The organism is Saccharothrix stipae, from assembly GCF_054781895.1.
Window position 1 is genome coordinate 172,405 of sequence record NZ_BAAGTN010000006.1, and the last position, 57,671, is coordinate 230,075.

Genomic DNA, 57,671 nt, shown 5'->3' on the forward strand with positions numbered 1-57,671 from the left:
CGGCACGCCGACCGGCGCCTTCCAGGCCTCCAGGATCACCGCCACCAACGCGGCGTTGACCTCGTGGAGCGCGCCGGTAGCGCTGACCGGCATCCCCAGTGCCTACATCGACACGTACGTCGTCAAGGTCGGCTCGACCTACCACGCGTTCTGCAAGAGCACGTCCACCAAGTCGATCGATTTCGCCACGGCTCCCAGCCTCGACGGCCCGTACACGATCTGGAAGACGGGCAACTTCGTGACCTACGACGGCGAAGGCCCCTGCCTGGTGCCGCTGGACAACGGCGGCTGGCGGATGTACTTCGAGGACTTCCGCAACCGGCGGTTCTGGTTCACCGACAGCCGTGACACCTTCCGCACGTGGACCACCCCGGTGTTGCTGCCCGGGCTCAGCGGCACGGTGAAGCACCTGACCGTGGTCCGCGAGAACGTGGCGGGCGGAGTGACCGTGCCGTCGGGCGCCCGGCTGCTGCGGTCGGTCAACTTCCCCGACCGGTACTGGAACGCCGGCGGCAACCTCGCGACCACCGGGACGGCGTTCACCGTCGTGCCGGGCCTCGCCGACCCGAACGCGTACTCATTCCGCGCCCCCGACGGCCGATACCTGCGGCACTACGCCTTCCGGCTGCGCCTGGACCCGGTCGGCTCGGGCGCGTTCGCCCAGGACGCCACGTTCATCGCCCGACCGGGGGCGGTCGCCGGATCGGTCGCATACGAGTCGTACAACTTTCCGGGCCGCTACATCAGGCACCGCGACTTCGAACTGTGGGCCGACCTGACCACCAACACAGCCCTGTTCCACAACGACTGCTCCTTCACCGCCGTCACACCCTGATGTCGCAGTAGGGCACGTAACACCGTGGAGCGCTCGTGTTCCGTTAGGCGGCGGTCGACAGGGTGCCGGGATGCCCACGAACACCACTCCGGCCGGTGACATCCCGACTGCGTGGCACGACCGCGACTTCTGCGGACGTCGGACGGTGATGAACATGATCGGGCAGCAACGAGCCGACCACTCCGCCTCGTCAGCTGCAGGGACTTCGACCCATTCGCGCAGAGCCGCGTCAGTAGCCGGAGAGGAAGAGGCAGAAGAAGTTGCCGTGCGGATCCCAGAGAACCCGCACACCGTCTGGCTGAGGCTGATTTTCCTCGAGGGTGGCGCCCGGTGCCACGGCTCTCCGTCTCGCATTCGTGGTCGTCGCCCTCGATGTCGCGGTGGGCTTGCATGTGGTGCTCTCCGAGCCGGGAAGGCCAGGCGGGCGGGACGTGGTCCTTCTCCAGCTGGAAGCCCGGCCCAGGGCCTTCGGAGTTCTCCGCGCGGATCCGCGCCCACATCGGCGTTTGGACACCTCGCTCCATCCGAACAGTTCCCGGTAGAAGTCGGCGTGGACCGGTGGCCGGTGCGCCGAGTACGAGCCCTGGTCAGTGTTCGCTGACCAGGGCGGTGTGAGCGCGCTGCTGGGACAACACCCATCGGTGGGCGGGTATGCGCTTCGTCATGCGGTGGCGGCGTTGGTCGGCGGGGGAGTGGTGGTCGTGGTCGACGGTCTGCCGGTTCCAGACCTGCCAGCCGGTGTAGCGGGGGTTGTGCAGGACCGTGGTCACGGTCTCGGAGGTCCAATGGCACTGTGTGCGGTGGGTGTTGCGTTCGGGGTCGTGTTGGGCGGAAGACGCGACCGATCCCGGCAAGCGCCGCTAGACAAGAAGACATGTCCTCGCCGGACGGGCAGGCCAGCAGGATGACCGAGACGGCACTGTCAGCTCGGCTACCAGCGGGGCCTGGGGTTCGTGTCATCCTGTGGGGTGCCAATAGTCGGCCACAGGACCTGACCTGTGCAGGTAGATGCTGGTCGAACGCGGGTCCGCATGGTCCAGCCAAAGCGCGATCACGGCCGTGTCGACCCCGGCCTGCAGCTATGCGGCGACCGCCACTCGGAGCGTCAGCCGGTCACCGCCCAAAGCCGGGCCGTGAGACGACATATCCCGATCCGCAGTTGCCGGTCGCCGCGCTTCACCTCGAAGTCGGCCTGTTCGCGTAGGAAAGACGAGGGTCTTCCTCCCGCGGTGCCGACGGCTCGCCGCCGACTGGCCCTCGGGTCAAAGAGTTGTTGCGGTAGTCGCGGGGTGGGGTGCCGGTGTGGCGATGGAAGGCGCGGCTGAAGTCGGCGGGGCGGGAGAAGCCCCAGCGGCGGGCGATGGTGGCGATGGTGAGGTGGACGAGGCGGTGATCGGCCAGGTCGCGGCGGGCCCGGTCCAGACGGCGGGTGCGGATGTGGGCGGCGACGCTGACGGGATGGTGCTGCTGGAAGATGCGGTGCAGATAGCGCGGGGAGATCCGGTGGGCGGCGGCGATCGTGGCCGGCCGCAACTGCGGGTGGTGCAGGTTGTCCTCGATGAAGGCGATGATGCGCAGGTAGAGGGTGTGCGTGGGGGAGCACAGCGGCGGGTTCTCCCGCTCCAGGTGGTGCGCGAGCACGGCGGTGGTCAGGTCCACCGCGATGGTCTCCAGGCGCAGAGCATCGCGTTCGGTGCAGCAGGTGTGACCGTCGGCCAGTGAAGTGAGGAAAGCGGCGAGGATGCGGCCGACACCTTCGGTTCCGGGTAGCGAAACGGCGCAGAGGCCTGCCACCTGGTGAACGGGCAGCGGAAGCATCCGCCTGGGGAACTGCAGGTGCACCGTCTCCGCCAGGGACGTCCCGCTGACGATCGCCTCGAACGGCCGGGAGCTGTCGTAGAGCACGAGGTCGCCGCGGCGGAGCACGACACTGGCGTCGTTCTGCTCGATGCCCTGCCGTCCGGCCCGGATGAGAGCGATCTGGTAGTACTCCGGGTCGGATCTGCGGATCTCCTTCGGTGATCTCCGCGCCGTCAAAGACGTGTAGGCCAGGGAGGTGACCTGCGCAGCTCCGAGCGGCATGGCACGAAGGCGGGCGGTGAACGCCTCAGGGTCCGGGCTGTCGACAGCCGTCGGTGCCAGCGAGGCGGCAGTGATCTCCCGCCAGGCATCCAGGCGGTCCCGTGCGGTGATCGTGGCACTGTCGAACACAGTGAGCATGGCTCCCCGCTTCCCCCCGACCGTCGTCCAGGATAGCGAGATCTGTCAATTGTGCGCTGTGTGCGCACGACTGTGCGCCCGGTGCTGACGACAGGGCCGCCCGGCAGCCCGAAACTGGACCGGGCCACCATTCACCGACACTACGGGGGTAGTAGTCATGGTCACGCACGGGAGAAAGGCACTCAGAAGGTTCGGCACCCTCGGCGTCGCGATGATCCTCGCAGCGGCCAGTCTCGTGGTGGGCGCCGGGCCGGCGTCTGCTTCCGGATTCACGCACTACGAGAACGTGGGAAACCCGGGCTGGTGCTTGGACGGGAACTTAGTCGGGGAGGCGTACCTCCACCGGTGTGGCTTCGGGGGCATCGATTACCAGATGTGGTACTTCACGCATGGTTCGGACAACCTGCAGTTGAAGCACGAGGTGTCCGGCGATTGCCTCACGTTCCTGCCGTCGGCTAAGGTCAGTGTCGGCCTGCGCCCCTGCAGCGGAACGGGAAATCGCTCCGTCTGGGATGCGAGAGGCAAGAACGGCTGGGTGAAGCTGATCAATGAGGAGATCGGCTATTGCCTCGCGCCGGTCGATACCGGCCTGCCGGGTAGGACGAGGTACGACCTCGGGGTGACGGTCTGCGACCCGAGCCGCCCCAACGCCGACCCGCACGACCTCACGAACGTCCCGAACATCGTCGCCTGGCGCTACTTCCTCTAGTGTCGCGCGTCTGAGGTTCGTTGACGGGTGGTGTGGGGCAGGATCTGGTCGGCGGTCTTGGCCCAGGTGAATGGGTGGCAGCGGTCGTTCCAGCCGTTGATGAAGCCGCGGATCGCGGCGGCGAGTTCTTTGACGCTGTTGAAGGATCTGCGGCGGATCGCCTGGCGGGTGATGATGCCGAAGAACACTTCGACCAGATTCAGCCAGGAGTCCGAGGTGGGCGTGAAGTGCAGCGTGATCCTCGGGTTCCTGGCCGCCCAGTCGTTGCCCGCGTCGGCGAGGAGGGCGTCGAACAGTGCCGGGAACTTGCTGTCGCGGGCGCGGATCAGGAACCGTGCGGGACTGCCCGAGTCTTCGAGGTCCATGACAAAGTTCCTGGCGGCTTGGGTGACCCAGGGGGCGGTCCGCGAGTACGTACAGCCGGGTGCCGCGACGTGGAGGCCTCGAAGAAGTCGCAGGCCAGGAGTGCGTCGGCCTGTGAGCGGAGGAAGACCGTCCAGGTCGTCGTGGTGCGTTCGGGTGCCGGGTCGATCCCGGGCGTTCTGGAGGATCTGCCAGACGGTGGACGCGGCGATCTTGATCCCGAGGACGAGGAGTTCGCCGTGGATGCGGCGGTAGCCCCAGGTGGGGTTCTCCCGTGCCAGGAGTCGGATCGAGCGGATGGTTGGTGGTCGGCCGGGCCGTTTGGGACGGGACCTGGCTGCGTGGCGACGGGCGAGGAGGTCTCGGTGCCACCGCAGCACCGTCTCCGGGCGTACCAGCAGTCGGCGCCGACGAAGAGTGTCGACCGGAAGTCGGTGCAGCAGTGCCGTGAGGAACGCCCGGTCGCCTGAGGAGAACCGCGGACGGGTGTTGCCCAGTTCGCGTTCCAGCACGGTGATTTGGTGCCGCAGCACCAGGATCTCCACGTCCTTGTCCTGATCGCTCATGGAGCAGTTGTCGGCAGGTACACGGTCAGCGGTGTCGTATCGGGGAGTTGATGGCCGAACGGATGTCGACGGTCAGTTCGTCGTCGGGGCCCAGTGTGCGTTCGGCGTTGGCGAGCGCCTTCTTCAGCAACGTGTACGCGGCGGCCCTTCGCCCCGTCGCCTGGTACGCGCATGCCAGGTCGAGCTGCGTGGTGATGGTGTCCGGATCGGCGGGGCCCCGTTCGCGTTCATGAATCGCCAGTGTGTCCTCCAGCAAGGTGGTCGCGTGTTCCAGTTTGCCCTGGCTCAGGTAGGCGACTGCCAGGTTGCTCCGTGTCGCCATCGTCTGCTGGTTTCCCGGTTCCAGGATCCGGAGTTGACCGGCCAGGGTCGCCTCGTAGAGGCGTGTCGACGCCGCCAGGTCACCCTTGCGGTGGTGGACGAAGGCGAGGTTGCTCCGTGAGATCAGGGTGTCCGGGTGGTCCGGGCCCAGTACCTTCTCCCTGCCGGTCAGTGCCTCGGCACAGAACCGGGCCGCCAGATCGAGGTTCCCCGCCTCCAGGTACATGCGTGCCAGGTGATTCAGCGAGTCCAGTGTGTTCGGGCTGTCCGGCCCAAGAACTCGTTCCTGGTCGGAGAGTACTGCCGTGAGCAGCGGTATCGCCCGGTCCAGGCGTCCCGCCCACATGTGGGCCTGCGCCAGCGCGGCGCGGGTGAGCAGTGTTTCGGGCCTGTCGGGTCCTAGTACCTGTTCGCGGTCGGCCAGCGTCGATTCGATCAGCGGGACCGCCCGCGCCAGGTCCTGTGCCGACAGGTACGTCATGGCCAGGTTGTGGCGTGTGCTCATGGTGTCCGGGTTTCTGGACCCCATCACCCGTTCGTAGTCGGCCACGAGGGCTTCGAACATCGCGGTCGACCGTGGCAGGTCACCGATCGACCGCACGGTGCACGCCAGGCTGTTCCGTGCGTGCAGGGTGCGGGGATGGTCCGGTCCCAGTTCCCGTTCCGAGGTGCCCACGAGCGGTTCGTAGATGGTCATCGCCCGACTCGGCTGCCCCGCGACCTCGTAGGCGTCGGCCAGGTTGCTCCACGCGAGCAGGGTGTGGAGATGGCCGCGCCCCATCGTCTGCGCGGTCTCGATGGCGATGGCCTGGAGCAGTGTGATCGCCCGCGGCACGTCGCCGGCTTGCCGGTACACGACGGCAAGGTTGTTCCGGATGCTGAGAGTGCCCGGGTCGGTGGGGCCCAGCAGTCGCTCGGAGTCGGCCACGAGTGTCTCGAACAACGGGATCGCCCGGTTCAGGTCGCCCGCCACCAGGCAGGCATGGGCCAGGTTGTTCCGCGAGGCGAGGGTGTCCGGATCACCGGGGGCCAGCACTCGTTCCCGCCGGGCCAGCGTGGTCTCGAACAACGGGATCGCTTGCGCCAGATCGCCTTCCGCGAGGTAGGCCCTGGCCAGGTTGTCCCGGTAGGTCAGCGTGCGGGGGTCGTCGACGCCGTGGCGGCGCTCGTGGCCGTCGGCGGCGCGGGTGGCCCACGCCACGGCGGTGGCGGTGTCACCGTGCTCGCGCAGGTAAGCGCCGAGGTTGTTGGCAAGCACGGAGTACGGCTCGGTATCGCTCTCCGGGCCGGCGCGGTCGAGCAGCGCCCGTGCGTGCGGGAGGATCGTCCGCAGGGCTGGCCAGTCGGCCGGCAGCCGGTGATCCTTCCCGGTGATCGCGCCCGCGAGGGTGGCGGCGGTCGCGTCCCTGGCGTTCGCGATGTCCCCGGGCCGGCGGTGGGGGTCGTCGGGGTCGGGCGTGCGGGTCACGGCTTGGACCAGGCGGTGGACACCGATCGTGTCAGCGCCCAGGGTGATCATGCTGTAGGCGGCCAGCCTGCCGAGCGGCGCCGGGTCGTCGGGGTTGTCGATCAGTGCGCGAGGGATGTCGTCGGGGGCGTACCAGGCGAGCCTGCGCAGCAACTCGCCTGCGAGCGGGGTGTCGGCGAGCCGGTCGAGGGTGACGTGCCAGACCCTGGCCATCGTGCGTTGCGCGTCGCCGCCTTCCGCCGTGGCGGTGAACATCCTGGCCGGGTACGTGGCCAGCAGCGCGTGGTAGCGGGCCGGGGTGATGCGGTTCTGCGCGATGTAGGCACCGGCCTGCCCGATCGCCAGCGGTAACCACCCCAGTTCGGTGCACAACTTGCCGGCGCCGTCCAGGTCGGCGTCGGGCCAGTCGGTGCGCACGGTCCGCGCTAGGAGGTCGACCGCCTCGGTGGCGGTCAGGACGTCCAGGGCGAGCGTCGTGATGCCGCGCCAGCCGCCTCGGTGGCGGCTGGTGATCAGGATCGTGCCGGTCCGGACCCGCTCGAGCAGGGGCCGGGCGTCGGCAGGCGTGGTCAGGTTGTCGAGTACCAGGAGCCAACCGGTGTGGCCGGCGAGCCACGTGAGCGCTTGTTCGGTGCGTTGCGTGGCGGGCCGGTCGGCCGAGGCCGGGTCCAGCGCGGTGGCGAGGTCGGCCAGTCCGGTGTCGATGGCTGCCGTCGAGTCCGCGGTCATCCACCACACCGGTGAGAACCGTTGCTCATTCAGGTGGGCGAACCGGGCGACCAGCGTGCTCTTGCCCACCCCGCCGAGTCCGTGCACCGCCGCGACCACCACCCGGTCCGACTCGCCGGTCGCCGCTGCCAGTTCGGCCAGTTTGTCGACGCGCCCGACGAACGCACCCGTATCCGCGGGCAGTCTCCTGACCTGGTCGCCTGTCGACTGCTCGGGGGCGGGTAGGTGAACATGAAGTCCGCCGGAGATCGACCCCGTCTGCACCAGCGATCCCGACACGTCGCCGTCGACCCGGTTGAGCACGTCCGTCGCGGCAGACCGGCGGTGCGCCTGGCCCCGCTCGGCGGCTGCCAGTGCCGGCACCAGCCCGGCCAGGTCGTCGGCGAGACGGCCGAGGTCCTTCACTGGGTCGCGGTGCCGCACATGGCGGGCCTGGCAGCGCGCCAGTCGTGCGATGTCCGAGGGCAGATCGGAGGCGGTGGGAAGTGCCGCGCCATCGGTGAGCACCGGAATCACCCGGACATCCGCCGCGAACGCCGCCACCAGTTCACGGCGCACCCGATCATCGGGATCGTCGATCGCCCGCCCGTGCGCACCGCGTGCGGTCGTCCACTCCCGCCCGATCACCGCAAGCACCACATCGGCCGACCGGACACGACGCAGCAGTTCCTGGACGGGGTCCTCACCAGCCGGGACCGACTCGGCATCGAAGAGCACCAGTTCCGCGCCGAACCGATGCGACAGGTGCGCGTACACCATGGCGCCGTAGCTGTGACTGTCCGCACCGCGGTAGTTGACGAACACACCGCCCACGATCCACACCCCCTTGACCGGCGCACCTACACCTCGGTCGGCCTGCAATTGGGGAAGGTGCTCAGGTTCACCAGCATTGTCACACTCAACGTCCGCGAACGGCCCCGAACTGGGCTTGACCTGGCTGTGGAGGTCACTTCTGACCGTGGATGTCGGTCAGTTCTGACCGCACTTGTGGATCACTGTCCGCCTTGGCTGGTAGGGCGCGGTGGGTAGGGTGACCGCGTGGAGGAACGGCTGCTTCTCGGCTCGTCGTTCGGCGCAGCGGCGGCCGCATATGCCGAGCACCGTCCGGACTACGCGCCGGCCGCGGTGCGCTGGGCGCTGGAGCTTGCGCCCGGCTCGCGGGTGCTCGACCTCGGGGCCGGAACCGGCAAGCTGACCGCCACACTGGTCGCGCTGGGTGCTGACGTCATCGCGGTCGAGCCTGACGCGGCGATGTCGACCGAGCTGCGGCGTGCGCTGCCGGCTGTCCGGGCCCTGCCGGGTGGTGCCGAGGCGATACCGCTGCCGGACGCGTCCGTCGATGCCGTGCTGGCCGGCAATGCCCTGCACTGGTTCGACATGGACGTCGCAGGACCGGAGATGGCCAGGGTCCTCGCGCCCGGGGGCGTCCTGGCCGGTCTGTGGAACGTCCTGGACGACCGGGTCGATTGGGTTGCGGGACTCGAGCGGGTCAGCGGGAGTGCGGCCATCGGCCCGCGTGACACGCTGAGCAGTTGGCGCGCCGCGACGGCAGGCATGCACCTTCCGAACACCGGCCTGGTCGCCCGGTTCGGTTCGCCGGAGCAGGCCGAGTTCCCGCACGGGCAGCGTCGAACCGCCGATTCCCTCGTCGCGACACTCGCGACGCGCGCCGGGATGCTGGTCATGCCGGAACGGGACCGGGAGGCCGCGCTCGGCGGGATCCGCGCTTTCCTCGCGGGCAGACCGGAAACCGGCCGCGGCCAGTTCACCCTTCCGATGCTGACCGGCGTGCTGCGCGTCCGGCGGCTCTGAGAGCCGTCGACCTTGCTGGTCGACGCCGGCCGTAACCCAGGACATCCGCCGCTTCGGCTCAAATCCGGAGACCGGACAACAGGGTCAGCCGGTGCTCGCCCGGCCGGGAGGCGGTGAAGGACGTCGAGCTGCTCGTGCCGCGGCTCGAGAACGCGACAACCACCGCCGACCTCACCGGACCCGCCGACCCAGGCCATCACGACCAGGCCGACCGATCACACAGCCGAGCTGCATGTCGATGCGGATTCCTCCGCCATCGACGCCGAGCCGGACTGCACCTCGATGTGAGGCCGCCCGGTCCGCGGTGGCCTGATCAACGAGTACGAACCTGCAGCAGCCTGAAGCGCAGGTCAGATGATACGGCCGACTTCTGGAACCCCACAGGATCTCCACATCCTTGTCCCGGTCGCACATGGGCAGCAGGCGCAGCAAGGTGAACGCGTTGGTCACGCTCAGGATGGCCGGTCGGAGCAGCGCGACCGGCCATCCTGCCGCGTCGATCGATGTCGCCGCAGACCACGACCACATCGATCATCCTCTCGGGCACTTGTGCCCAGAAAAGCCTGCAACCTGCGGGGATACGGTCTCGGCAGGCACAAGGTCACCATCGACCCGCGACCGCGAGTTCGAGATCCGGCTCAGGCGAGGATGGGCTCGCGCATGCGCAGCAGCTGCGTCAGCTTGTCCCTGGTTCCCGACAGCCTGCACGGCACGTGCAGGAACAGGCGGATGTCCAGGCCGTCGAGTTGCCAGGACTGGATCTCGAAGTTGAGCCTGCCAACGTAGGGGTGGTCGAGTTCCTTGGCCTTGAGCCGCGCGTCGAGCACTTCGTGGCCGTGCCACAGGGTGGCGAACTCGTCGCTGTGCTCGCACAGGGTGGCGACCAGGTCGGTGAACCGGGGGTCGTCGTAGCGAGCCGCCGCGCCCGTGCGGAACTGGGCGACGGCGAGTTCGGCGGTGCAGTGCGGGTCGACATAGCGAGACCGCATATCGGTGTCGGTGAAGAAGCTCACAAGCAAATTCGTATCCGATTTCGTGAAACCGTACACGAGCGCTGCCGATGTGTTGTAGCAGATCAAGTTCCACAGGCTGTCGATCACCAGCGCGGGACTCGGCATCCATTCGTCGACGAGCTGCCGCAGATCCATGCCGAGGTGGCCGTCCACGGCGTTGTGAGGGGGCGGGGTGATGCCGAGCAGTTGGTAGAGGTACCGCTTCTCCGGTTCGGTCAGCCGCAGGGCCGACGAGATGGCGCGCGCGACCGATTCGGATACGTTGATGTCACGGCCCTGTTCCAGCCACGTGTACCAGGACGTGCCGATCCCCGCCAGCACGGCAACCTCCTCCCGGCGCAGTCCGGGCGTACGTCGCTTTCCAGTGGAAACGGACAATCCGCAATCCTCAGGTCTTAGTCGCGACCGCCGGGTGCGTAAGAAATGGCCTAACTCTTCACGTTTACGGCTAGTGCCCCCTGATCTACCCATGTCAGCGAGCATGTCCGCACATCTGGTAAATGTCAAGAGATTGTGCTAGGTGTGACCGCTTGTTGTCAGCGGGTCCGGCGGAATGGTGTGGACCTTTATCTGCGTTTGTGATTCCTCCTCATGAAACCCATCCGATGATTGGCTACTCACGCGTACACCAAACGGCCAACGCGGCTGCGGCGAACACCGCCCCGGCCCCGCACACGGCGAGCCAGCCGCCCATCGCGAAGGCCGCGCCGGAGACGGCGGCCCCGACCGCGCCGCCGAAGAAGTACGTACCCGTGTAGGCCATGGTGATGCGGTTGCGCGCCTCCGGGCGCAGCCGGTAGACGGCCGCGAGGTTGGCCACCTGCACGCCCTGGACGCCCAGGTCCAGCGCGATCACGCCCACCACGAGCGCGGCGAGCCAGTGGCCGCGGCCGAGCGCCATGGCGCCCCAGCTGACCAGCACGACGACGAGCAGGACCCCGGTCGTCGCCTTCTCCCAGCCCCGGTCGACGAACTGCCCCGTGACCCGCGCCGCGACCGCGCCCACCACGCCGAGCAGGCCGAACGCGCCGATCAGCGACTCACCGAACAGATACGGCGGGGCGGTGAGCAGGAACGCCATCGATGCCCACAGCGCGCTGAACCCGGCGAAGCTGAGGAACCCGTAGACGCACCGCAACCGCAGCACGGGCTCCTCCCGGACGATCGACACCACGGAGCGGAGCAGGTCGCGGTAGCTGATCCGGTCCGCCACGGCCACATCGGGCAGGGTCCGGTGCAGGGTCACGGCGAGCGCGACCATCAGGACGGCCGCGGTCGCGTAGACCGCGCGCCAGGTGCCCGCCCAGTCCGCGATGAGTCCGCCGCCGGTCCTGGCCAGCAGCACGCCGACGAGGACTCCGCTCATCACCGAGCCGGTGACCCGACCGCGCTGGTCGGGGCTCGCCAGGGTGGCGGTGAACGCGACCATGATCGGCGCGACCACGGCGCTCACCGCGAGCACGGCCGACAGCGCGGTGAGAGTGGTCAGGTCGGGTGCGGCCGCCGAGCAGCCCTGCACGACCGCGACGACCGACAGCAGCGTGACGACCAGCCGCCTGCGGTTGCGGATGTCGGCCAGTGGCACGACCAGCACCAACCCGACGGCGTACCCGGCGGTGGTGACCGTGACCAGCAGCGCCGCCGAGCCGCTCCCGACGCCGAACTCGCGGGCAATCGAGGTCAGCAGGGGCTGCGCGTAGTAGATGTTGGCCACCGCGAGACCCGCGGCGACGGCGAACAAGGTCACCATCCCGCTCGACATGCCCGCGCCGGCGCGCATCCGCATCGTCATGGTTCCACCGTGCCCGCGAGAGCGGTGGGCAGCCAGACCGCTGTCGATCCCCGGTCCCGGGGTACTGGTAACAACAGAACCAGGCAGCGCGGCACCGGGAACCGGAGACTGGACGGTGAAGCCCGCCCCGCCTGGAGTCCACCATGCGCCTTCGCCCGCTCCTCGCGGTCGCCCTGCTGGCCGCGGCCTGCGCCGCGCCGCCGCCGCCGCTGCCCGCCTACACCCCGCCCGCCGACATCCCGTCCACAACCGCGACCCCGCCGTCTCCGACGACGGCGACGACACCCGCGACGCCGCAGTGGCGGGCGCTGGCGGACGCGCCGACGCCGCGGACCGAGGTCACCGCCACCCGGGTGGCGGGTGAGGTCGTGGTGGTGGGCGGGATGATCGACAGTTGGACCCCGCTGCCGCTCACCGAGGTCTACGACATCGCCGCCGACCGCTGGCGGACCGGTCCGGATCTGCCGGTCGGCGCGCACCACGCCATGTCCGCCACCGTCGGGCACGCGGCGTACGTCTTCGGCGGCTATGACGCCGACCGCGATCCGATGACCGGGGTGTACCGCCTGGACGGGGATGCCTGGACCGCGCTGGCACCGATGCCGGAGGCGCGCGCGGCGGGCGTGGCGGTCGCCTTGGACGGCCGGGTGTTCGTCGTGGGCGGCATCGGGCCGGGCGGAGTGGCCGACCACATGCTGGTCTACGACGTCGCGGCCGACCACTGGTCCGCGGCGGCAGGCCCACCGACGCCGCGTGAGCACTTGGCGGGGACCGCCGTCGACGGCCGGGTGCACACCTTCGGCGGCCGGGTCGGCCGGAACCTGTCCGCGCACGAGGTCTACGACCCCGCGGCACGCACCTGGTCCGCGCTTCCGCCACTGCCGACCGCGCGCAGCGGTCTCGGCTCCGCCTCACCGTGTCCAGGGATGGCGGTGGTCATCGGCGGCGAGGGCGCCAATACCTTCGCCGAAGTGGAGGTGTACTCGGCCGGCACCGACTCGTGGTCGGCACTGCCGCCGTCCCCGCACCCCCGGCACGGCCTGGGGGTGGTGGCGGTCGACGAAGCGGTGCTGACCCTGGTGGGCGGACCGCGGCCGGGGCTGACCGCGTCAGTGGTCGCCGAGGCGATCAATGTCCCGTGTGGACGGTGATCAGCGCTTGCGGACCGGCCTGCTGATGGCGCACGTCAGCCGGGCGGTGCAGGTGCGGCGGCCCGCGTCGTCGGTGATCGCGATCTCGTAGGTGGCGCTGGAGCGGCCTTCGTGCAGGGGTGTCGCCACCCCGGTCACCAGTCCGGACGCGATCCAGCGGTGGTGGGTGCAGGACAGGTCGGTGCCGACGACCTGTCCGCCGTCCCCGGCGTGCAGCCAGGCGGCGAACGAGCCCAGCGTCTCCGCCAGTGCCGCGTTCGCGCCGCCGTGCATGATGCCGACGGGCTGCCGGTTCCCGGCCACCGGCATCCGGCCGACGACCCGTCCGGGCCTGCATTCGACGAGTGTGATCCCGAGCTTGGTGATGAGCTGCTCGGCTTGGTAGTCGGCGTGGACGCGGACCGGGAACAGGTCTGTGGCCATGACGGACCCTCCACAGTGGGGAATCGGACGGTCCAGTGTGCACACCCGCGACGGACCGTCCGCTATTCGATGTCAGCCAGATCACCATGGTGCTGGAAGTACTCGTTTGGCGGTACACGTACAAACCAACGCAGGTTGTGTGATGACTCTGCGTGTTAGCTTTTCGGCGAGCGGGGTCCAATGGGTGACTAAGTCCGCTCATCCCATGTTTCTCAGTGTGCTCAGTGTGGTGAACCCGTTCTCGGCGATTGGACTGCCCGGATGACGAATCAGATCCTCCAGCGCGTGACCGTGGACGACTACCTCGGCGACGGCGCGAAGCGCTTCTTCGCCACCGGGTACCGCCGCGTCGGCTACACCTTCGACCCGGTCACGGTGGCCGTCCGCGGAGGCGCGGACGCGACCGTCGGCACCACGGTCGGGCTCACCTACCCGGCCGACTGGTCCAAGAAGGCGGCGGGCATCGACCTGCGGCCGCACCTGAGCACCATCGACGCGATCCTGCTCGGCGTCCAGCTCGCCGAACTGTGCCTGGTCACCGCGTTCCGCCCGGACCCGGCCGCGCACCGCGCGATGTGGGTGCGCCGGGTCAAGATACGGGCGGGGCAGCGCCCCGAGGAGGACCTGGACGCGTTGCCCGTCGGCGCCCGGCTGCGCGGGACCGAGTCCGGCGCAGCCGGCACGGTGTCCGTAGTGGACAGTCAGGTCGGCGCGATGCGGGTGCGCTGCGAGGTGGTGCACGCGGGCGGCGAAGTCCACACCGGACAGTCCACCCTCTCCGGCCCGGACGACGTCCTCGGTCCGGCCGAGGGGCGTTACTACGGCTCTGGCTTCACCTCCGCGGAGCACAGCATCGACGCCCTCACCGTCGACGGTCTGCGCGCGGCGGGCACCGTCAGGCTCGCGCAGGCGAGCGCGGACCAGGGCATCGAGGGCGCCTACCACCCGGCCCCGACGATGGTCGACGCCTTCGCCACCGGGCTGCAGCTGGCCCAGATCCTGCTCTACGAACTGGACTCCATGCGCCGGGGCGACAGCAACACGCTGTGGATGCGGTCCACCACCCTGGACGTCGTCCACCCGCGTCGCCCGATGGCGGACGCCCTACCGCTGATCACCACCCTCACCAACACCGGCCTGATCGACATGGACGGCGGCCGCTGGCGCACCGCCGACATCGTCACCGACCTCGCGGGCATCACGTTCACCTGCGCGGTCGCCCACGCCCTCCCGTCGGCCAACTGAAACGGACCATCGATGAAGCTCGCCATCTCCGGCACCTACTCATCCGGCAAGACGCTGACCTCCTACGCGCTCTCGCACTACATCGGCGTCCCTCGCACCCGCGCCCGCACCATGCGTGAACTGCTGCCCTTCGCCGTGCCCGGCAAGACGCTCGAGCAGTGCAACGGCGCCGAGCTGATCCAGCTGATCGTGCGCAGGCACGTCGAGCGCGTCGTGCACGAGAGCCACCTGACCGACGGGTTCATCTCCGACGGGTCGTCCCTGCAGGAGTGGCTCTACGGCTCCGTCCGGGTGATCGTCGGCATCAACCCCAACGAGTCGGTCCACCTCGATGACACGCAGACCGTCGAGAAGACGCCCGAGATGCTGTTCTTCGAGCAGGTCATGGACCAGCTCGGCGTCGCCATCAAGCAGCACGTGCGCGACACCTACGACGCGTTCGTGCACCTGCCCAACGAGCTGGAGCTGGCCAAGGACGGCCACCGGCCGGTCAACGAGCGCTTCCGCACGCTCGCCGACCAGGGCATCGCCGCCGCCATCGACGAACTGGGCATCCCGCGCCACGTCGTGGGCGGCACGCTCACCGAGCGCCTCGACCGCATCGTGGAGATCTTCGGGTTCTCGACCGTCACCGATGTGAACACCGCCATCGAACGCGCGCAGGAGGAGTACCGGGCCGTCGACATGACGATCGAGTCCGACCGCGCGTGGGCCGTCGGCCAGGCGTCGTGATGGGGCGCGCCGCGGTCGTCACCGGGATCGGGTCCGCGCTGCCCGATCGGGTCGTCACCAACGACATGCTCGCCGCCCGGATGGACACCAGTGACGAGTGGATCCGCACCCGCACCGGCATCCGCGAACGCCGCGTCGTCGACCCGGGCACGGCGACCAGCGACCTGGCCGTGGCGGCCGGTGAACGGGCGCTGAAGTCGGCGGGAGTGGACGGCGTCGACGCGGTCGTGCTGGCCACCACCACCCCCGACCACCCCTGCCCGGCGACCGCGCCCGCCGTGGCGGCCAGGCTCGGCCTGGGCACGGTGGCCGCCTACGACGTGGCCGCGGTGTGCTCGGGCTTCCTCTACGGGCTGGCCAGCGCGGGCGGGCTCATCGCCACGGGACTGGCCGAGCGGGTGCTGATGATCGGCGCGGAGGCGTTCACCACGATCATCGACCAGGGCGACCGCAACACCGCGCCGATCTTCGGCGACGGCGCGGGCGCGGTCGTGCTGACCGCGGGGGAGCAGTCCCAGCGCGGCGCGCTGCTCGGCTTCGACCTGGGCAGCGACGGCGCGCTCGCGGACCTGATCATCGTGCCGTCGGGCGGGTCGCGGGACAAGGACGGGACCCGCCGCCACATGGACATGCGCGGCAAGGCCGTGTTCGTCCAGGCGGTCCAACGCATGACGGAGTCGTCGCGGACCGTGCTCGCCCGCACGGGCTGGTCGGCCGACACCGTCGACTGGCTGGTCGGTCACCAGGCCAACGCGCGCATCCTGCACGCGGTGGCCGAGCACCTGGGGCTGGCGCAGGAGAAGGCGTTCGTCAACGTCGGGAAGTACGGCAACACCGCAGGCGCGTCCATCCCGATAGCCCTAGCCGACGCCGCGGGCGCCGGTCTCATCACACCGGGCGACCGCGTCCTGCTCACCGCCTTCGGCGGCGGCGCGACGTGGGGTGCGGTGACGCTGGAGTGGCCGGACATCACGCCCGGCTGAGAACAAGGAGGAACCACAATGGAACTGACCGTCAACGAGCGCATCCTGGAAGTCTTCGCGGCCAAGGCCGAGGTGCCGATCGCCGAGCTGAACCTCGACCACACCTTCGAGGAGATCGGCCTGGACTCGCTGCACCTGATGGAGGTCGCGCTCTGGATGCACAAGGAGTTCGGCGCGGTGATCCCCGAGGGTGACCTGCACCACGAGCAGACCGTCCGCGAGGCGCTGGCCTACCTCGATGCCCAGACCCGCTGAAGCCGTGGCCGATCGAGCCGCCTTCTTCGACGTCGACGGCACGCTGATCACCACCACCAGCCTGTTCCGCTTCCTGGACCACGACCTGGCCGTGCGCGGACATCCCGAGCGCCGCCACCACGACGCGATGGCGGCGCTGGACAGGCTCAAGGCCGGCGGCGCGACCCGGGAGCAGGCCAATCGCGCGTTCTACCGCAACTTCGCCGGGCGCTCGGTCGCCGAGCTGGCCGACGAGGGGAAGCGCTGGTTCGCCGCGGCGAACGCCGCGGGTGGGTTGTTCCACCCGCACGTGCTGGCCCGGTTGCGCGCACACGCCGACAACGGCGAGTTGGTGGTGCTGCTGTCCGGCTCGTTCCCGGCGTGCGTCGACCCGATCGCCGGGTTCGTCGGGGCGGACCTGGTGGTGTGCACCGAACCCGAGCAGGTGGACGGGTTCTACACCGGTGCGGTCGAGCGGTCGATGGTCGGCGCGCACAAGGCGCGGGCGATCCACGACCTGGCCGTGCGCTTGGGCCTCGACCTGGCCGACTCCTACGCCTACGGCGACGACTCCTCCGACCTCGCCGCGCTCACCTCGGTGGGACGTCCGGTCGTGGTCGGCGACGACCCGGTCCTGGTCGCGCACGCCACCCGGCACGGCTGGGCGCGGGTGCCCGCCGTCGCCGAGCCCCAACCCCTGACCGCGTCGGCCGCACCGCCCGGTCGGATCTGAGAGGACGGACGATGCCCGAGCAGATGAAGGTCATGCTGACCACGGCGGCAGGGGAGGCGCACGCGGTGTTCCGAACCGCGGTCGTCGACCGGCCCGCGCCCCTGCCGACGGAGGTCGGCGTCGCCGTCCACGCGGCCGGGGTCAACCCGGTGGACTGGAAGATCCGCGGCGGGGTGTTCCCGACGGGCGCGCTGGGCGCGCACCCGTTCGTCCAGGGCTGGGACGTGGCCGGTGTGGTCGACGCCGGACCGAGGGTGACCCGGTTCCAGCCGGGTGACGAGGTGCTGGGCCTGCTGTGGTTCCCGCGCCGGGCGGGCGGTTACGGCGAGTACGTCACCGCGCCCGCCCGGCAGTTCGTCCGCAAGCCCGAGGCGCTGACCATGGTCGAGGCGGCCGCGCTGCCGATGGCCGGCCTGACCGCCTGGCAGACCCTGGTCGACGTCGCGGGCGTCCGCCTCGGCCACCGCGTGCTCATCACCGCGGCTGCGGGCGGGGTCGGGCACCTGGCCGCGCAGATCGCCAGGGCGCGGGGCGCGGTCGTCACGGGCACGGCCCGCGCGGCCAAGCACGGGTTCCTCGCCGGTATCGGCGTGGACGAAGCCCTGGACTACACCGCTGTCGACGTGGCGCGGACCGTCCGGGACCAGGATGTCGTGCTCGACCTGCTCGGCGGTGAGCACACCATCGGCCTGCTGGAGTGCCTGAAGCCGGGCGGGCTGCTCATCCTCACCATCGGGCTCGTCAGCCCGGAGGTGGCCGCGCGGGCCGCCGCCCTCGGCGTGCGGGTCAGCCCCTTCCTGGTCGAGCCCGACCACGCCGGGCTCACCGCGCTGACCGGGCTGGTCGAGGACGGCGCGCTGCGCGTGCACGTCGAGCACGTCTTCCCGCTCGCCGACGTCGCCAAGGCGCACGAGGTCGGCGAGACCAACCGCACGACCGGCAAGATCGTCCTGTCCGTCGCCTGATTCCCAGACACCGCAAGGAGAACCGATGTCCACACCGACGAGCGTTCGTGACACGGCGGACACGATCGGCCTGTTCTTCACCCGATTCGGCGCAGGCGACCGGCCTGGGATGGTCGACCTGTTCGCGCCCGGCGCCGACTTTGCCGTGGCGGGCGCGGAGTCCGTCCCCTGGACCGGAGAGCGCGCCGACGCCGCCGCGATCGACGAGTTCCTGCGCATCGCCATCGAGGACATCAGCACCGAGGCGTTCGACATCGCGCAGGTCATCGTCGACGGCGAGGACGGGATCGTGCTCGGCGAGTTCGCGCACCGGATCACCCGCACCGGCAAGGTCTTCGCCAGCCGGTTCGCCCTGCACATCCGGGTCGTGGACGGCCTGATCACCCGCTACCACATGTTCGAGGACAGCTACCGCGCCGCGCTGGCCTGGCAGGCCTGACGCGGGCGGTTGAGGGACCCGCCTGGTCGTCACCTCCTGCTCGGGCCGCAGCTGCACCGCCGGCCTCCGGGTGGCCGAGACCCTCGTCGGACCGGGGTGCACCGATGTCCGACGCCAACGCGGGGTCTCAGCGATCGGGTCGACGCCAGGCCGCCGTTCGAGCCGTCCCACTCCCCCCGGGTTGACTGCTCGAACACAGACCCGACCTCCCGCCACCGGTGGCGGGAGGTCGGGTCCTTCGCGCTGTCTGGCTCTGGCTGTCGGACGTTCAGCTCTCCTGCTTGACCTCGGCGGACGCGGACGCGCGGTCGGCGGTCGGCGACGTCCACATCGCCAGCAGCTCCAACGCCGACGCCGCCGGGCTCGCCGGTTCCGGGCTGAACGTCACGAGCCGCTGCCCGTTCTCGCCGCAGATGTCGAAGTTCTCGAAGCGCAGCGGCAGCTCGCCGACCAGCGGGTGGTGGAAGCGCTTCGTGCCGTGCGTGCGCTGCTTGACGTCCCGGCCCGCCCACAGCGTGCGGAACACCGCGCTCTTCATCGTGAGCTCGCCCAGCAGCGTCGCCAGCGCCTCGTCGTCGGCGTGCCTGCCCGCCGCCAGGCGCAGTTGGCCGACGGTCGCCCGGGCGACGTCGTTCCAGTCCGGGAAGCGGCTCTTGCTGTCCTCGTCGAGGAAGGCGAACCGGGCGAGGTTGCGGTCGCGCGGGTGCGCCGCGGCGAAGTCGAAGAACAGCTGGGGCGAGAGCTGGTTCCACGCCAACACGTCAAGACGGTGGTTGAGCACCAGCGCGGGTACGCGGTCCAGCAGCTGCACCAGCTGCACCAGCTCGGCGCGCGGCCGTTCGGCCCGGGGGGCGCGCGTCGCGCCTGCCCGCGGGCGGGCCAGGTCATCGAGGTAGCGGCGCTCGACGTCGTCGAGGCCCAACGCGCGGCCCAGGGCGTCGAGGACGGCGTCGGACGGCTTGCTCGCACGGCCCTGTTCGAGGCGCATGTAGTACTCGACGCTGATGCCGGCGAGTGCGGCGACCTCCTCTCGCCGCAGACCCTCGACCCGGCGGCGGGTCAGCACGTCGATGCCCGACTTCTCAGGGCTCAGGCGCGCCCGCCGGGACTTGAGGAACCGGCCCAACTCGTTGTGATCGGCCATGTCCCCAGTGTGCCCGACATCGTGGGATCCAGCCTGGGTCTGCCAGTACCAGCTGGGCCACCCCCCGGCGCGGGGGTGGCCCAGCCTGGCCGCTCACCCGCGGGCGGCGCGGCGCAGGGCGAGGCCGATCACGATGGCGCCCACCAGCACGATCAGCGCGTCGACGGCCAGCGCGGTGCTGGTACCGCCGAGCACCGCGGTGGCCCGCGGCTCGGTGGCCGAGAGCTCATCGATGCGGGCGGTGGCGACCGCGCTCATGATCGGGATGCCGATGGTGATGCCCACCTGCTGGGTGAGCGAGGTCATGCCGGTGGCCAGGCCCTGCTCCTGGTTGGACAGCCCGGACGTCGCGGTCACCATGAACGACACGACGCTCAGCACGTGCGCGAACCCGCCCACGGCGGTCGCGATGACGACCAGGGCGAGCGAGTCCCGGCTGTCCCCGGCCAGCAGCAGGGCGCCCGTCGCCGCGGCCTGCAGGACCAGGCCGCCGACGAGGGTGGCACGACTGGACCCGAAGCGGCCGATCAGCTTGGGCGCGAACACCCCGGCGAAGAACGCCGTGACGCCCTGCACGCCGAAGGCCAACCCGGTCACCAGCGGCGAGTAGCCGAGGACCTCTTGCAGGTACAGCGTCATGAGGAAGATCACCGCGCTGAACATGGTGAACGTCAGCAGGCCGCCCGCGTTGCCCCACTTGACCGTGGACCGGCGCAGCACGCGCGGGGACACCAGCGGCTGCTCGACGCGCAGCTCGATCAGCCAGAACGCGGCCAGCAGCACGACCGCGACGGCCAGCGGGACCAGCGTCGTGGCGCTGGCCCAGCCGCTGTGCCCGGCCGACGTGACGCCGTAGACCAGCGCCACCAGGCCGGTGGTGATGGTCAGCGTCCCGCCGATGTCCAGCCGAGCCCGCTCGCGCTCCTGGTTCCTCGGGATCAGCACGGGCGCGGCGAGCAGCACCACCAGGCACAGCGGCACGTTGATCAGGAACGCCCACCGCCAGCTCAGCAGGCCGGTCAGCACGCCGCCGAGCACCGCGCCGACGGTGAAGCCCGCCGACAGCATCGCCCCGCCGAGCCCGATCGCGCGCTGTCGTTGCGGACCCTCTGGGAACGACGTGGTCAGCAGCGCCATCGCCACCGGCGCCAGAACCGCCGTGGCCAGCCCCTGCCCGACGCGGGCGACCAGCACCGTGGTGACGTCGTCGGCCAGCCCGCCCAGCAACGAGGACACGCCCAGCAGCACGACGCCGGCGAGGAACATCGGCCGGCGCCCCAGCAGGTCGGCGACCCGGCCGAACAGCAGGGTGAAACCCGCCGAGGTGAGGGCGAAGACGGTCACCACCCACTGCAGGTCCGACAGCGACATGCCCAGCCCGGCGCCGATGTCGGGCAGGGCGACGTTGAGGATGGAGAAGTCCAGCGCGACGGTGAACTGGGCGACCAGCAGGATCGCCAGCAGCAGGCCCGCGCGCCTACCGGTGTCCGGCTGCGCCGGGCCCGGCCGGATGGCGAGGTTTTCGGACATAGGTGTGCCCCACAATGCGAGAGGGAATAGGGTGGAATCGCGCCCAGTGTCCGGCCGTGGTCAGTCTGGCAACAAGGGACGCCTATTCCTGGTTTGCGTTATCCTGGGATTGGCACGACCACCCAAGAATGGGCGGTCGTGGTCGATACTGGCAGGTATGGACCAACGTGCCGAGCTCCGGGAATTCCTGCGATCGCGCCGCGCGCGGCTGCGACCGGAGGACGCCGGGCTGCCCGAGCGGTCTGCCGGACGCTGGGTCGCGGGCCTGCGCCGCGAGGAGGTCGCCCAGCTGGCGGGGATCAGCAGCGACTACTACGTGCGCCTGGAACAGGGTCGGACCAGGCAGGTATCGGACAGCGTGCTCGACGCGGTCGCCGCCGCCCTGCGCTTGGACGACGCCGAGCGCGCCTACCTGGGCACCCTTGTCGCGAGCTTGCCCGTCCACGCGGTGCGCGCCGCGCTGGCCAGGACGGTGGCCGGTATCGAGACGGGCCCGGCCTACCTGACGGACCGGCGAATGGACGTGCTCGCCTGGAACGACCTCGCCGGGCTCTTTTTCTCCGCGCTCGTCGACAAACCGGTCAACCAGTGCAACATGGCCCGGTTCGTGTTTCTGGATCCGGCCGCCGACGACGTGTTCGCCGATTGGGAGGACATCGCCAGGACCACGTGCGCGTACCTTCGGCTCACCAGCCGGACCCGGTCCGACGACACCCGGCTGGCCCGGCTCATCGGTGAGCTGTCGATCAAGAGCGCGGAGTTCAGCAGGCTGTGGTCCGAGCCCTCGATCGCCTACCGGACGCACGGCGTCAAGCGGCTGCGCCACCCGCTGGTCGGGGCGCTCGCACTGGACTACGAGACCTTCCGCCAGCCCGACGAGTCGGGCTCGCTACTCGTGGTCTTCACCGCCGAACCGGAGTCGGAAGCCGACGTGGCGCTGCGGCTGCTCGCCGGCTGGGACCGGGACGAGGCGTGATGAACGGCAAAGGGAGGAGCGGTTCACGGCGCCGTTCCCCCCTTTGCCGTTGCCGTCAGCGGCTCGCGAGCGCGGTGTCGACCTGGACCTGGAGGCCGGGCCCCCGGGTGCGGTTCAGGTAGTCCACCAGGACGCCAACGTCGTCGGGGGACACCATGCACGCGATGTGCCCGTCCGGACGCACGGCGACGATCGAGGGTGCTGAACCCAGCAGCCTGCGCAGGGCGTGCCGGGGCCTGCCGAACACCGGGGCCAAGTCGTGCACCGCGTAGTCATCGGACAGGACCTCCCGGACCGGGGCCGCCGTCGCGGGCCACCGCGCCGCCGCGACGTCCCCGGGCCACAGCAGCACGGTGAAGTCGTGCGAGGACAAGCTCGGCAGGCCGGGGAACACCGACGGCGGGGCGAACACCGGCAGTCGGTCACCCACCCGCGCGGGCATCCGGACCCCGTGGAACAACGGCCGCCCGACCTCGTCGCCGTAGGTGAAGTCGGTCTGGGCGAGCAGCGGGGCGAACCGCTTCTGCAGCACACCGAAGCGGTATGCGGCGGCGAACGCGGCGTCCCGCTGCCACGCCTTCCACCGGGTCGGGGCGGCGCCGAAGCGGATCTGGGCAGCCGAGGTGTCGGCCACCCGGCGCGCCGCCGCCCGGCGTTCCGGCTCGTAGCCGTCCAGGATCGACTCGGCGAACCGGCCGGTGACCACGCCGCCGAGCTTCCAGCCCAGCTCCACCGCGTCCTGCAGGCCGATGTTCATGCCCTGCCCGCCCGCCGGGCTGACCACGTGCGCGGCGTCGCCCGCCAGGAAGCAGCGGCCCCTGCGGTACTGCTGCACCACGCCGCACCTCGGCCGGAACGAGTTCGTCCACAGTGGAGTGCCGAGCCGCACCGGCAAGCCGGTGCGCTTGCCGATGATCGTCTGGAACAGCTCGGCGGGCGGGCGCTGCTCGCCGTCGGCGCGGTGCGGGATGTTGCCCGCGATGCGGTAGTGGCCGTCCTTCAACGGCACGATGACGCCGATGCCGTTGGGGGAGTAGTAGTACTGCACGGAGTTCGGGACCGTGCCCTCGATCGGGAAGTCGCCGATGCCGTAGGTGATGTCGATGGGGTCGGCCGCGAAGGTGATGCCCAGCAGGCCGCGCGTCGTGCTGCCCGCGCCGTCCGCGCCCACCAGCCAGCCGGGTCGGGTGGTCTCGGTGGTCCCGTCCGCGTGGCGCAGCACGGCCGACAGCGCGCCGTCCGGTTCCTGGATGTCGGTCAGCTCGACGTCGTGCTCGACCGCGCCGCCCAGCTCGCGCAGCCGATCGAGCAGGATGGTCTCGGTGTCGTTCTGCGCCAGTGTCAGGACGAACGGGTAGGCGCAGTCGGACAACCGGTCGATGTGGACGGTGCCGCGCAGCCGCCCGGCGGAGAAGTAGTCGACGCCGGGCAGCAGGTGGCCCTGACCCACCATGCGGTCGCTGACCCCGATGCGGCGCAGTTGCTCCAGGATCCTGGGCCACACCAGGATCGCCCGCGATTGGGTTCCCCCGACCGCCGCGGGGCGCGGGCGGCGGTCGACGATGCGCACCGCGACACCCTGCTGGAGCAGCTCACAGGCCAGCACGAGGCCGACCGGCCCGGCCCCGGCGATCAGCACGTCAGTTCGCTCGGTCATGGCCGGACGCTAACAGCGCCGCGGACGCCCCTGCCTGCCGTCGTTTGTACGGGTACCCGCGACACCAGGGAGTGTCCTGGTACTGGCGGACCCAGGAACGCCAGTACGGGGAAAAGTCGGGCGTGGCTGGTCCGACCGGCGCTGATTAGCGTCGTCGGCGAAACCCGTGACGAGAGGAATCACCATGTGCCACAGCACCGAGAGCAGGCCGCCCGCCTCGCCCGTCGAAGGCGCCGTCGCCGAGTCGTCCCTGCTGGAGCTGACCGCGTCCGACGGCACGGTGTTCACCGCGTACGAGGCGGTCCCGGAGACGCCGAACGGCATGAACGTGGTCATCCTGCCCGACGTGCGCGGGGTGCACCCGTACTACCAGTCGCTGTCCGAGCGCTTCGCCGAGGCGGGCTTCCACACCGTCAACATCGACTACTACGGCCGCAACGCGGGCACCGGCGTGCGCGGGGACGATTTCGACTGGCAGAAGTACCTGCCGGAGGTCACCCCGGACCACGTCCGCCTCGACGTCGCCGCGGCCGTCGAGCGGGTGCTTGAGCGCAACCCGGGCCCGGTGTTCACCGTCGGCTTCTGCTACGGCGGCAGCGAGTCCTGGCGGCTCTCGGCGGGTGACCTCGACCTGGCCGGGGTCATCGGGTTCTACGGCCAGCCCAAGAACGTGCGGGACCAGCTGCCCGACTTCGCCATCCCCGCGCTGCTGCTGATCGCGGGCGCGGACGTGGCCACCAGCCAGGAGGACTTCGCCGCGTTCTCCAGCGAGCTGTCCGAAGCGGGCAAGGTCCACGAGATGCACGTCTACGACGGCGCGCCGCACTCGTTCTTCGACCGCGCCTACGGGGAGTGGGCCGACGCCTGCGACGACGCCTGGACGCGGATCCTGGACTTCACCCAGTTGCACGGCAAGGCTGTCGCGAGCGCATGAACGAGCGCTTCGACCGGGGAGTCGCGGCGATCGACGCGCTGGGCGGCGGCTACGAGGCGATCTTCGCGCCGATGGCGGACATCGCCCCGGACCTGAGCCGGTTCGTGGCCGAGTTCGCCTTCGGCGACGTCTACAGCAGGCCTGGCTTGGCGCCGAAGGACCGGCAGCTCCTCACCATCGCGGCACTGATCGCGCTGGGCGGCGTCGAGTCGCAGCTGAAGTTCCACATCGGCGCGGCGCTGAACATCGGGGTCGAGCCGAAGTCGGTGGTGGAGACGATCCTCCACTGCCTGCCGTACGTGGGCTTCCCCAGGACGGTGAACGCCATGCGGCTCGCCAAGGAGGTCATGGCCGATCGGGGCCTGCTCCCGATCGAACCGGGATGAGCAGCCTGTGTGGTGCTTGATACCACGTCTCACATGGCCAGTTTGGCGAGTCGTTTGAAGCAGGTCAGCGCTGCGGCGACGGTGCAGTAGTTGTCAGCGCGGCGTTCGTAGCGGATGGTCAGGCGGTGGTAGCCGGTCAGCCACGAGATGGTGCGTTCGACGACCCATCGGTGGCGGCCGAGCCGCTGAGGAGTCGATGCCCTTGCGTGTGATGCGCGGGGTGATGCCGCGGTGGCGTAACGATCGGCGGAGGTCGTCGATGTCGTAGGCCTTGTCGTCGTGCAGCTTCGCGGGCCGGAACCGGCGCGGCCCGAGGCGTGACCGGACGCGCGGGACGGCCATCAGCATGGGCTTGAGCGCTGGCTGTCGTGCAGGTTCGCGGCCGAGACTCCGGCGGCCAACGGCAGTCCGGTGCGGTCGGACACAACGGGATCTTCGAGCCCGGCTTGCCGCGGTCGACCGGGTTCGGACCGGTCATGTCGCCCCTTTTCGCCCGGCCCGAGGCGACGTCCAGGATCGCCCGCGCCCAGTCGACCTCCCCACGTGCCGAGCTCGTCCAGCACGGCCTGGTGCAGACGACGCGACAGCGCGGCCTTGGTCCACTCGGTGAACCGGCGATGCGCCGTGGGCACGGTGACGCCGAACGACGGCGGCAGCTCCCTCCACCCGCACCCGCTGGTCAACACACCTACCACCACGTGAGACGTGGTCTGAGGCAGGGAACTTGCCGTCGTGATCGCGGACCACGAACCGCGCGTGTCGGCCCCTCGTCTTCGAGGTCCATGACGAGGTTCCTGGCGGCTTGGGTGACCCAGGATGCGGTGGGGTGTGCGGTGGCGCCGAGGACGCGGATCCGGCGGCTGGCGTGCTCGATGACCACGAGCACGTGCAGGCGGGTGCCGTTCACTGTGTGGGTCTCGAAGAAGTCGCAGGCCAGGAGTGCGTCGGTCTGTGAGCGGAGGAAGGTCGCCCAGGTCGTCGTGGTGCGTTCGGGTGCCTGTGGGGTGGCTAGAGTCGGCCACAGGGCCTGACCTGTGGTTAGGCTGCTGTGGGTCGTACTCGTTGATCAGGCCGCCGAGGACTGGTCTGCGGTGGTTGTAGTGGGCCGCGTAGCGGTTCAGCACTGCCCGCAGGTGGTGCTCGTTGATGATGAGCGGGCGATCGGTGACTTCTCGCCTGACGGTGCCGATGAACTGTTCGGCGTGGGTGTTGGCTCGCGGGCACCGTGGTGGGATCTTCACGGCTTGGATGCCTGCGCCGGAGAAGGTCGCGTGGAACGAGGTGGCGAACTGGCAGGCTCGGTCGCCGAGGCCCATCAGTAGGTTGCGGGCTTGTGGGGTGGTCCATACCCCGTCGGGGTTGGTGGTGACGCCGAGGATGTGGACGTGGCGGGTGGCGACCTCCACCACGGAGAACACTCGGTGTCGCGCCGGGGTGCGGGTGGGATCCGCAGGTGCTTGAGCATGCGCCGTATGGTCGAGTCGGCTACCCGGTGGCCGAGCTTGAGCAGTTCGCCTTGGATCCGGCGGTAGCCCCGGCCGGTGTTCTCCCGCGCCATCCGCTCGATCAACGCCACCACGGCACCATCGACCGGTGGGCGTCCGGTGCGGTTGGGATAGGTCCGCTTCCGCGCGACCAGGTGCCGGTGCCATCGCAGGATGGTGCCCGGTGTCACCAACCGGTGTTCGCGCGACCGCCGGGGGAGTCGGCGAACCAGCGCGGCCGGCGCGGCTGGCACGGCTCGATCGGCCAAGTCCTTCTGTGGGCGGGGGTTGGTCCGGCGCAGCACGGCGACCTCGTGCCGCAGTACCAGCAATTCCACGTCCTTGGCCGCAGAGGACCGGCCGAGCAGGACCAGCCAGTCACCGAGTCGGACGAAGATCAGGTACAGCAGCCGTGACGCCACACCCCACGATCATGCCCTGAAGGCCCAGCGTGCGGGATCGTCACAGCTCAGCACGCCAGTGCAGAGTTCTGACACCCCACAGGCCGTCCTGGCCGGCCAAGGTGAGCGCGTTCAGCCAGTCGGACCCCGCCCGCCGCCGAGCGCCGCCTTCACCGCCCCCCGATCGCCGGGGTGATCATGTTCGAGCACGACACGGTGGCGTGCTCGCCCTTGGCCGTGTTGTTGGCGACGAGGTTGCCGTCGATGGTGATGGTGCACGAGATCGACTCGCCCTCGCCGTTGGTCGCCATCACCTGGGCCACGCCCAGTCCCGGGCCGGCGGGCAGGACCACTTCCCGACGCCACGGCAGGTCGACGGCTTCGGCCTGCTCGGTGGTGTTCACGCCCTCGGTGGCGAACCTGATCGCGGGCGCCTTGCCGCCGGGACCGGTGACCTCGTAGACGACCTTGTGCGTGGTCGGGACCGGGTCGGGCTCCTGACTGGTGATCGTCCAGGCGGCCGTGCCGGCGACGGCCAGGGCCACGACGGTGGCGATCGACCGGGTTCGCCGGCCCGGGGCCGGTTTCCGCGGCGGTCGGCGATCGGCGCGCGTGCCGGTGGCGGAGGTCATGTTCCCTCACTTTCTCCCGCCTCCCGGACGGGTTCGCGCATTGTCGTGGTGAGTGCGCGGTCATGGTCGCACCGCTGCGGTGTGTTGACCAGTACTCCAGTAGGGTTCATTTCGTTTCTCCGATGTCCGGTGGGTGTCGGTTGTCAATTCTGAAAGGCAAATACCCGTCACTTGGGTAGACGTTTTGAGGGTCGCCTCCATGTCATCTGACCTGCGCATATGCCGAGCGGACGCCTGTTGGTGCGCTGTCGTGCATTCTGTGTGACAAACGGTTCTGTTAGCTGTTGGTCACATCATTCGGCGGCGTCGTGTGCGACTCAGTTGACCGACCATTAACGCACGGGTAATCGCTCGGACATTGGTCGCGGATGTATTGAGATGCCTTCGGGGTGACGGTTCACCGGTCATGTGCGAAGGTTTTCCGATGTGACGAAATAGGTCTCAGAAGGGGAAACAATGCGCTCTCTGCACGTACCACGCATGTTCTCTTCGGGAGGGAGACGCCGTCGCCGGCAACGGGCCGCCGCGCTCGGTTCGGCGCTGCTGCTCTCCCTGGCGGGCGTCGGGCTGACCGCGCCGACGGCCACCGCGGCCACGTTCACGGTGTCGATGCAGAACCTCCAATACAACCCACCGACCCTGAACGTGCAGGTCGGTGACACCGTCAGGTGGACCAACAACGAGACCAACGGCGTCGCGCACAGCGTCACCGGCGGCCCGCTGTCCTCGGACGTGAACCCCGGGGACTCCTATTCGTTCACCTTCACCACCGCCGGCACCGTCAACTACCGCTGCCGCTTCCACCCGGACATGCTCGGCACCGTGGTGGTCGGCGGCACGGCCCCGACGACCACCACGACCACCACGACCACCACCACGGGCCCGACGACGACCACCACGGTGCCCACGACCACGACCACCACCAGCCCCCAGGCACCCGCCCCGACGACGACCACCGGCTCCGGTGGCCTGCCGATCGGTGGCGGACCAGTCCCGGTGTCGTTCCACATCACCGACAACCAGGGCTCCTGGTACGACACGAACCTGAACCTGTTCGGCACGAGGTCCCTGGCCGTGGCCGAGCTGCCGCGGGTCAAGCCTGGCGGGCTCATCCCCGGCCTGCCGCTCAACGGCCTGCCGCTGCTGGGCAACGGCGCGCTGCTCGGCTCGGCCGCGAGCGACCTGCTCAACGGTGACCTGGCTCGCCTGACGCAGTTGCAGTTCAACAACGGGTCACCGCTGATCTCCAGCCTCGGCGTCGACCCGGCGCAGCTGCTCGGGCTGGACAACCTGCGCAACGCGATCGGCAAGGTGCTCTCCCCTCTGGACTTGCGGTCGATCAGGGCGAACTCGCTGATCACCCAGCTCACCCAGCAGATGGCGTCCCGCCCGGCCAACGCCAAGACCGCGCTGCTGGACCTGCCGGTCGGCGTGGACCTCATGAGGGTGCTGGCCGACATCCAGCGCTACGTGTCCAGCACGACGATCAGCCTGCCCGTGACGGTGAACTTCGACATCTCGGCGCCCGACGCGGAGTCGGCGCACACCATCACGAACCTGATCTGGCCGGAGGGCGCGGCGGGCTTCCCGTTCGACCAGCCGGGCGCCTTCGTCGGCAGCACGACCGCGCAGCTGACCGAACCGGGCCTCTACGCGTTCGTCTGCAAGATCCACCCGTACATGCTGGGTGCGGTCGTCGTGGACGACCCGCTCACCCCGGGCCTCGACTTCGGCAAGAAGCTCAAGGTCAACAGCCGCGCGCTGAACGTCCCCTCCGACGCGGACATCATCTCGCAGCTGGTGCAGAAGTTCTTCAACATCACCTCGCCGGGCAACTGGCAGAAGTTCAGCAACACGGAGGAGCGGACCTGGAACCCGACGTTCCCGCCCGCACCGATCCTGATGTACGACTCGAACGGCTCGCCCCAGCTCGTCCCGATCCTGGACGCCTACTTCAAGAACAAGTTCAACACGCCGAAGACCCTGCCGGCGTTGAACCAGCGGCCGGGCACCCCCGGCGTGGGTGAGGTCTGGATCGACACCCAGATGGAGAAGACGGCGCGCAAGACCAAGTCCGGCACCGCGACCAAGGTCGACGTCACGTCGTGGACGGTGGACCGCAAGGTGGCGCTGCCCGAGGTCAACATGAACAACCCGCACAACATGTGGACCGACAAGGACGAGCGGTACATCTACCAAACCGAGTGGTTCGGCAACAAGCTCGACGTCTTCGAGCGGGCGACCGGCCGGTTCGTCCGGCAGATCGAAGTCGGGCCCGACCCCTCGCACGTGATGACCAGGACCGACACCGACCAGCTCCACGTCGCCCTCAACGGCGGCGCGTCGGTGGTCGAACTGTCGCCGGGCGGCACGAAGATCGACCGCCGCATCCCGGTCCAAGGCGTGGGTGAGAAGGTCGCGAACCCGCACGCGCACTGGATGACCGGCGACGGCAAGACCATGGTCACGCCGAACGTCAACAGCTACGACTCGACCATCGTGGACATCCCCACGGGCAACATCCGGAAGGAGGCCACCGGCGAACTGCCGATCGCCACGGGCATCACCCCCGACGGCGCGAAGGCCTACGAGGCGAACTTCATGGGCGGCACGGTCTCGTGCATCTCGCTCAAGGCGGACGCCTGCAAGGACGGCGGCGCCACGGTGCACAACAAGCAGATCGACCTGTGGCGCAACTACGACCCGGTGGCCGGAGAGCGCGGCCCGTTCGGCGGCCTGCCGATCCAGTTGCCGGTGACCCCGGACGGCAACGCGGTGCTCGTGGCGAACACGTTGACATCGAACATCACGGTCATCGACCCGAAGACCGATGAGATCGTGAAGTGGTTGCCGTGCGACTCCGGTTGCCACGGCATCAACTACGGCGCCAAGCGGGGTGGCGGCTACTACGCCTACATCTCCAGCAAGTTCGCCAACACGCTCATCGTGGTCGACACCGACCCCAACGGCGACGGCAGCCCGTCCGACGCCGCCGTGGTCGGGAAGATGGTGCTCGACTCGACGTCCACGACCGCGACGGACGACCAGGTCGTCGACTACATGGGCATGGGCGGCATGGGCGTGCTCGCCGTGCCGCTGGTCTACAACGGCTGGGTGCAGAAGGTGCCCAGCAACCCGGTGAACGACCAGCTGACCTGCCGTCAGCGGCACCCGATCACCTACTCCACCGATTGCTGACACCACCCACCACGCGGCCGGGAAGCCACCCCGAGGTGGTTTCCCGGCCCGTGGGCGCCCTGCGGAAGGCGGCCCATGTCCACCGAGTTGGCAAGCGAAGACATGTTCACGACAGACGCGTCCCGCACCCCCGCGAGACGCGCGATCCTACCCGTCCTGATGGCCTTCCTGCTCGTCGTGACCGCGGTCGCGGTGGGCGTGACGGCGTTCGGCTCCGCCCCAGCGCCCGTCGCGGACCCGGTGCCGCCCGCCGCGGCGGCGGAGGACCTCGGTGACGGGACGCGGCTCGCGACGTACGAGGTCGTCGACGGCGTCAAGGTGTTCCGACTGCGGGCGGCGCCGATCAACTGGGAGGTCTCGCCCGGCAACGTCCGGCAGGCGTTCGCCTACAACGGGATCGTGCCCGGCCCGGTGATCCGGATCAACGAGGGCGACACCGTGCGCTTCATCCTGCAGAACGACCTGCCGGAGGCCACCGCGCTGCACTGGCACGGCATGGACCTGCCCAACGACCAGGACGGCGTGCCCAACCTGACCCAGCCGGAGATCGCGCCGGGGCAGAGCTACACCTACCAGTGGAAGGCCATCAGCACCGGAACCCACTGGTACCACTCGCACATGCACGGCGACCAGGAGGGCCGCGGGCTCTACGGCTCGCTGGAGGTGGTGCCCAGGTTCGGTGACATCGCCTCGGACCGCGACTACCGGCTGATCATCGGCGACGGCCCGCTGGGCTTCGTGTTCAACGGCAAGAGCTTCCCCGCCACCGCGCCGCTGCGGGCCCGGGTGGGCGAGCGGGTGCGCATCCGGCTGATCGGCTCCGGCCCGGAGATGATCCACCCGATCCACCTGCACGGCGGCTACTTCGAAGTGGTGGCGCAGGACGGCAGGCGGTTGCCGTCACCCCAGCAGATGGACACCGTGCTGGTCGGCGTCGGGCAGACCTACGACCTGATCTGGACACCGACCAGGGTCGGCAAGTGGATGATCCACTGCCACATCTTCTCCCACGCCGAGACCCACACGGGCATGGCCGGGTTGGTGTCCATCTTCAACGTCGACCCGCCGACGATCGGACTGCCCCTGCCCCTGCCCCTGCCGCTGGGCGGCTGACGCGCCAAGCACGCGAACCGGAAGGAAACCCATGTCCTGGCACAACTTCACGCGACGCACCACGTTCGCCCTCGCGCTGGGGGTCGTCGCGTCCGCGACCGTCCTGTTCGCACCGATCGCGTCGGCGCACGTCACCGTCTCCCCGGGCACCGCGGAACCGGGCGGCTACGCCCGCGTGGTGTTCCGCGTGCCCAACGAGCGCGAGAACGCCTCGACGACGCGGCTGGAGGTGTCCCTCCCGACCGACCACCGGTTCCGTTCGGTGTCCGTGCAACCGGTACCGGGGTGGACGGCCGTGACCACGAAGGAGAAGTCCGACCAGCCCGTGGCGGCGGGGGAGGAGGGGTCGACCGACGTCGTGACGGCCATCGCCTGGGAGGGCGGCGCGGTGCTGCCCGGCCAGTTCCAGGAGTTCCCCGTATCCCTGGGGCCGTTGCCGAAGACCGACGGCAAGCTGGTGTTCAAGGCGGTGCAGACCTACTCCAACGGTGAGGTCGTCCGGTGGATCGACCTCCAGCAGGACGGCGCGGACCGCCCGGAGCACCCGGCCCCGACGTTGAAGGTGGCCGCCGCGCCCGCACCGCAGGCGGCGCCCGCCCCGCCACCGTCCGGGGGCGCCGATCCGCTCGGCCGGGTGCTCGGCGGCATCGGGCTGGTGGCCGGCCTCGCCGCGCTCGGCGTGGCGTTGACGACGCGGCGGCGGTCGGCGCCGGCGCCCGTCCCCGTGGAACCGGCCGGGAAGTCACCGGCACGGGTCTGACCACCGCGCGGGGTCGACGGCCCTTCGCCGGCCGTCGACCCCGTGCCTACCCCTGGTGAGAGGAAGAGCGGTGCGAGGAGCCACCAACACTTTCGTGCGCGCGTGCGTCGCGTTCGCCTTGGCGGTGCTGCCCGTCCTGGGCGGCCAGGGCGTGGCCGAGGCGCACGCCTCCGTCGTCTCGACCAGTCCGACCGGGTGGGACGTGCTCGCCGCGTCACCCGCCGAGGTGTCGCTGACCTTCAGCGAGCCGGTGGACCTCGGCCTGGCCGCGATCCGGCTGCTGGGACCGGGCGGGGACACGATCACCACCGGTGCGCCCACCCACCCGGCGGGCCGGCCCGAGGCGGTGGTGGTCGCCGTGCCCAGGGCGTTGTCGGACGGGACCTACACCGTCGACTGGCAGGTCACCTCCGCGGACACCCACCCGATCCGCGGCGGGTTCGTCTTCAGCGTGGGACAGCCGTCCACGTCGTCGGCCGCGGCGGCGGCGCCACCGGCCGGCCCGCACACCGAACCCGACCGGGCGGTCGTGCTCTCGTACGGGACGGCCAAGTGGTTGTCCTTCGCCGGGCTGGCGCTGCTGGCCGGGGCGGCGTTCTTCGCCGTGTGGTGCCAAGCCGGCACCACGGTCGGCAGGCGGGTCCGCGTGCTGCTGGCCGGCGGGTGGTGGTCCCTGCTGGCGGCCACCGTCCTGGTGCTGCTGCTGTACGGGCCGTACGCGACGGGCCGGCCGCTGTCCGCCGCGCTGGACCCGTCCCTGGTCGCCGCCACGGCGAGCACGCGGCTGGGCCTGGCGATGCTCGCCCGCCTGCTGGTACTGGTGCTGGTGGGCGTCGCCCTCCGGTGGTTCTCGCGCCACCGGCACGAGGTCGCCGACCCCCGGCGTCGCGGCGTCGCGGTGCTGGCGGCCACGGCCGTGCTCGCGGCCACGTGGAGCGCGAGTTCCCACAGCGCGGGCGGCGACCTGGTCGGGCTCGCGCTGGTGGCCGACGCGGCCCACCTCACCGCGATGGCCGTGTGGCTGGGCGGTCTCGTGGTCGTCGCGGCCGTGGTCGTGCGGTCCGACGACGTGCCCGCGATGCGCGTGGCGGTGCCCCGGTTCTCCCAGGTGGCGCTGGTGTCGGTCCTCGTGCTGGTGGCCACCGGGCTGTTCCAGTCCTGGCGGCTCGTGGGCACCCCGTCCGCCCTCGTCGGCACGTCCTACGGGCGGGTGCTGCTCGGCAAGGCCGTGCTGGTGGTCGTGCTCCTCGCGCTCGGCGCCGCGGCTCGGCGCTGGGTGCAGCGCCACTACGGCTTCGCGGTGGTCACGGTGTCGGACAAGCGCCGGGCGGCGCGGGGACCCGGGCACGCGCAGGTCCGGCGCTTCGGGGCGGTCGTCGTCGCCGAGGCGGTCATCGCGACCGTCGTGCTGGGGTTCACGGCGGTGCTGGTCAACACCGAGACCGTCGCGGTGCAGCAGGCCGCGGCGACCAGCCCCGCCCCACCGCCGACGCGGCCCGCCCCCGCTCCCGGCGAGCCGGTCACCGCCGACTTCGACGCCGGTGGGGCCGCCGGTCGCGGCAAGGTCGCGGCACTCGTCGCGCCCGGCGCGTCCGGTGGGCGCGAGCTCCACGTGGCCGTGCTGGACGAGCGGGGGCAGCCGAAGGCGGTCGCCGAAGTGCGTGCGTCGCTGAGCCACCCGGAGCGGTCACCGGCGCCGTTGCCCGTGCCGTTGCGTTACGGTGGTGCACCAGGACATTACGTGTCGAACGCGTTCTCCGTGCCCGTATCCGGAGCATGGTCGTTGTCGTTGGCCATTCGCACGTCCGATGTCGATGAGGCCATCGTTGACGTTCCCGTGGGCATTCCCTGATCCCCGCGCACGCGGTGATGAGCCGAACGGACGGTGACGCGATCATGCACCCCCAAGACGCACGCAAGTTACCCCCCGACGCCCTGGAAGCCCTGCGCCGGCGCGCCATCGCGGCGGTCGAGTCCGGGGCTTCCCGGGCTGAGGTCGCGAGGATGCTCGGCGTGTCCAGGCAGACGATCAGCACCTGGCACCGCGAGTACCGGGCGAGGGGGGAGGAAGCGCTGCAGAGCAGACGAAGAGGGAGACGGCAGGGCGAGCAGCTCGCGCTGTCGTACGCCCAGCAGCTGTGGACGATCCGGACGGTGACGACCCGCGGTCCCGAGCAGGCCGGGCTGAGGTACTGGCTGTGGACGAACCAGGCGCTGGCCGAACTGGTCAACAACCGGTTCGGCATCGCCCTTTCGGTCACGACGGTGCGCAACTACCTCATCCGGTGGGGTGTGCTCACCGAGTCGGTCCTGTCCAACCGGCTCGGTGACCGCCGCGTCGAGCAGCTTGCGAGGTCCGCCGCCACCGCGCCGGTCGGCGGTGAGACGTGGTGGATCGACCGGTCGCCCACCCACCAGCGGACCGGTCCTCGGCTGGACGCGGCCGGCACGGAGGTCGGCACGGAGGTCGGCGGGCAGGAGGTCGGCGGGCAGGAGGTCGCCGTGCTCTACGCCGTGTCCACGCAGGGCACGGTGCTGTTCTTGTCCACTGTGGACCCGTTCGACGGCTCCCAGGTGGCGGAGTTCTTCACCCGACTGCTACGCCAACGCAACCGCCCGCTCACCATCGTGCCGGGCTGGCGGCCGACGCGCGGAGCCGAAGCGGTCACCGCGTGGACCGCGCGGCACGCGGACCGGGTGTCGGTGCGGTTCGCGGTCGAGGAACCGGTGAACGGGCCGGTGCTGCTGGAGAAGCTGTCACTACCGGTCCCGCCGCACGTCGGCACGTCCTGACGAACCGTGCTGGCCGGCGCCGCCACGCCGGCCAGCCACGTCCGTCAACGTCGGGAGGACCGCTGCCACAGCGCGTGGATCACGGGTAGGGCGACGGGGAGCACGATCAACCAAGCCCATCGAGGTGCCGTCGTCCGCATCGGGTCGAGAGGTCTCGGCGCGCTCTCCTTCGGTGTCGGGATTGCCATCGGTGCTTCGGATGTGGGGTGTCACAGTCGGCCACAGGACCTGACCTGTGGTTAGGCTGCTGTGGGTTCGTACTCGTTGATCAGGCCGCCGAGGACTGGTCGGCGGCGTATCGAGGTGCAGTCCGGCTCTGCGGTCGGGTGGTCTGGGGGTGGTGGTGGGGCGCAGGCGCTTGAGCACGCGCCGTACGGTCGAGTCGGCCACCCGGTGGCCGAGCTTGAGCAGCTCACCCTGGATCCGTCGGTAGCCCCACGCGGCGTTCTCCCGGGCCATCCGCTCGATCATCGTCACCACGGCGTCGTCGACCGGCGGTCGCCCGGTCCGGTTCGGGTAGGTCGACTTCTTCGCGACCAAGCGTCGGTGCCATCGCAGGGCGGTGCCCGGTGTCACCAACCGGTGCGCACGCAGCAGTCGTGGCAGGCGCCGTGTCAACGCGGTGAGCAGTGCGCGATCGGCCCATTCCAGCCTCGGGCGGGGAGTGGTCCGGCGCAGCACGCCGACCTCGTGCCGCAGTACCACCACGCCACGTCCTTGGCCGCGCAGGACCGGCCGAGCAGGACCAGCCAATCACCGAGTCGGACGAAGATCAGGTACAGCGCCGTAACGCCACACCTCACGATCGTGCCCTGAAGGTCCAGCGTGCGCGATCGTCGCAGTGCAGAGTTCTGACACCCCGCAGGCCGATATGCACGCGAGCCTTTGCGGTGTCAGATGCGGCCGGTTTCGTGGGCCCACATGGCGACCTCGACGCGGTTTCGGGCGCCGAGCTTTCGCATGAGGCTGGCGAGGTGGGCTTTGACGGTGCTTGGGGTGATGCAGAGCTCGCCGGCGATCTCATTGTTGGTGCGGCCTTGGGCTACCGGCACGAGGACTTCCTCCTCGCGGGCGGTGAGCGGTTCTATCGGCTGCCTCGGTGGTGAGGTCCGTGCGTGGGCGAACGCGGCGAGCAGCCGGACGGTGACGCTGGGTGCGATCAGTGCGTTTCCGTCGGCGGCGGCGTGGATGGCCTGGGTCAGCAGGGTGGGGCCGGCGTCCTTGAGCAGGAACCCGCGGGCGCCGGCTTTGAGCGCCCCGTGGACGTACTCGTCGAGGTCGAAGGTGGTGATGACCACGATCGGCAGGGGATCGGTGACGTCGGGGCCGGCGAGGCGTCGGGTGGCTTCGATGCCGTCCATCAGCGGCATTCGGATGTCGAACAGGCCGACGTCGGGGCGCAGCTGGAGCGCCAGGCGGACTGCCTCGCGCCCGTCCGCGGCCGCGCCGACCACTTCGATGTCGGGCTGGGCGTCGAGCAGCATCGTCAGCCCGGTGCGCACGATGAGCTGATCGTCGGCGATGAGGACCCTGATGCTCATCGTGGCGTCCCGGTTCGAGGCAGGACCGCCTCCACCCGCCAGCCGCGCTCGGCGGCGGGGCCTGCGTGGAAGGTGCCGCCGAGCAGTGAGACGCGTTCCCGCATGCCCACCAGGCCGTAGCCTGCTGGGGCGCGGCCGCCGGCGGCGGAGCCGTCGTCGTCGATGGTCAGCCGTACCTGGTCGGTGTCACCTGTGACGACGACGGTGACCTGGGTCGCGTGGCGGGCGTGCCGTCGAGCGTTGGTGATGGACTCCTGGGCCAGGCGGTAGATCGCCGCCCCGACCGCCGGGCTGAGGTCGTCGAACTCGCCGAACAGCGTCACCTCGACGCAGGGACCCGTCTGGCCGTCAGCGGCGAGCTGCTCGACCTCGGCCACGCCGGGCTGCGGCGCGAACCCGGTGTCCTGTGAGGCGCGGAGCACGCCGACGATGGCGCGCAGCTCGGTGAGGGTGCGGGTCGCTGCGTCCTCGATGACGGCCAGGGCCTCGACGGCACGCTCGGGGTGGGAGGCCGCGATGGCACGTCCTGCTTGGGCCTGGATGGCGATGCCCGAGACGTGGTGGGCGACGGTGTCGTGGAGCTCGCGAGCGAGCTGTTCGCGTTCGCGGGCCTTGGCTTGGTCGATGTCGCGGATGCGGATCTTCGCGCGATAGCGGATCGCGGCGCCGAGCGCGGCGGCGAACAGGAAGAACGCATATCCCGCGACCGCCTCCGCCGGGGTGGTGGGGTCGGCGCCGTGGGTGGTGATGACGGCCAGCCAGAGCAGGATGACGCCGAGGCCGCTTGCGGCTTCCCGACCGGAGCCCCACCGGAACAGGGCGTAGGCCATGATCAGCACCGCAATGCTGCTGTTCAGCAGGGCGCCTTGCGACCCGGTGAGAATTCTGACGACGTCGACGATCGTCAACGTGCCGCAGGAGACCGCAACCGCGACGAGCGGGTGCGTGCGTCGCCACAGCAGGGGGCCGAGGACCGCGAGCACCGCGGGCAGCAGCAGCGGGCGTGGCGCCAGGTCCTGGCGAAGCACCACTTCCACCACCGACCAGCAGATCAGTACTGCGACCAATACCCAGTCCCGCGGCCCCCGGCCCGGGGCATTCGTGGGTCGAGGTTCGGCCCACAGCGAGCGGAGCGCGTTGGTGGCCATCTGATCAGCCTAGGCACCCCGCGTGCTCGGTGCCTCCGCCAAAAGTACAAGAGCCCGGCTGTGCCGACGGCCAGGTCGAACCAGGCTCCGCGGCTGATGTGCCCGCCGCCGGCATCCGTGAAGGTGGAAGCACCCACCCGATCAAGCCAAGGAGCACTGATGAGAACGCCTCAATCCCACACCGCACCAGAGAATCCGCCGTCCCGGAACACGCTGGAGGAGCTGCGCATGCCCGTGCGGGCCAAACTCGCAGCGGCATGGACCAGCTTCATGTTCCTCTACATCTACGTCGACTACCTCGCCCTGTACAAGCCCGGCTTCCTCGACGACCTCCTGGCCGGCGTCGTCTACGAGTTCGACACCGGCCCAACCTTCGTCGCCATCGCGCTCGCACTCATGGCCATCCCGATCCTCATGATCCTGCTCTCCGTGACACTGCCCGCCCGTGTCAACCGCACCATCAACCTCGTCGTCGCAACGCTCTACATCCCCGTCTCGATGTTCAACGCGGCAGCGGAGACTTGGACCTACTCCTACTTCTACGGCCTCTCCATCGGACTTGAGGTGCTGCTCCTGGCGTTCATCCTGCGCTCCGCCTGGACCTGGCCACGCCGCACCGCATCACCGGCGACCCTGGCAGCCGGCCTCGACAGCGAGCCACTCCGCAGGCCGCAGCAGGCGTGACTGCCCCTGTGCTTGCCGAGAATGTCGTCCGTGGTCAACGGCAGGCCGGACGCGCGACTGTTCACCGGGCCACGTGGCGGGCGCATCTCCACGGGGGTACTGCGCGACGCCACCCACTGGGACGAGGTCGTGACCAAGCTCGGTTACGAGTACCTGCGCCGACACGACCTCCGCCACACCGGCCTGACCTGGCTCGCCGACGGCGGGGTACCGGTGCACCACCTCCAGCGGATCACCGGTCACGGATCGCTCACCACGACTCAGCGGTACCTGCACCCCGACAAGCGGTCGGTCACCGACGCGGGCGAGCTCGGTCCACCACACCGTTGGTGATCGTCCGCACCGGCAGGTGACCAAGCGTCGCCGGCCCAACCGCGAGTGTTCGCGGCGTCGGCCTTCGGCGAGGCCGTCCTGGTCTCGTGGCTGCGCGTGTACGCCCTGGCAGTGGGTCGGGCACCCTGGTCCTCGGCGACTTCGTGCCGGCGACGCTGACCAACAGGTCACGTGGTGCTCGCGGATGCGGACTAGAGCCTGCGCGGTTCCGTCGCATGATCGTGGGGAGTTCAGCGACGAGCCGGTTTTGCGGCGGGTGTCAGCCATTTGACGGTGGGGCCGGCGCCGATGCCGTGCAGCACGACGCTGCTGAGGACCACGGTGACGGTGACGAGCAGGCGACCGTGGCGGTGTAGGTCAGCAGCGGCACCAGCAGCACGACGACGCGGCCGGACTGTTCGGTCAGCCAGCCCGAGCGGTGCGCAGCGGTCAGCAGCAGCGCGAGTGCCGCACCGAGCAGGAGGCCGGCGATGAGGGCCTTGAGCGCGAAGGGCAGCACGGTGGCCAGCGCGGAGAGCGGTGTGCGTTCCTGGGTGTGGTCGCCCGCCAGGATCAGCGCGAAGAGGAACAGCGGCGAGATGATGCCGTCGTTGTAGCCGCTTTCCACGTTGAGGACGCTGCGCACCCGCGACGACAGACCGCGATCGCGCACGACCCGTTCGGCGGGGGCGAAGTCGATGGGCACGACCACGCCGGCGAGCAGCAGGAGCACCGGCCAGGGCAGGCCGGGGAACAGTCACCAGCCGAGCAGCATCGCCGCGACGAGGCTGAGCGGCATCGCGATGAGCAGCACCCTGGCCGCAAGCCCCGGTGAGCTGCCCCACAACCGTCCGCCGCGAACCTCGGTGGCGTCCACGAACAGCAGCACGGCGAGCACGATCTCGGCCATGTATAACATCGCCTGGGTGTTCAGCGCGATCTCGATCGACTGTTCGTTGACCAGACCGATGACGACACCCGCCGCGACGATGACGACCGGTGCACCGAGGTTCCACCGGTCCAGCCGGGACGCGGCGAGGGAGCGGACCGACATGGCGATCGCGATCACGAGCAGCAGCGAGTTCATGTGACCGTGCTTCGTGAGGCGGCGTGACGGACGGGAAGTGTACTGTCCGCAGGACCATTGTGGACACTCGACCTTCCGTCATCCCCCAGGTGGGGGGTGTTGCCGGGTCACCTGGCTGGAAGGTTCAGCTGGTTCGCCGGTGCCGTGCGACGTGCGACGTGGCTGATGATCGTGGAGCCGGTTCGCGGCGGTGTTTTCGCCTGCCCGGATCGCATTTCAGCCACGAACAGAGAAGACGGAGTTGCTTACCGTGCGCACCCCGATCGACCGCGCGACCTGGCGAACGCTCCTGGGGTACGCAAGACCGCAGCGGCTTACCATCCTTTTCGGAGGGACGCTCGTCCTGCTGAGCGGTCTTGCCGCCGCCGTACAGCCGCTGACGGCCAAGGCGCTGGTGGACCGGCTGGGCTCGGGTGACGGGATCACCGGTCTGCTGGCGCTGCTGGTCGGCTTGGCGCTGGCCGGTGCCGCGATCGCGATGGTCGGTGACTACCTGCTGGAACGTGCCGGCGGAGTCGGTCGTGCTGGTCGCCAGGAAACGGCTGGCCACGCGGCTGCTCTCGTTGCGCGTGCCCGCGGTGCAACGCACCGAGCCAGGAGACTTGCTGTCGCGGTTCACCGGCGACACGACGTTGCTGCGCGAGGTGTGCACGCACGCCCTCGTCTCGCTGGTCACCGGCTCGGTGACGACCGTGGTGATGGTCGTCATGATGGGCGTTATGGACCTCGTCCTGCTGGGCGTCACCCTGGCCGTGCTCCTGGTGGTCGGCCTGCTCGCGCTGGCCGGGATGCCGATGATCGAGAAGGCGTCCCACGCCGCCCAGAGCGCTGTCGGTGAGACCGGTGCGCGGCTGGAGCGATCCCACTGTCCACTTTGGTTGCTCTCCTGTTGTTCCTGTTCTACCTGCACGAGCCGATCGGGCAGTTGCTGCACGCCGGTAGCAGGCTGCAGATCGGGCTCGCCGCGGTGCGCAGGCTCAGTGAGGTCGACCAGATGGCGGCCGAGCCGCTCGGCACCGGTGACAACGAGGTCGCGGGGGAGGGCGGAGCTCGCCTGACGTTCGTCGACGTCCGGTTCCGCTACGGACCGGACCGGCCGGAGGTGCTGCGTGGCGTGAGCGTCGACGTCCCCGCGTCGGGCATGACCGCGTTCGTCGGTCCTTCCGGTGCGGGCAAGTCCACGCTGTTCGCGTTGATCGAGCGGTTCTACGAGCCATCGGCCGGGCGGATCCTGCTGGACGGCCGCGATCTGGCGGACTGGGATCTGGCCGCCCTGCGTGCGGGCATCGGCTACGTCGAACAGGACGCGCCGCTGTTGTCCGGGTCGTTGCGCGAGAACCTCGTCTACGGGCGCCCGGAGGCGACTGACGAGGAGATTCGCGATGTGGTGGCGCAGACCCGGCTGGACGCTCTCGTCGAGCGGCTGCCCGACGGGCTGGACACCGCGGTCGGGCATCGCGGCACCTTCCTGTCCGGTGGTGAGCGGCAACGGGTCGCGCTCGCCCGTGCGCTGCTCAGCCGTCCGCGGTTGTTGCTGCTCGACGAGATCACCTCGCAGCTGGACGCCGCGAACGAGATGGCGATCAGGGACGTGGTCACCACCGCGGCGAAGACGATGACGGTGCTCGTGGTGGCGCATCGGCTGTCGACGGTGGCGCAGGCGGACCGGATCGTCGTGCTGGACAACGGAACCGTGCGTGCTGCCGGCACTCATGACGAGCTCGTCCGGAGTGATCCGATGTACGCCGACTTCGCCGCCACTCAGCTGCTCATCGACGAACACGCCCGATGAGCGTGGTCATCCGTGTGCTGTGCCGACGGTCGAGATCGGGAGCCGCAGCCGCAGCTGGAAGCCGCCGTCGGGCGTGGGCCCGGTGTGGAGTTTCCCGCCGAGCAGTGCGGCGCGCTCCTGCAGTCCGACGAGCCCGTGCTGTGCGCTGGGCAGGGCGAGGTTCGGCCGGGTGGGCCGGGTGTTGGTGACGGTGACGGTGAGGTCGGTGTCGTCGTGGCTGATCTCGATGGTGGCCCCGGCGCCGGGGGCGTGCTTGCGCACGTTGGTCAGCGCTTCCTGGATGGTGCGGTAGATGGCCCGCTGCACGGGTGGTTCGAGCCCCTCCGGTGCGGCGCCGACCAGCCGGGCGTCGATCGCGCTGTTGCCGATGAGGCGTTCGAGGTCGGTCAGCGTCGGCTGCGGGGTGAGCTCGGTCGACGGTGTGCCCGAGGCGCGCAGCAGGTTCACCATGTGGCGCAGCTCGTCGAGCGTGTTCACGGACAGCTGCCGCACAGTGCCGGCCGCGTGCTTGGCGTCCGGGTCCGTGGTGCTGACCATGAGCGCGCTTGCCTGTACCGCGATCAGGCTCACCTGGTGGGAAACGACGTCGTGCATCTCGCGCGCGAGCTGGTTGCGTTCGCGGGCCAGGATCGCCTCGGCGTCGAGCCGCCGCTCGTGCTCCCGTGCTTCCTTGACCTCTTCCAGCCGCAGGGCCAGCTCGCGCCGGGACAGCAGAAACTGGCCGAGGAGGATCGGCGCGAGCGCGGTCATCGTGGCGTAGATGACGCCGAGCAGCGTGTGGAAGTCCCAGATCGACGGGGCGAACTCCGACATCGGGAAGATGAAGCCGGCCGCGGCGAGGAACCCGCACCCCGCAAGCAGCCACGAGTCGCGATAGCGGCTGGAGACCACGTAGAGAGCGACGATCGCCGGGACGATGGTGCCGGGGAACAATAGCGCCGGCAGGGTCGCGAGGAAGGACGGCAGCGGCCGGCGATCGCGCGCCAGGAGGGCGAGCACGGCGATCGCGATCGTGACGAGCCCGTGCGGGTCGTTCTCGGCGATCGTGGTCAGCACTCCCTCGGCCACGGCGACCGCGAGCAGCACGGCGTCGACGAACCGGCTGGACGTGCGGGAGCTCACGGCGACTCCCCGCTGTCGTCGAGCAGGCCGGCCCGCTGCGCTACCAGAGCCGCCTGCACCCTGCTGCCCACGCGCAGCTTGGTGAGGATGGCGCTGACGTGGTCCTTCACCGTGCCGACGCTGACGTGGATCCGGGCGCCGATGTCAGTGTTGGACAGTCCCTCCGCGATCAGCACGAGCACCGTGCGTTCGCGTTCGGTCAGCAGCCCGACCTGCTCGGTGGCCGCCGAGCCCGCACCGGAACCGAGGTAGCTGTCGACGACCGTGCGGGTGACCTTGGGGGAGAGCACCACACCGCCGCTGACGAGCGTGCGCACCACCTGCGCGAGCTGCTCGGGCCCGGTGTCCTTGAGGATGAACCCGGCCGCGCCCGATCGCAGGGCCGTGGCGATGTACTCGTCGGAGTCGAACGTCGTCAGCATCGCCACGACCGGCGGCGGCTTGAGGCCCTGCAGCTGACGCAGGATGGTGAGGCCGTCGACGTCCGGCATCCGGATGTCGAGCAGCACGAGGTCGGGTTTGAGCAGACTGATCTCGCGCACCGCTTGCGCGCCGGTGGGCGTGGCGACGACCTCGATGTCCCCGGCAGCCTGGAGGATGAGGCGGAAACCGGTCCGCACGAGCTCCTCGTCGTCCACGACGACCACCCGGATCATGTCACGCTCCCTTGTGGATACTGCACGCGTGCAGTATCGCCGAGACCTCCGCGGAGTCGCCATACGGGACCTGGCGGTTGGGGCCCGGCCGACCGGCAGGTCCCGACCAGCCGGTCGGCCGGGGCTCAGCGGATGTACTTCGCCGGCTTGGTGGCGAGGTTGAGCAGGTGCTCCAGCGGTCCCTTGCGGAAGAAGCGAGACCAGGTGAAGGCGAACAGCATGGCGCCGAAGATGAACACGAGCACCGGCGTCCAGGACGTCTGGGACTCGGACCCGGCGGTCACGCCGGTCACGGATGCACCGGAGGCCCCGGCCATCTGGGACGACAGCAGGAAGTGGCCGACGTAGGCGGTCAGGGACATGGTGCCCACGGCGATGATCGGTGCGGCCAGGCGCTGCAGCAGCGGCAGGCGGTCGAGGGCCGTCATCGCGAGCACGATCACGGTGATCGCGACTCCGACGCAGCCGATGATGTCGAACGGCATTCCGCTGTGCGGCCCTGAGGTCAGCAGTGACCAGGCCGAGCCGATGGTGTTGGGCGGTGCCATGCCACCGATGGCGTCGGGCTGTGCCATGTCACCGACGGGACCGAAGTCCTTCGGTCCCTTGCCCGTGCCCGAGCCGCCGGGACCCCTGGCGCTCTGCATCTCCGCGGCTTCCCGGACGCCGTCGATCAGCTTGGCCAGCAGCCAGGAGGTGCCGTAGGCGAACACGGCGAGGGCGGGACCGAACACGGCCAGCCGCTTGCGCACGGCGCCGGAGGACACGTCCAGTCGGCCCAGCGCCATGCCGGCGATGATGAACGCCATCCAGGGGATCGCGGGGTAGAAGCCGGTGAGCAGGAGGTCCAGCAGTCCCGCGCCGCCGAGTTGGGCGAGTGGGTCGTAGGCCTTCATGGCGGCCCTGGTCGGTTCGGTGATCAAGGACTTGAGGCCGAAGGCCAGCAGCGGCCCGACGACGGCCATCCCGGCCGCGATGATCGCGAGCGTCCTCGCGTTCAGGCGCAGCAGTGGCATTGCCAGCAGGAAGAAGAGCCCGTAGGAGGCGAGGATCACCACGTCGCCGTAGAACGTGATCATCACGGTGCCCAGGACGAGCAGCATCACGGCTCGGATCGCGATCCGAGCCTTCGCCCGTCGTCCGGCCACACCGGTCTTCGGCTCGAGGCGGCCTGCGATCAGCATCAGCGAGAACCCGGCGAGCGTGGCGAACAGGGCCGACGAACGACCCTCCGTCAGGTGTCGCACCCAGCCTCCGACGCCGCTCGCGTTGGATGCCGAGGGGCCGAGGTGCACGACGTACATGCCGAACACGGCCAGCGCGCGGGCCAGGTCCAATCCGACCAGGCGTCCCATCGAGGGGACGGGCTCTGTCGGCGTGGCGGACTCTGTCGGCGTTGTGGACTGGGGAGGCGATGTCTCCGGCGCAGCTGAGGTGTCCTGCGGTGGTGGCATCTGTGTCATGCGGCAACTTTGGCGACGAGGTGGGTGACGGGACCATCCGTCAGGTTGGGGTGCGGACTCCCCCACCCGGCCGGACTTTTCGGGCCGACCGCGTTCGCGATGCGGGGCAGCCACCGAGCTGTCGAGGGAACCCCGATGGCCGGTGCAAGTGGGGCGGCCGTTCCCGGCCGCCCCACCTCGTGCACATCGAGTTGATCTTCCCTGGCCGGTCGTCAGCGGTGTGGGCCGGACCTGCGGGAAGGTCCACCCGACGGTTCGGGCAACGGTTGAAGATCGAGCTAACCCAGCCGGGACCTGTACCGGTTCCAGTGCTGCACCCCCTCTTCCACACCCGTCCGGCCGGGTCGCGGTGTCGCCGGTAGCTGCGGTGCCCCGGAGGATCCACAGGGTGGCGACGTCGGCCTTGCCGTCACCGGTGAAGTCGCCCGTCACGCCCGACGTCGCGGTGCTGCTCTGCGCGTGGGGGTCGACGACCAGGGAGAGGCTGTAGGCCTGGAGAACCTCGTTCACCGGCTGGAAGTACGTGGTGCCGCCCCGCGTGCAGTCGCCCGAAGTGCCCGAGGTGACGCCTTGGGCCTGGTCGCCGTTGAGGAACGGCCCGCCCCAGTCGCCCTTCTCCGCGCAGGCAGAGGTGCGGGTGAGGCCGTGCAGCGGGTCCGGGACGTCGACGTACCGAACGGTCTGGTTCTTCGCCTGGAGGATGCCGCACCGCCACCGGGTGGTCGACCCCGACCGGCAGACCGACGCACCGAACAGCTCGGCATCTTCACACACGGACACGCCGTTCCGCTGAACCCCGAGGGGACGAGCAGCGACCCGACGTGGCCGGCAATCCGCGACTACCTCGTCAACCACTACGACGGCGACGGCGACGACCCGTTCTGGGGCGAGAACGTCTGGTATCGCATCGACCCCAGCTGGATGGTCGCCTACAGCACCGACCCCGCCGGGCTCCTCGACAACAACCCGTGTTCGTTGATGCCGGCTTCGGCGCCGTCTGGATTCGTGGTGGTGCCGAGGATGTGCACGTAGCGGGTGGCGGCCTCCATCACGAAGAACACGTGAACCCGTTTGAGGGTGGCGGTGCAGTCAACGTGGAAGAGGTCGCCGGCCAGCAGGCTTGCTGCCTGCGCGCGGAGGAACTGTCGCCAGGTGGTGTCGGTGTCGTGGTGGGGCGCGGGTGGTACCCGGCAGCGCTTGAGCACGCGGCGAACCGTTGACGCGGCTACCCGGTGGCGGAGCTTGAGCAGATCGCCTTGGATCAGGCGGTAGCCCTCAGTCGGTGTGCTCGCGTGCCAGCGTTGGACTGTCTCCGGGCGTACCAGCAACCGAAGCCGACGAAGCGGGCCGACCGGAAGTAGGTCCACGGATGAGGACTACTTGAACAGCGACAGTTCCGCTCGTTCTACAGCTCCTGGCCGAAAGCGTCCAGTTGCCGTTGTACGCGTTGGGCGTCGGTGTCGCGGCCTTGTTCCCGATACAGTTCCAGCGCTTCCCTCCACACCGCGCGGGCCCGCTCGTGCTCGCCGAGGGCGCTGTAGGGATGACCGAGGCTGTCGAGGGTATTGGCAGTCTGGTAGGTGTGACCGAGAGCGCGGTCCAGGTCGAGGGCTTGGTGGTAGTGGTGGACGGCCTGCCGGTGGTTGCCGGTGTGGTGCTCGATGTAGCCAAGGCTGTCCAGGGTATCGGCCTCGCCGTCGGGGTTTCGGTGGCGGCGGTGCAGAGCCAGGGCGGCTTGGCAGTGTTCGCGAGCGGTTTCGTAGTCGTCCAGGCGGGCGGTGAACCATCCCAGCAGGTTGAGCGTCGATGCTTCCCATACCGGGTTGTTCAAAACACGGTAGAGGTTCAGAGCGCTTCGCGTGTGTTCGAGGGCCATGCGGTCGTCGCCGCGCTGTTCCCACGCCTGTACGAGTTCGTGGTGGGTGTGTGCTTCCTGGGTGGTGTCGTGGTGCTGCTTGGCCAGAGCGAGTGCCTGGTGCAGGTGCCGAATAGCCTCATCGTGTCGGACTAGCCGGGCCTGGGCGGCGCCGAGGTGTCGATGGGTGCGGATGAGGGTGCTGGGGTCGGACAGATGGCCGGCCGAGTCCAGCGCGGCCCGCCACGCCGCCACGTCGTCATGCAGGTGTCCCCGTCGTCGGTGGAAGTCGGTCAGGATCCACGCCAGGGACCAGGCGGTGTGGTGCTGGTGCTGTGCAGCGGCGGTGTGCTGGGCGGCGAGTAGGTGGGGGTGTTCGGCGTCGAGCCAGGCCAGTGCGGCTCGCTGGTCGGGCAGTGGGTGTGGGCGCACGTCGGGTGTGGGTGGCCCCAACGGGGTCAGGGCGGTGTGGGGATCCACGAGTCGGGCGGCGGCGTCCGCGGTGTGGAGGTAGAAGTCGACCACCCGCTCGAGCGCGGCCCGCCGGACTGGCTCGGGTAGGTCTTGGGCAAGTGTGGTGGCATAGGAGCGGATGAGGTCGTGCATGGCGTAGCGGCCATGCGGGCGCCGGTCGATCAAAGAGGCGTCTTCGAGGACGCGCAGCACTTGGCGCGTTCGTGCCGCCGACATTCCGATGAGGCAGGCGGCGGCGGACATGCCGGTGTCCGGGCCGGGGGCCATGCCCAGCAACATGAACGCCTGCCGCTGCTCGGGTGTCAGATGACGGAGGGACCAGGACAGCACGCCGGGAAGGCCGGCGGAGGGATCGGTGTCGTGGTCGAGTACCTCCAAGCCCAGCTCGCGAAGTTCTGTGGCGAACTCGGCCAACGGGACAGTCGGATAGGTGGCGGCATGGCGGGCGGTGATCGACAGCGCCAGCGGATAACGCCCGCACAACTGGATCAGTTCGTCGGTCGCCTCGATTTCGGTGGCCACCCGGGCCTCTCCTAGGCGTTCGGTCAGCAGGGCACGGGCTTCTTCAAGAGACAGGATGTCCAGTTGCAGGTGGCGGGCACCGTGCCGCTCGATCAGCGAGGCGAGACTGCTGCGACCGGTGATCAAGGCCATGCAGGTCGGAGTACCGGGCAGCAGCGGGATGACTTGGTCGGCGGTGGCGGCGTTGTCCAGCACGATCAGCATTCGCCGCCCGGCGATCAGGCTGCGGTACAGCGCTGTTTGGGTGTCGAGACCGACCGGTAGGCGGTCGGGGCCGACGCCGAGCGCGTCGAGGAAGCCGCGTACCGCTACCGCCGGGTCGAGAGGCGGGCTGTCGGGACTGAAGCCGCGCAGATCGACGAACAGTTGCCCGTCGGGAAACTGATCCACTTGGCGATGGGCCCAATGCAGCGCCAGCCAGGTCTTGCCGATTCCTCCGGCTCCGCCCAACGCGGAGACTACCGCCGCCCTGTCCGTCCCAGGCGCGCCGTCGGCGGGTGTCAAGGCACGGTCCAGGACGGCCAGGTATTCCTCACGCCCGACGAACATCGCGGGCGCCCCGGGTAATTGCCGGGGCATCACGCCACTGCCGCCGGGTGCGACCGGGTTCACCGGCCGATCGAGCACGGCCGAGTCGGCGGGATAGGGATGGTCGGGCAGGGCGATCCAGGCGGTGTCACGGACCTCCTTCACCTCCACCGCCACCGGTCGGAAAGTGGCCGGGTCGAGCGCGGCGGAGTGGCGGACGACCTCGTCGAAAATCCAGCGCGACACGACAAGCGCGACCAGAGCCGGCGAGCCCGCGAGCGCTTCCTTGACCGGCGGTGCGTCCAGCAGCCGGAAGGCCGTCGTCACCGCAGTCGAGGTGACGCCGTGGCCGTCGAAGACCACCTCGCCGGCGTGCACCGCCACCCGCAGCCGGGTGTGCTGCGCGGCTGGACTGGTGTCGTTGTGTTCCCGTAAGGCCTCCGCTAACACCGCCGGTAGCACTTCCACCAACGGCGCCTTGGCGAACTCGGGAGGTACGAGCACGAACACACTGTCGCCGCGGTCCTCGTGATAGCAATCCACCCACGCCACCCCGGCCGCACGCAGCGCGTCGCCCATCATCCGGTACAGACCCGCCCGGGTGCCGATCTGGTGGGGCAGCGTCCGACGCGGATCACCGAACCCCTCCACGTCCACTACGACGATCGTGCGGTGTACGGCCTGACCGGGATCCACCGTCTCCGCCCTCCAGGGCATCCTGTCGGGTCTGCTGGCGAAGTCGGTTGTACCGCACAACCGACTGCCGTCATTCCCGAACCAGGACACACATCGCCCGATCGGTCGCACAGCTTCACCTGCATGGCCAGGCGGCGTCGGTCCTTCTTCCCACGCCAAGCTCCGCAGCGGACCAGTTCAATGCTCAGTACGACTGAGGTTCCTCCCGGTAGCGACCCGGATCCGGACCGGCGAGGGCGCCTTATGGCTCGCGCCTGTGCGCGACGCGTTCTCGTTGAAGATCGAACTGGTCTACCGGCGGTCCTGGCCCGCCCGCTACGAAGCCGGGAACGAGCTCTTCCGCTACACCGATGGGGTCTACAACACCGAACGCGTCCAGAAGGACTTCGGCTGGCTCAGTCCGGCCGAGTACGAAGCCTCCTGGCACACCGCCCAAGCCGAACCGACTACCGTCCCGGCATCACCCGCCTGATCCAGGTAACAACCGCCTCGGGTTATCGGGGGAACCCCAGTTCGCTGTCGAGCTGGTGCAGTCGGGCTGCTGGGATCGTGTCCGCGCACTGCGGGTTATGGCCCTAATCGCGGGTCCGCGAGCTGTTGTGGCAGGTCATGGGCTTCTTTATCGATTTCGGTAAATATTCCTGGTCGCGGTGACTGCTTGTCGCGGATTCACTCGGTCGGTCGTGTCTTCGGTTGCCGGTTTTCCGCTTCAATGGCACGGCACCGTCGTCTCGGCGGTGGTTTGATCACTTTGACATCCGGGGGGATGTTCATGCTGTTCGGTGGGGGATCTCTGACGTTGTAGTCGCTGAGTGCCGGTGGGCGAGAACGAGTTCGTCCGGGTGGCTCCAGGGTCTTCGTTCCTGTGGTCGCGTCCTGGCATGTATCGGCTGATTCGACGTGTCGTGTCGGTTTCGGCCAGTTCCTTCATGTCCGGCTTTGTGCTGCGCACTATTCGCGTATTGATCAAGTTCGGGATTTGGGGGAGCGGTGACGGAACCGGGCACGATTCGGATGAGCCGGATTCGCTGGTTGGCGTCGGTGTGCGTGTTGCTGGTGGCGGCGAGCCTGCTGCAACCGGTGACGTGGGCTCGTGCGGCGGCGGGCGAGGTGCCGGGGGTGACGGCGGGGGCCGGACCGGTGGACAGACCGGCGCCCGCGTCCGCGCGTCCCGACGAAGCGGTGCCGCCGGACCAGTGGCCCCCGGCCGTACCGGCGGGGATCAAGGCCGGCGGGGATCCCGTGCGACTGTCCGCCGAGGACTGGGAACGGGTGCGCAAGCCGGGTCAGGCCGGTGCGGAGAACGCCGAGGAGGTGTTCGCCGGTGTCCTGACGCGACCGGGTTTCGCGCTGGGTGACACCTCGTTGGTGGTCTACTTCGACGTGCGGGACGACGGCCCGGCTTGGTCGTCGTGGCGTGCGCGGGTTTTCGAGGCGTCGACGGGCACCGAGCAGGCGTCGACGGTGTTGCCGCGGTCGGAGTTGGAGACCCCGTGCGGCGCGGTGCGGCAGTTCTGCCGCACGTTCGGCGCGCTCGAAGGGTGGGCGCTCGATCCGGGCAAGGAGTACTTCGTCAAGCTGGCGGCCATCCTGGACGAGGGTGGCGAGGTCGTGTCCGCGCCGGGACCGAACACGCGGCCGCGCACGACGGTCGAGCCGCCGGAGATCCCGGTCGAGCAGGCGTCCGGTTGTGGCTGCGGGTCGGCGTTGAGCACGACCGGTGCGCGCCAGGCGTTCCGCGGTGACGGCGTGAACACCGCGACGGGCGCGTTCACCCGGATCGAGCCCGACCTGGCGATGGCGTCGTTCGGCGTCCCGTTCTCCTCCACGCGCGTGTACTCCTCGACGTTGACCGCTCCGGGTCTGTTCGGGCCGGGGTGGGCGTGGTCGTACGGCATGCGGGTGACGCAGACCGACGACGGCGCGATCGTGCTGGCCGATGACGGCGCCGCCGTGCGGTACCGGCTGGTCGACGGCGGCTACCAGCGTCCGCCGGGTGTGCGTTCGACGTTGCGCAAGACCGACACCGGCTGGGAACTGGTCACGCTGAGCCGACTGGTGTACGGCTTCGACGGCCAGGGTCGCCTGGTGTCGATCCGCACGCCACGCGGCGTGGGCGTCTCGCTCGCGTACGGCGAAGACGAGATCACGGTCACCGATCCGTCGGGTCGGGTGGTGCGGGTGCGCGTCGAGGGCGGTCTGATCCGCGCGATCACGCTGCCCGACCACCGCAAGGTCCACTACGAGTACGACGAGGCCGGCAGGTTGGCGGTCTACAAGGACGCCCGCGGCGGCCAGTGGCGGTACGGCTACTCCGCCGAGGGCCGGCTGACCGAAGTGGTGGACCCGCAGCCGCACCGGACCACGTTGGTGCGCAACGAGTACGACGCGGCCGGGCGGATGGCGCGGCAGTCGGACGCGCTCGGCAACCTCACGAGGTTCGAGTGGAAGGCCTCCGAGCAGGAGGCCACCACCATCGACGCGGACGACGTGGTGGTCCGCGACGGTTATCGCGGCAACGTGCTGCTGTACAGCAGGCGTGGTGCGGGTGATACGGACAACCACCGCTACGACGGCTCGCTCAACCGCAACCTGCTGGTCAACGGCAACCACAACCAGCACGAGTCGCAGCACGACGCGAACGGCAACCCGACCCGTCGCGTTGCGCCGCAGGGGTTCGACGAGAAGACGAAGTACGACGAGCGCAACAACCCGATCGAGTTCGTCGACGCCAAGGGCAACGTCTGGAAGAACACCTACAACGAGTTCAACGAGCTGGTCCGCAGCACCGACGCCGAGAACCACTCGATCAACTACGCCTACGACGAGCGCGGTCTGCTGGTCACGATGACCGACCAGCGCGACAAGGTCACCCGGTACGAGTACATCCCGGCCGGACGGGCCAACTCCGGGATGCTCGTGGCGGCGATCTCACCGGAGGGCCGGCGCACCGAAGCCGGGTACGACGCCACCGGCCGCCGGATCGCGTCGGTCGACCCGCGCGGAACGGCGCCGGGCGCCGACCGGCGGGCGTTCACCACCGAGTACCGCTTCGACCAGCAGGACCGCGTGCTGGAGGTGTCCGAACCGGGCAAGCGGCACCCGTGGCGCACGAACTACGACGAGGTCGGCCGGGTCAGCAGCACCGTCAACCCCGAGCACGTGAGGGTCGAGCACCACTACCTCGCCAACGGGCGGCTGGAGAGGGTCACCGATCCGCGCAAGACCACCTCGATCGCCTACACCAACGCCGGGCGCCGTGCCGCGGTGCGGGTCGAGATGGGCCGCGGTGAGCAGGACATCGTCACCGCCTACCGGTACAACGCCAAGGGCCTGCTGCACCAGACGATCTCGCCACGCGGCAACGTGCCGGGCGCGAACCCGGCCGACTTCACCACCACCTACCGCTACGACGCCAACGACAACCTCGTACGGATCTCGCGCCCGTACCCGAACGGCGAGGTCGTCCACAAGGACATCAACGTCGACGACCTGGACCGCACCACGTCCACGGTGGACGAGTTCAACAAGCCCTCCAGCTTCCAGCGGGACAACACCGGTCAGGTCACCGAGACCACCGACACCCTCAACCGCAAGCTGTCCATGGGCTACGACCGCAACGGACGCCAGACCTCCAGGTCCGACGCCGGCCGCAACACCACGAAGACCACCTACGACAAGGCCGGCAACAAGATCAGCCAGGAGAACGCCACCGGCGGCGTCACCACCTGGACCTACACCGACGACGGCCTGCTCGCCACCGTCACCGAGCCGCGCGGCAACGTCGAGGGCGCCGACCGCGAGCGGTTCACCACGCACTTCGAGTACGACCTCGCGGGCAACCGCACCAAGGTCATCGACCCGCTCGACCACACCACGACGTCGACTTTCGACGCGAACAACCGGCTGACGTCGGTCACCGACGCCAACGACCACACCACCCACTACCGGTACCGGGAGGACAACCAGATCGAGAGCGTCCACGCTCCCGACGCCCGGTACCACCAACATGCGCCGCACCTCGACGCCACCGTCTACAGCTACCACCCGGACGGTCTGCTCGCGGCGATCCGCGACCCCAACCACCACGTCCGCCGCATCGACTACGACCGGGCCGGACGCCCCACCAGCACCACCGACCCGCTCGGCCGCCGCGTCGAGGCCACCTACGACGTGGAGAACAACCTCGTCTCCGCCCTCACCCGCGGCGAGCACGAGTGGATCAGCGACGCCGAACGCGCCAAGCGCACCATCGTCGACACCTACGACATCGTCGGCCGCCGCACCGACCGAGCGCTGGGTGACAGCGGGCCGAAGTACAAGTGGGGTTACGACGCCAAGGACCGCATCACCTCCTACGGCGACCCGCTCGGCACGCGCACCGTGGCCTACGACGACGAGGACCAGATCACCGGGGTGACGCGCGCGGAAGCCGGGCGCAGCGAGACCTTCGAGTACACCTACGACGTGCGCGGCAACATCACCGGCCGCGCCTACCCCGACGGGACCAGCGTCACCGGCGGTTACGACGCCGACAGCCGCATGACCGAGCTGACCGTCAGCGGCGGCAGCGCGGGTCCGGACGCGGCCACCTGGCGGTTCGGCTACGACATCGCCGGCCGCCGCACCAGCACCACCCTGCCCCAGGGCACCGGCCTGGTGGAGCGCCGCACCTACGACGACGCCGGCCGCCTCACCGACATCGGCACCGAACGCACACCGGGCACCGGCCCACCGGCCGACGTACAAGACCCGATCTCCGCCTACCAACTCGACCTGGACCCGGTCGGCAACCCGACCAAGGTCACCACCACCCGTGGCGGCGTGACCGAGGCCGTGGCCTACGCCTACGACCCGGCCGACCGCGTCACCTCCGCCTGCTACGCCGCCACCAGCTGCGACCGGCACGCTGCCAACGCCGGGCGCATCGACTACACCTACGACCTGGTCGGCAACCGCCTGACCCAGAAGCGCACCGGCACCGCCGGCAGCGACACCACCCGCTACCACTACGACGCCGCCGACCAACTCCGCAAACGCATCGTCACCCAACACCGCGCCGGCAACGCGCCCGACGGCGAGACGAACGGCTGGCCCAGCACGGTCACCGACTTCGACTACGACCTCAACGGCAACCAGACCAAGGCCGGCCGCGACACCTTCGCCTACAACCTCGACAACACCCTGGCCGGCGCCACCACCGGCGGGCGCACCACCGCGTTCGCCTACGACGCCACCGGCCTGCGCCTGACCGCCACCTCCGGTACCGGCCAGGCCGCCACCACCCAACGCTGGACCTGGGACGTCAACGGCACCCTGCCCCAGATCGCCCTCGACACCACCACCAACGCCACCGGGACCACCACCGAACGCCGCGGCTTCACCTACGGCCCCGATGACGAACCACTGGCCCTGCTCGACCCCGCCACCGGCGCCCACCCGTACACGCACGACTGGCTGGGCGGCACGGCCAACATGCTCAGCCCCACCGGCGTCCCCGAGGCGGGCTACGACTACGACCCGTTCGGCAACCCACGCCAGGGCGACACCCTCAAGCCGGGCGACCCGACCGGCCCCGCCAACCCGCTGAAGTACACCGGCGCCTACCAGGACTCCACCAGCGGCGAGGGCAACTACTACCTCCGCGCCCGCAACTACAACCCCGACACCGGACGCTTCACCAGCACCGACCCCATGCCCCAACCCGGTCCGGCCATCTCCGCCTACGCCTACGCCGAGAACAACCCGCTGTCCTACACCGACCCCACCGGCGCGATCGTCGACGCGGGGGGCGGCAGCGGGTCGGCGTCCGAAACCGGAGCCACCCAACCCACCGGGCCCAGCCCCGAGGACGTCGCCAAGGCACAGCAGATCCAGAGCAAGAGCCTGCTCGATGTCATCCTCGAAGCCGGCGGCCAGATCCTCATGGAGTTCCTGGGGATCAACGACATCATCAACTGCCTCAAGGGCGACATCGGCGCCTGCGTCTCCATGGTCATCGGCGCCCTGCCCTGGGGCAAGATCTTCAAGGCCAAGAAGATCGCCGAAGCCATCTTCCGCGCCGGCAAAGCCGTCGTCACCTTCTTCCAGGAAGTCAAGTGGGCCCGCGCCATCATCCAAGGCGCGGAGAAGGCCGCCGAAGCCGCCAAAGCCGCCGCAGCGGCTGCGGCGAAGGCAGCGGCGGAAAGGGCGGCGAAGGCCCGGGCGGTAGCCGAGGAAGCAGCGAAGAAAGCTGCGGCGAAGGCGGCGGAGCGTGCCAAGGCTGTAGCGGCGAAGGCAAAGGCTGCGACCAAGAAAGAGACTCCCAGAAGTGGGTCGATGAAGCCGGAGGGCTGCCACAGCTTTCAGGCCGGCACGCTCGTACTTCTGGGTGATGGTACGACCAAGCCCATCGAAGAGGTAAAGCCAGGCGATCTCGTCCAGGCCAGCGATCCGGCCATCGCCAAGCTGGAGCATCGTCGGGTGACCCGCACGATTCGGACCGACCACGACAAGTCTCATGTCGCCGTGGTGATTCGCGACGACAGTGGGCAGCACACTATCAAGACGACCGACAACCATCCGTTCTGGTCTGTTACCCGGGAACGGTGGCTCGAAGCGAAGTACTTGAAGCCTGGTGAGCTTCTACGTACAGCCGCTGGCACGCATGTACAGGTCGGTGCGATCCGCGCCTATCACGGATCGCGTCGCACCTACGACCTGACGGTTGAAGGTATTCACACCTACTACGTCTTGGCGGGGAGTACTTCGGTTCTGGTGCACAACTGCACCAGGGACGGAGGTACATGGGGCGGGCTCAAGCCATCCGGAAGCGGTAAGCAGATCAACCACATGCCGCAGGACGCCGCCACTCCAATCACCACCTACAGCGGTCCGGCTATCAGAATGGATACGGCTGACCACAGGCAGTTGTACTCCACGGGTTCTTCTGTTGAGTCGCGAGCGTGGTTGATGATGCAACGTGAGTTGGTCCAAGCCGGTCGGATCGACGAAGCCATGATGAACGACATCAATGATGTAATTTCTCGCTTTCCCGGTAAATATAATAACGCAATCGGTGAGATGATAGAGCTGCTTCCGCAGAATGCGCAATATCAGGCGCTGCGGACCGTTCCCGGTGAGGTAAGTGTTCAGTTGACGCTGTGGTGAGACTTGAAAGCGCTATTCGCAGGTGATCTGGCGTGGTGGTAGCGCCACAGTTCCGCCTGGTCGGGGCCGGTTTCTTCCGTAGGTCAGGTCACCGGCGGGCTGTTGCGCTACCAACACCACCGCGCTTCCCCTACTGTTAATTCGACCAGGCTCGCGTCCTGAGCCGGTGGTTCGCCCCACGCAGATCGCGGTGTCGCCACGGCGTCCGGCACGATGGCCCCGGTAGAGGGAACTGGTGCAGGCAGGACTGACCGACAAGGGCAACGACGTGTGCCCAAGCTCCTCGGCGAGTACGACAATGCAATCGTGGCCGGTGTACGTGCGACTTGGGCTATGATGAAGCTCGGTTAGGCAGGAGGAGCAAGTGGAGTTGGTCATTGACCCACCGCGTGGGGTGGGGCCGCTGCGGATCGGCATGCCGTTCGACGAGGCCGTCGAACTGCTGCGCTCGCTGGACGGGTACCGCCCTCCGGAACCCGGACGCACCAACCAGCCTGGGTACGCGCACTACGAGTCGGAGTTGACCATTTCGCTCAGCCCTGACCGGGAGGGGCGGGTGAGAGCCGTCGAGCTCTACCGACCTGAGCGTGGTGTCACCATTTTGTTCGGTGATATTGCGGTGTTTGACACTCCAGCCGACGAGGTGATTCAGCGGCTTTCGGGCGTCGCGCGCCTGGAGGTCGAGGACGGAGGCCTCCACGTCGTTGCGCCGGACCTGCTCCTTGCCCTGGGTCGACCCTTTCGGTCGGACGGCGCCGAAGAACCCGAGGGTTGGTATTTCGAATCGGTGCTGGTCGCTGCCCCAGGTTACTATGACTAGTGATGAGTTTTCGGCGCACGTTGATACCTGGTAGTCGCGCCCACGACGGGACGGCTCAGTAATCCACCCCGAAGTTTCCCG

General features: G+C 69.5%; 47 protein-coding genes and 5 pseudogenes (1 of these 52 running past the window's edge). 26 read left to right on the forward strand and 26 right to left on the reverse strand.

The window, feature by feature from the left end; all coding sequences use genetic code 11:
• On the forward strand, positions 1-835 hold the 3' portion of the coding sequence (locus ACYVLT_RS12585) for a glycoside hydrolase family 43 protein (protein WP_461120319.1). Its footprint begins 467 nt before the window's first position; only the last 835 of its 1,302 coding nucleotides appear in the window; its start codon lies off the left edge, out of view; its stop codon occupies positions 833-835.
• A 229-nt stretch (positions 836-1,064) separates the two neighbouring features.
• Here the strand turns inward: ACYVLT_RS12585 and ACYVLT_RS12590 are convergent.
• The 3 genes and pseudogenes from ACYVLT_RS12590 to ACYVLT_RS12600 form a co-directional block, all read right to left on the reverse strand.
• A pseudogene (locus ACYVLT_RS12590) lies at positions 1,065-1,391 on the reverse strand (VOC family protein); the annotation flags it as partial.
• Between the two features lie 31 nt (positions 1,392-1,422).
• Positions 1,423-1,689, reverse strand: coding sequence for a recombinase family protein (locus tag ACYVLT_RS12595; protein ID WP_461120320.1), 267 nt, complete (start codon positions 1,687-1,689; stop codon positions 1,423-1,425).
• Between the two features lie 322 nt (positions 1,690-2,011).
• Positions 2,012-3,055 carry an AraC-like ligand-binding domain-containing protein gene (locus ACYVLT_RS12600; RefSeq protein WP_461120321.1) on the reverse strand — a complete coding sequence of 348 codons (1,044 nt, stop codon included), beginning with the start codon at positions 3,053-3,055 and terminating at the stop codon, positions 2,012-2,014.
• A gap of 157 nt (positions 3,056-3,212) precedes the next feature.
• Between ACYVLT_RS12600 and ACYVLT_RS12605 the strand changes: the two genes are divergently transcribed.
• Positions 3,213-3,764, forward strand: coding sequence for a hypothetical protein (locus ACYVLT_RS12605; RefSeq protein ID WP_461120322.1), 552 nt, complete (start codon positions 3,213-3,215; stop codon positions 3,762-3,764).
• Here the strand turns inward: ACYVLT_RS12605 and ACYVLT_RS12610 are convergent.
• Positions 3,761-4,030 (reverse strand): annotated as a pseudogene (locus ACYVLT_RS12610) (IS630 family transposase); the annotation flags it as partial. The gene ACYVLT_RS12605 and the pseudogene ACYVLT_RS12610 sit on opposite strands and share 4 nt — an antisense overlap.
• Before the next feature lie 688 nt (positions 4,031-4,718).
• Complete coding sequence (gene fxsT / locus ACYVLT_RS12615) at positions 4,719-8,024, reverse strand: FxSxx-COOH system tetratricopeptide repeat protein (protein WP_461120323.1); 3,306 nt, start codon at positions 8,022-8,024, stop codon at positions 4,719-4,721.
• Positions 8,025-8,249: 225 nt separating this feature from the next.
• Between fxsT and ACYVLT_RS12620 the strand changes: the two genes are divergently transcribed.
• Positions 8,250-9,023 (forward strand): class I SAM-dependent methyltransferase, encoded by a 774-nt coding sequence (locus ACYVLT_RS12620; RefSeq protein WP_461120324.1) that lies wholly within the window; start codon positions 8,250-8,252, stop codon positions 9,021-9,023.
• Between the two features lie 171 nt (positions 9,024-9,194).
• Here the strand turns inward: ACYVLT_RS12620 and ACYVLT_RS12625 are convergent, their stop codons facing one another.
• From ACYVLT_RS12625 to ACYVLT_RS12635, 3 genes are all read right to left on the reverse strand, one after another.
• On the reverse strand, positions 9,195-9,473 hold the full coding sequence (locus ACYVLT_RS12625) for a hypothetical protein (protein WP_461120325.1): 279 nt from the start codon (positions 9,471-9,473) through the stop codon (positions 9,195-9,197).
• A 188-nt stretch (positions 9,474-9,661) separates the two neighbouring features.
• The gene (locus ACYVLT_RS12630) at positions 9,662-10,519 is read right to left on the reverse strand and encodes a helix-turn-helix transcriptional regulator (RefSeq protein WP_461120326.1); all 858 of its coding nucleotides are present in this window, start codon (positions 10,517-10,519) and stop codon (positions 9,662-9,664) included.
• 130 nt (positions 10,520-10,649) lie between these two features.
• The gene (locus ACYVLT_RS12635) at positions 10,650-11,828 is read right to left on the reverse strand and encodes an MFS transporter (RefSeq protein WP_461120327.1); all 1,179 of its coding nucleotides are present in this window, start codon (positions 11,826-11,828) and stop codon (positions 10,650-10,652) included.
• A gap of 143 nt (positions 11,829-11,971) precedes the next feature.
• Between ACYVLT_RS12635 and ACYVLT_RS12640 the strand changes: the two genes are divergently transcribed.
• A complete protein-coding gene (locus ACYVLT_RS12640) occupies positions 11,972-12,979 on the forward strand; it encodes a Kelch repeat-containing protein (RefSeq protein ID WP_461120328.1) in 1,008 nt (335 codons plus the stop codon).
• Here ACYVLT_RS12640 and ACYVLT_RS12645 read toward each other — a convergent pair whose 3' ends face one another.
• Positions 12,980-13,402, reverse strand: a complete 423-nt coding sequence (locus ACYVLT_RS12645; protein WP_461120329.1) for a hotdog fold thioesterase — start codon at positions 13,400-13,402, stop codon at positions 12,980-12,982.
• Positions 13,403-13,663: 261 nt separating this feature from the next.
• On the opposite strand from ACYVLT_RS12645, the gene ACYVLT_RS12650 reads away from it, so the two are divergent.
• Genes ACYVLT_RS12650 through ACYVLT_RS12680 form a run of 7 tightly spaced genes read left to right on the forward strand, consistent with a single transcriptional unit; the run spans position 13,664 to position 18,733 of the window.
• Positions 13,664-14,647, forward strand: a complete 984-nt coding sequence (locus ACYVLT_RS12650) for an AvrD family protein (protein WP_461120330.1) — start codon at positions 13,664-13,666, stop codon at positions 14,645-14,647.
• 12 nt (positions 14,648-14,659) lie between these two features.
• A complete protein-coding gene (locus ACYVLT_RS12655; RefSeq protein ID WP_461120331.1) occupies positions 14,660-15,379 on the forward strand; it encodes an AAA family ATPase in 720 nt (239 codons plus the stop codon).
• Entirely contained in the window at positions 15,379-16,362 is a 984-nt protein-coding gene (locus tag ACYVLT_RS12660) for a beta-ketoacyl-ACP synthase III (RefSeq protein WP_461120332.1), read from the forward strand. Before ACYVLT_RS12655 ends, ACYVLT_RS12660 begins: the two co-directional genes overlap by 1 nt.
• 18 nt (positions 16,363-16,380) lie before the next feature.
• On the forward strand, positions 16,381-16,617 hold the full coding sequence (locus ACYVLT_RS12665) for an acyl carrier protein (RefSeq protein ID WP_461120333.1): 237 nt from the start codon (positions 16,381-16,383) through the stop codon (positions 16,615-16,617).
• Positions 16,601-17,329 carry an HAD family hydrolase gene (locus ACYVLT_RS12670; RefSeq protein ID WP_461120334.1) on the forward strand — a complete coding sequence of 243 codons (729 nt, stop codon included), beginning with the start codon at positions 16,601-16,603 and terminating at the stop codon, positions 17,327-17,329. Before ACYVLT_RS12665 ends, ACYVLT_RS12670 begins: the two co-directional genes overlap by 17 nt.
• Positions 17,330-17,361: 32 nt before the next feature.
• Positions 17,362-18,294: an NADP-dependent oxidoreductase gene (locus ACYVLT_RS12675; protein WP_461120379.1), complete on the forward strand. Its 933-nt coding sequence runs from the start codon at positions 17,362-17,364 to the stop codon at positions 18,292-18,294.
• Positions 18,295-18,319: 25 nt separating this feature from the next.
• Entirely contained in the window at positions 18,320-18,733 is a 414-nt protein-coding gene (locus ACYVLT_RS12680) for a nuclear transport factor 2 family protein (protein WP_461120335.1), read from the forward strand.
• Positions 18,734-19,001: 268 nt separating this feature from the next.
• On the opposite strand, the gene ACYVLT_RS12685 is transcribed toward ACYVLT_RS12680, so the two are convergent.
• Positions 19,002-19,877, reverse strand: a complete 876-nt coding sequence (locus tag ACYVLT_RS12685) for a helix-turn-helix transcriptional regulator (RefSeq protein WP_461120336.1) — start codon at positions 19,875-19,877, stop codon at positions 19,002-19,004.
• A gap of 93 nt (positions 19,878-19,970) precedes the next feature.
• Positions 19,971-21,407 (reverse strand): MFS transporter, encoded by a 1,437-nt coding sequence (locus ACYVLT_RS12690; RefSeq protein WP_461120337.1) that lies wholly within the window; start codon positions 21,405-21,407, stop codon positions 19,971-19,973.
• Positions 21,408-21,564: 157 nt separating this feature from the next.
• Here ACYVLT_RS12690 and ACYVLT_RS12695 point away from each other — a divergent pair, with 157 nt between their 5' ends.
• The gene (locus ACYVLT_RS12695) at positions 21,565-22,383 is read left to right on the forward strand and encodes a helix-turn-helix transcriptional regulator (RefSeq protein WP_461120338.1); all 819 of its coding nucleotides are present in this window, start codon (positions 21,565-21,567) and stop codon (positions 22,381-22,383) included.
• A 55-nt stretch (positions 22,384-22,438) separates the two neighbouring features.
• Here ACYVLT_RS12695 and ACYVLT_RS12700 read toward each other — a convergent pair whose 3' ends face one another.
• Positions 22,439-24,040: an FAD-dependent monooxygenase gene (locus ACYVLT_RS12700; RefSeq protein WP_461120339.1), complete on the reverse strand. Its 1,602-nt coding sequence runs from the start codon at positions 24,038-24,040 to the stop codon at positions 22,439-22,441.
• Between the two features lie 184 nt (positions 24,041-24,224).
• On the opposite strand from ACYVLT_RS12700, the gene ACYVLT_RS12705 reads away from it, so the two are divergent.
• Complete coding sequence (locus ACYVLT_RS12705) at positions 24,225-24,974, forward strand: dienelactone hydrolase family protein (RefSeq protein ID WP_461120340.1); 750 nt, start codon at positions 24,225-24,227, stop codon at positions 24,972-24,974.
• Entirely contained in the window at positions 24,971-25,360 is a 390-nt protein-coding gene (locus ACYVLT_RS12710) for a carboxymuconolactone decarboxylase family protein (RefSeq protein WP_360456373.1), read from the forward strand. The genes ACYVLT_RS12705 and ACYVLT_RS12710 overlap by 4 nt, the downstream gene beginning before the upstream one ends.
• A gap of 29 nt (positions 25,361-25,389) precedes the next feature.
• Here ACYVLT_RS12710 and ACYVLT_RS12715 read toward each other — a convergent pair.
• The 4 genes and pseudogenes from ACYVLT_RS12715 to ACYVLT_RS12730 all read right to left on the reverse strand — a co-directional run.
• Positions 25,390-25,587 (reverse strand): annotated as a pseudogene (locus ACYVLT_RS12715) (transposase); the annotation flags it as partial.
• Positions 25,588-25,701: 114 nt separating this feature from the next.
• Positions 25,702-26,676 (reverse strand): integrase core domain-containing protein, encoded by a 975-nt coding sequence (locus ACYVLT_RS12720; RefSeq protein ID WP_461120380.1) that lies wholly within the window; start codon positions 26,674-26,676, stop codon positions 25,702-25,704.
• The gene (locus tag ACYVLT_RS12725) at positions 26,676-27,266 is read right to left on the reverse strand and encodes a hypothetical protein (protein ID WP_461120384.1); all 591 of its coding nucleotides are present in this window, start codon (positions 27,264-27,266) and stop codon (positions 26,676-26,678) included. The genes ACYVLT_RS12720 and ACYVLT_RS12725 overlap by 1 nt, the downstream gene beginning before the upstream one ends.
• Positions 27,267-27,415: 149 nt before the next feature.
• Positions 27,416-27,877 carry an MmpS family transport accessory protein gene (locus ACYVLT_RS12730; RefSeq protein ID WP_461120341.1) on the reverse strand — a complete coding sequence of 154 codons (462 nt, stop codon included), beginning with the start codon at positions 27,875-27,877 and terminating at the stop codon, positions 27,416-27,418.
• A 480-nt stretch (positions 27,878-28,357) separates the two neighbouring features.
• On the opposite strand from ACYVLT_RS12730, the gene ACYVLT_RS12735 reads away from it, so the two are divergent.
• From ACYVLT_RS12735 to ACYVLT_RS12755, 5 genes are all read left to right on the forward strand, one after another.
• Positions 28,358-31,075 (forward strand): cupredoxin domain-containing protein, encoded by a 2,718-nt coding sequence (locus ACYVLT_RS12735; RefSeq protein ID WP_461120342.1) that lies wholly within the window; start codon positions 28,358-28,360, stop codon positions 31,073-31,075.
• Between the two features lie 159 nt (positions 31,076-31,234).
• Positions 31,235-32,188, forward strand: coding sequence for a multicopper oxidase family protein (locus tag ACYVLT_RS12740; protein ID WP_461120343.1), 954 nt, complete (start codon positions 31,235-31,237; stop codon positions 32,186-32,188).
• 31 nt (positions 32,189-32,219) lie between these two features.
• Positions 32,220-32,948, forward strand: coding sequence for a YcnI family copper-binding membrane protein (locus tag ACYVLT_RS12745; protein WP_461120344.1), 729 nt, complete (start codon positions 32,220-32,222; stop codon positions 32,946-32,948).
• A 70-nt stretch (positions 32,949-33,018) separates the two neighbouring features.
• Positions 33,019-34,800 (forward strand): copper resistance CopC family protein, encoded by a 1,782-nt coding sequence (locus ACYVLT_RS12750; RefSeq protein WP_461120345.1) that lies wholly within the window; start codon positions 33,019-33,021, stop codon positions 34,798-34,800.
• 44 nt (positions 34,801-34,844) lie between these two features.
• The gene (locus tag ACYVLT_RS12755) at positions 34,845-35,741 is read left to right on the forward strand and encodes a helix-turn-helix domain-containing protein (protein ID WP_461120346.1); all 897 of its coding nucleotides are present in this window, start codon (positions 34,845-34,847) and stop codon (positions 35,739-35,741) included.
• Between the two features lie 893 nt (positions 35,742-36,634).
• On the opposite strand, the gene ACYVLT_RS12760 is transcribed toward ACYVLT_RS12755, so the two are convergent.
• Together ACYVLT_RS12760 and ACYVLT_RS12765 are read right to left on the reverse strand one after the other, a co-directional pair.
• Positions 36,635-37,282 (reverse strand): response regulator, encoded by a 648-nt coding sequence (locus tag ACYVLT_RS12760; protein ID WP_461120347.1) that lies wholly within the window; start codon positions 37,280-37,282, stop codon positions 36,635-36,637.
• A complete protein-coding gene (locus ACYVLT_RS12765; protein WP_461120348.1) occupies positions 37,279-38,430 on the reverse strand; it encodes a sensor histidine kinase in 1,152 nt (383 codons plus the stop codon). Before ACYVLT_RS12765 ends, ACYVLT_RS12760 begins: the two co-directional genes overlap by 4 nt.
• 159 nt (positions 38,431-38,589) lie before the next feature.
• Between ACYVLT_RS12765 and ACYVLT_RS12770 the strand changes: the two genes are divergently transcribed.
• Both ACYVLT_RS12770 and ACYVLT_RS12775 read left to right on the forward strand, forming a co-directional pair.
• Positions 38,590-39,114, forward strand: coding sequence for a DUF6326 family protein (locus tag ACYVLT_RS12770; RefSeq protein WP_461120349.1), 525 nt, complete (start codon positions 38,590-38,592; stop codon positions 39,112-39,114).
• A gap of 21 nt (positions 39,115-39,135) precedes the next feature.
• Positions 39,136-39,447, forward strand: coding sequence for a tyrosine-type recombinase/integrase (locus ACYVLT_RS12775; RefSeq protein WP_461120350.1), 312 nt, complete (start codon positions 39,136-39,138; stop codon positions 39,445-39,447).
• A 259-nt stretch (positions 39,448-39,706) separates the two neighbouring features.
• Here the strand turns inward: ACYVLT_RS12775 and ACYVLT_RS12780 are convergent, their stop codons facing one another.
• Together ACYVLT_RS12780 and ACYVLT_RS12785 are read right to left on the reverse strand one after the other, a co-directional pair.
• Positions 39,707-40,183, reverse strand: coding sequence for a cation:proton antiporter domain-containing protein (locus ACYVLT_RS12780; protein ID WP_461120381.1), 477 nt, complete (start codon positions 40,181-40,183; stop codon positions 39,707-39,709).
• Complete coding sequence (locus ACYVLT_RS12785; protein WP_461120351.1) at positions 40,184-40,513, reverse strand: hypothetical protein; 330 nt, start codon at positions 40,511-40,513, stop codon at positions 40,184-40,186.
• 521 nt (positions 40,514-41,034) lie between these two features.
• Between ACYVLT_RS12785 and ACYVLT_RS12790 the strand changes: the two are divergent.
• Together ACYVLT_RS12790 and ACYVLT_RS12795 are read left to right on the forward strand one after the other, a co-directional pair.
• Positions 41,035-41,310, forward strand: a pseudogene (locus ACYVLT_RS12790) (ABC transporter transmembrane domain-containing protein); the annotation flags it as partial.
• Between the two features lie 77 nt (positions 41,311-41,387).
• Positions 41,388-42,305: an ABC transporter ATP-binding protein gene (locus ACYVLT_RS12795; protein WP_461120352.1), complete on the forward strand. Its 918-nt coding sequence runs from the start codon at positions 41,388-41,390 to the stop codon at positions 42,303-42,305.
• Positions 42,306-42,311: 6 nt separating this feature from the next.
• On the opposite strand, the gene ACYVLT_RS12800 is transcribed toward ACYVLT_RS12795, so the two are convergent.
• From ACYVLT_RS12800 to ACYVLT_RS12825, 6 genes and pseudogenes are all read right to left on the reverse strand, one after another.
• Positions 42,312-43,427, reverse strand: coding sequence for a sensor histidine kinase (locus tag ACYVLT_RS12800; RefSeq protein WP_461120353.1), 1,116 nt, complete (start codon positions 43,425-43,427; stop codon positions 42,312-42,314).
• Positions 43,424-44,083, reverse strand: a complete 660-nt coding sequence (locus tag ACYVLT_RS12805; protein WP_461120354.1) for a response regulator — start codon at positions 44,081-44,083, stop codon at positions 43,424-43,426. Before ACYVLT_RS12805 ends, ACYVLT_RS12800 begins: the two co-directional genes overlap by 4 nt.
• Before the next feature lie 125 nt (positions 44,084-44,208).
• Positions 44,209-45,438, reverse strand: coding sequence for a heparan-alpha-glucosaminide N-acetyltransferase domain-containing protein (locus ACYVLT_RS12810; RefSeq protein WP_461120382.1), 1,230 nt, complete (start codon positions 45,436-45,438; stop codon positions 44,209-44,211).
• Positions 45,439-46,101: 663 nt separating this feature from the next.
• Positions 46,102-46,401 (reverse strand): annotated as a pseudogene (locus tag ACYVLT_RS12815) (S1 family peptidase); the annotation flags it as partial.
• 74 nt (positions 46,402-46,475) lie between these two features.
• The gene (locus ACYVLT_RS12820) at positions 46,476-46,751 is read right to left on the reverse strand and encodes a hypothetical protein (protein WP_461120355.1); all 276 of its coding nucleotides are present in this window, start codon (positions 46,749-46,751) and stop codon (positions 46,476-46,478) included.
• 200 nt (positions 46,752-46,951) lie between these two features.
• Positions 46,952-49,582, reverse strand: a complete 2,631-nt coding sequence (locus ACYVLT_RS12825) for an ATP-binding protein (protein WP_461120356.1) — start codon at positions 49,580-49,582, stop codon at positions 46,952-46,954.
• A 295-nt stretch (positions 49,583-49,877) separates the two neighbouring features.
• Between ACYVLT_RS12825 and ACYVLT_RS12830 the strand changes: the two genes are divergently transcribed.
• From ACYVLT_RS12830 to ACYVLT_RS12840, 3 genes are all read left to right on the forward strand, one after another.
• On the forward strand, positions 49,878-50,093 hold the full coding sequence (locus ACYVLT_RS12830; RefSeq protein ID WP_461120357.1) for an IS3 family transposase: 216 nt from the start codon (positions 49,878-49,880) through the stop codon (positions 50,091-50,093).
• Positions 50,094-50,635: 542 nt separating this feature from the next.
• Positions 50,636-56,770, forward strand: a complete 6,135-nt coding sequence (locus tag ACYVLT_RS12835; RefSeq protein WP_461120358.1) for an RHS repeat-associated core domain-containing protein — start codon at positions 50,636-50,638, stop codon at positions 56,768-56,770.
• Positions 56,771-57,134: 364 nt separating this feature from the next.
• Positions 57,135-57,590, forward strand: a complete 456-nt coding sequence (locus ACYVLT_RS12840; RefSeq protein WP_461120359.1) for a hypothetical protein — start codon at positions 57,135-57,137, stop codon at positions 57,588-57,590.
• Positions 57,591-57,671 lie beyond the last annotated feature (81 nt).

Coding starts and splice junctions, on each gene's coding strand:
- ACYVLT_RS12605 (WP_461120322.1), top strand. CDS start 3,213: ATGGTCACGCACGGGAGAAAGGCACTCAGAAGGTTCGGCACCCTCGGC.
- ACYVLT_RS12745 (WP_461120344.1), top strand. CDS start 32,220: ATGTCCTGGCACAACTTCACGCGACGCACCACGTTCGCCCTCGCGCTG.
- ACYVLT_RS12630 (WP_461120326.1), bottom strand. CDS start 10,519: ATGCTCGCTGACATGGGTAGATCAGGGGGCACTAGCCGTAAACGTGAA.
- ACYVLT_RS12835 (WP_461120358.1), top strand. CDS start 50,636: ATGAGCCGGATTCGCTGGTTGGCGTCGGTGTGCGTGTTGCTGGTGGCG.
- ACYVLT_RS12685 (WP_461120336.1), bottom strand. CDS start 19,877: ATGGCCGATCACAACGAGTTGGGCCGGTTCCTCAAGTCCCGGCGGGCG.
- ACYVLT_RS12700 (WP_461120339.1), bottom strand. CDS start 24,040: ATGACCGAGCGAACTGACGTGCTGATCGCCGGGGCCGGGCCGGTCGGC.
- ACYVLT_RS12695 (WP_461120338.1), top strand. CDS start 21,565: ATGGACCAACGTGCCGAGCTCCGGGAATTCCTGCGATCGCGCCGCGCG.
- ACYVLT_RS12805 (WP_461120354.1), bottom strand. CDS start 44,083: ATGATCCGGGTGGTCGTCGTGGACGACGAGGAGCTCGTGCGGACCGGT.
- ACYVLT_RS12655 (WP_461120331.1), top strand. CDS start 14,660: ATGAAGCTCGCCATCTCCGGCACCTACTCATCCGGCAAGACGCTGACC.
- ACYVLT_RS12690 (WP_461120337.1), bottom strand. CDS start 21,407: ATGTCCGAAAACCTCGCCATCCGGCCGGGCCCGGCGCAGCCGGACACC.
- ACYVLT_RS12670 (WP_461120334.1), top strand. CDS start 16,601: ATGCCCAGACCCGCTGAAGCCGTGGCCGATCGAGCCGCCTTCTTCGAC.
- ACYVLT_RS12665 (WP_461120333.1), top strand. CDS start 16,381: ATGGAACTGACCGTCAACGAGCGCATCCTGGAAGTCTTCGCGGCCAAG.
- ACYVLT_RS12740 (WP_461120343.1), top strand. CDS start 31,235: ATGGCCTTCCTGCTCGTCGTGACCGCGGTCGCGGTGGGCGTGACGGCG.
- ACYVLT_RS12645 (WP_461120329.1), bottom strand. CDS start 13,402: ATGGCCACAGACCTGTTCCCGGTCCGCGTCCACGCCGACTACCAAGCC.
- ACYVLT_RS12675 (WP_461120379.1), top strand. CDS start 17,362: ATGCTGACCACGGCGGCAGGGGAGGCGCACGCGGTGTTCCGAACCGCG.
- ACYVLT_RS12635 (WP_461120327.1), bottom strand. CDS start 11,828: ATGACGATGCGGATGCGCGCCGGCGCGGGCATGTCGAGCGGGATGGTG.
- ACYVLT_RS12810 (WP_461120382.1), bottom strand. CDS start 45,438: ATGGGACGCCTGGTCGGATTGGACCTGGCCCGCGCGCTGGCCGTGTTC.
- ACYVLT_RS12735 (WP_461120342.1), top strand. CDS start 28,358: ATGTTCTCTTCGGGAGGGAGACGCCGTCGCCGGCAACGGGCCGCCGCG.
- ACYVLT_RS12680 (WP_461120335.1), top strand. CDS start 18,320: ATGTCCACACCGACGAGCGTTCGTGACACGGCGGACACGATCGGCCTG.
- ACYVLT_RS12710 (WP_360456373.1), top strand. CDS start 24,971: ATGAACGAGCGCTTCGACCGGGGAGTCGCGGCGATCGACGCGCTGGGC.
- ACYVLT_RS12760 (WP_461120347.1), bottom strand. CDS start 37,282: ATGAGCATCAGGGTCCTCATCGCCGACGATCAGCTCATCGTGCGCACC.
- ACYVLT_RS12640 (WP_461120328.1), top strand. CDS start 11,972: ATGCGCCTTCGCCCGCTCCTCGCGGTCGCCCTGCTGGCCGCGGCCTGC.
- ACYVLT_RS12705 (WP_461120340.1), top strand. CDS start 24,225: ATGTGCCACAGCACCGAGAGCAGGCCGCCCGCCTCGCCCGTCGAAGGC.
- ACYVLT_RS12755 (WP_461120346.1), top strand. CDS start 34,845: ATGCACCCCCAAGACGCACGCAAGTTACCCCCCGACGCCCTGGAAGCC.
- ACYVLT_RS12600 (WP_461120321.1), bottom strand. CDS start 3,055: ATGCTCACTGTGTTCGACAGTGCCACGATCACCGCACGGGACCGCCTG.
- ACYVLT_RS12720 (WP_461120380.1), bottom strand. CDS start 26,676: ATGGGCCTCGGCGACCGAGCCTGCCAGTTCGCCACCTCGTTCCACGCG.
- ACYVLT_RS12785 (WP_461120351.1), bottom strand. CDS start 40,513: ATGAACTCGCTGCTGCTCGTGATCGCGATCGCCATGTCGGTCCGCTCC.
- ACYVLT_RS12770 (WP_461120349.1), top strand. CDS start 38,590: ATGAGAACGCCTCAATCCCACACCGCACCAGAGAATCCGCCGTCCCGG.
- ACYVLT_RS12765 (WP_461120348.1), bottom strand. CDS start 38,430: ATGGCCACCAACGCGCTCCGCTCGCTGTGGGCCGAACCTCGACCCACG.
- ACYVLT_RS12730 (WP_461120341.1), bottom strand. CDS start 27,877: ATGACCTCCGCCACCGGCACGCGCGCCGATCGCCGACCGCCGCGGAAA.
- ACYVLT_RS12660 (WP_461120332.1), top strand. CDS start 15,379: ATGGGGCGCGCCGCGGTCGTCACCGGGATCGGGTCCGCGCTGCCCGAT.
- ACYVLT_RS12775 (WP_461120350.1), top strand. CDS start 39,136: ATGTCGTCCGTGGTCAACGGCAGGCCGGACGCGCGACTGTTCACCGGG.
- ACYVLT_RS12650 (WP_461120330.1), top strand. CDS start 13,664: ATGACGAATCAGATCCTCCAGCGCGTGACCGTGGACGACTACCTCGGC.